Annotated in this window: 50 protein-coding genes and 1 pseudogene (2 of these 51 running past the window's edge); 32 read left to right on the top strand and 19 right to left on the bottom strand. The window is 72.1% G+C overall.

Going from position 1 to position 56,689, the window contains the following annotated elements; all coding sequences use genetic code 11:
* Together OG552_RS13555 and OG552_RS13550 are read left to right on the top strand one after the other, a co-directional pair.
* A protein-coding gene (locus OG552_RS13555; RefSeq protein WP_329132602.1) for a MurR/RpiR family transcriptional regulator crosses the window boundary here: on the top strand, positions 1 to 844 show its 3' portion. It extends 47 nt beyond the left edge of the window; only the last 844 of its 891 coding nucleotides appear in the window; its start codon lies off the left edge, out of view; its stop codon occupies positions 842 to 844.
* Positions 845 to 1,023: 179 nt separating this feature from the next.
* A complete protein-coding gene (locus tag OG552_RS13550; protein WP_329132600.1) occupies positions 1,024 to 1,614 on the top strand; it encodes a hypothetical protein in 591 nt (196 codons plus the stop codon).
* A 149-nt stretch (positions 1,615 to 1,763) separates the two neighbouring features.
* Here the strand turns inward: OG552_RS13550 and OG552_RS13545 are convergent, their stop codons facing one another.
* Positions 1,764 to 3,092 carry a diaminopimelate decarboxylase gene (locus tag OG552_RS13545; RefSeq protein WP_329132598.1) on the bottom strand — a complete coding sequence of 443 codons (1,329 nt, stop codon included), beginning with the start codon at positions 3,090 to 3,092 and terminating at the stop codon, positions 1,764 to 1,766.
* Positions 3,093 to 3,254: 162 nt separating this feature from the next.
* Between OG552_RS13545 and hutU the strand changes: the two genes are divergently transcribed.
* Genes hutU through hutI form a run of 4 tightly spaced genes read left to right on the top strand, consistent with a single transcriptional unit; the run spans position 3,255 to position 8,755 of the window.
* Complete coding sequence (hutU, locus tag OG552_RS13540; protein ID WP_329132596.1) at positions 3,255 to 4,922, top strand: urocanate hydratase; 1,668 nt, start codon at positions 3,255 to 3,257, stop codon at positions 4,920 to 4,922.
* Entirely contained in the window at positions 4,915 to 6,171 is a 1,257-nt protein-coding gene (locus OG552_RS13535) for an allantoate amidohydrolase (RefSeq protein WP_329132594.1), read from the top strand. Before hutU ends, OG552_RS13535 begins: the two co-directional genes overlap by 8 nt.
* A complete protein-coding gene (locus OG552_RS13530) occupies positions 6,162 to 7,505 on the top strand; it encodes a formimidoylglutamate deiminase (protein ID WP_329132592.1) in 1,344 nt (447 codons plus the stop codon). Before OG552_RS13535 ends, OG552_RS13530 begins: the two co-directional genes overlap by 10 nt.
* 47 nt (positions 7,506 to 7,552) lie before the next feature.
* Complete coding sequence (gene hutI / locus OG552_RS13525; RefSeq protein ID WP_329132591.1) at positions 7,553 to 8,755, top strand: imidazolonepropionase; 1,203 nt, start codon at positions 7,553 to 7,555, stop codon at positions 8,753 to 8,755.
* Between the two features lie 4 nt (positions 8,756 to 8,759).
* On the opposite strand, the gene OG552_RS13520 is transcribed toward hutI, so the two are convergent.
* Complete coding sequence (locus OG552_RS13520) at positions 8,760 to 9,611, bottom strand: RNA polymerase sigma factor SigF (RefSeq protein ID WP_329132590.1); 852 nt, start codon at positions 9,609 to 9,611, stop codon at positions 8,760 to 8,762.
* Between the two features lie 226 nt (positions 9,612 to 9,837).
* Here OG552_RS13520 and OG552_RS13515 point away from each other — a divergent pair, with 226 nt between their 5' ends.
* From OG552_RS13515 to OG552_RS13500, 4 genes are all read left to right on the top strand, one after another.
* Positions 9,838 to 10,206, top strand: coding sequence for an STAS domain-containing protein (locus OG552_RS13515; RefSeq protein ID WP_329132588.1), 369 nt, complete (start codon positions 9,838 to 9,840; stop codon positions 10,204 to 10,206).
* A gap of 141 nt (positions 10,207 to 10,347) precedes the next feature.
* Entirely contained in the window at positions 10,348 to 10,845 is a 498-nt protein-coding gene (locus tag OG552_RS13510) for an ATP-binding protein (protein ID WP_329132586.1), read from the top strand.
* A gap of 180 nt (positions 10,846 to 11,025) precedes the next feature.
* Entirely contained in the window at positions 11,026 to 11,700 is a 675-nt protein-coding gene (locus OG552_RS13505) for a response regulator transcription factor (RefSeq protein WP_329132583.1), read from the top strand.
* 12 nt (positions 11,701 to 11,712) lie between these two features.
* The gene (locus tag OG552_RS13500; protein ID WP_329132581.1) at positions 11,713 to 12,987 is read left to right on the top strand and encodes an ATP-binding protein; all 1,275 of its coding nucleotides are present in this window, start codon (positions 11,713 to 11,715) and stop codon (positions 12,985 to 12,987) included.
* Between the two features lie 4 nt (positions 12,988 to 12,991).
* Here the strand turns inward: OG552_RS13500 and OG552_RS13495 are convergent, their stop codons facing one another.
* Positions 12,992 to 13,606 (bottom strand): CGNR zinc finger domain-containing protein, encoded by a 615-nt coding sequence (locus tag OG552_RS13495; protein ID WP_329132580.1) that lies wholly within the window; start codon positions 13,604 to 13,606, stop codon positions 12,992 to 12,994.
* Between the two features lie 133 nt (positions 13,607 to 13,739).
* Here OG552_RS13495 and OG552_RS13490 point away from each other — a divergent pair, with 133 nt between their 5' ends.
* Complete coding sequence (locus OG552_RS13490; protein ID WP_329132579.1) at positions 13,740 to 14,108, top strand: VOC family protein; 369 nt, start codon at positions 13,740 to 13,742, stop codon at positions 14,106 to 14,108.
* A gap of 52 nt (positions 14,109 to 14,160) precedes the next feature.
* Positions 14,161 to 14,919, top strand: a complete 759-nt coding sequence (locus tag OG552_RS13485) for an alpha/beta fold hydrolase (RefSeq protein WP_329132578.1) — start codon at positions 14,161 to 14,163, stop codon at positions 14,917 to 14,919.
* 21 nt (positions 14,920 to 14,940) lie between these two features.
* Here the strand turns inward: OG552_RS13485 and OG552_RS13480 are convergent, their stop codons facing one another.
* The 3 genes from OG552_RS13480 to OG552_RS13470 form a co-directional block, all read right to left on the bottom strand.
* Positions 14,941 to 16,125 carry a dipeptidase gene (locus OG552_RS13480; protein ID WP_329132576.1) on the bottom strand — a complete coding sequence of 395 codons (1,185 nt, stop codon included), beginning with the start codon at positions 16,123 to 16,125 and terminating at the stop codon, positions 14,941 to 14,943.
* A 178-nt stretch (positions 16,126 to 16,303) separates the two neighbouring features.
* Positions 16,304 to 16,843, bottom strand: coding sequence for a 5-(carboxyamino)imidazole ribonucleotide mutase (gene purE / locus OG552_RS13475; RefSeq protein ID WP_329132574.1), 540 nt, complete (start codon positions 16,841 to 16,843; stop codon positions 16,304 to 16,306).
* On the bottom strand, positions 16,836 to 17,975 hold the full coding sequence (locus OG552_RS13470; protein ID WP_329132572.1) for a 5-(carboxyamino)imidazole ribonucleotide synthase: 1,140 nt from the start codon (positions 17,973 to 17,975) through the stop codon (positions 16,836 to 16,838). Before OG552_RS13470 ends, purE begins: the two co-directional genes overlap by 8 nt.
* 214 nt (positions 17,976 to 18,189) lie before the next feature.
* On the opposite strand from OG552_RS13470, the gene OG552_RS13465 reads away from it, so the two are divergent.
* Positions 18,190 to 18,732, top strand: a complete 543-nt coding sequence (locus OG552_RS13465; protein ID WP_329132570.1) for a GtrA family protein — start codon at positions 18,190 to 18,192, stop codon at positions 18,730 to 18,732.
* A 54-nt stretch (positions 18,733 to 18,786) separates the two neighbouring features.
* Here OG552_RS13465 and OG552_RS13460 read toward each other — a convergent pair whose 3' ends face one another.
* Positions 18,787 to 20,127, bottom strand: coding sequence for a UDP-glucose dehydrogenase family protein (locus OG552_RS13460; RefSeq protein ID WP_329132567.1), 1,341 nt, complete (start codon positions 20,125 to 20,127; stop codon positions 18,787 to 18,789).
* Positions 20,128 to 20,219: 92 nt separating this feature from the next.
* Here OG552_RS13460 and OG552_RS13455 point away from each other — a divergent pair, with 92 nt between their 5' ends.
* The 4 genes from OG552_RS13455 (at position 20,220) to OG552_RS13440 (ending at position 24,391) form a co-directional block, all read left to right on the top strand.
* Positions 20,220 to 21,470, top strand: coding sequence for an LCP family protein (locus OG552_RS13455; protein ID WP_329132565.1), 1,251 nt, complete (start codon positions 20,220 to 20,222; stop codon positions 21,468 to 21,470).
* An 84-nt stretch (positions 21,471 to 21,554) separates the two neighbouring features.
* Complete coding sequence (locus tag OG552_RS13450; RefSeq protein ID WP_329132563.1) at positions 21,555 to 22,715, top strand: acyl-CoA dehydrogenase family protein; 1,161 nt, start codon at positions 21,555 to 21,557, stop codon at positions 22,713 to 22,715.
* Positions 22,716 to 22,946: 231 nt separating this feature from the next.
* Positions 22,947 to 23,630 carry an LAETG motif-containing sortase-dependent surface protein gene (locus OG552_RS13445; RefSeq protein ID WP_329132561.1) on the top strand — a complete coding sequence of 228 codons (684 nt, stop codon included), beginning with the start codon at positions 22,947 to 22,949 and terminating at the stop codon, positions 23,628 to 23,630.
* Positions 23,631 to 23,968: 338 nt separating this feature from the next.
* Positions 23,969 to 24,391 (top strand): hypothetical protein, encoded by a 423-nt coding sequence (locus OG552_RS13440; RefSeq protein ID WP_329132559.1) that lies wholly within the window; start codon positions 23,969 to 23,971, stop codon positions 24,389 to 24,391.
* A gap of 162 nt (positions 24,392 to 24,553) precedes the next feature.
* Here the strand turns inward: OG552_RS13440 and OG552_RS13435 are convergent, their stop codons facing one another.
* The gene (locus tag OG552_RS13435) at positions 24,554 to 25,750 is read right to left on the bottom strand and encodes an LCP family protein (protein ID WP_329132557.1); all 1,197 of its coding nucleotides are present in this window, start codon (positions 25,748 to 25,750) and stop codon (positions 24,554 to 24,556) included.
* A gap of 270 nt (positions 25,751 to 26,020) precedes the next feature.
* On the opposite strand from OG552_RS13435, the gene OG552_RS13430 reads away from it, so the two are divergent.
* On the top strand, positions 26,021 to 26,488 hold the full coding sequence (locus tag OG552_RS13430) for an acyl-CoA thioesterase (RefSeq protein WP_329140794.1): 468 nt from the start codon (positions 26,021 to 26,023) through the stop codon (positions 26,486 to 26,488).
* A gap of 111 nt (positions 26,489 to 26,599) precedes the next feature.
* On the opposite strand, the gene OG552_RS13425 is transcribed toward OG552_RS13430, so the two are convergent.
* Positions 26,600 to 27,982, bottom strand: a complete 1,383-nt coding sequence (locus OG552_RS13425) for an LCP family protein (protein ID WP_329132554.1) — start codon at positions 27,980 to 27,982, stop codon at positions 26,600 to 26,602.
* Between the two features lie 237 nt (positions 27,983 to 28,219).
* Here OG552_RS13425 and OG552_RS13420 point away from each other — a divergent pair, with 237 nt between their 5' ends.
* Entirely contained in the window at positions 28,220 to 29,278 is a 1,059-nt protein-coding gene (locus OG552_RS13420; protein ID WP_329132552.1) for a glycosyltransferase family 2 protein, read from the top strand.
* Positions 29,279 to 29,349: 71 nt separating this feature from the next.
* On the opposite strand, the gene OG552_RS13415 is transcribed toward OG552_RS13420, so the two are convergent.
* The 6 genes and pseudogenes from OG552_RS13415 to OG552_RS13390 form a co-directional block, all read right to left on the bottom strand.
* Complete coding sequence (locus tag OG552_RS13415; protein WP_329141389.1) at positions 29,350 to 29,565, bottom strand: hypothetical protein; 216 nt, start codon at positions 29,563 to 29,565, stop codon at positions 29,350 to 29,352.
* Positions 29,539 to 29,885: pseudogene (locus OG552_RS36425) on the bottom strand (LCP family glycopolymer transferase); the annotation flags it as partial. The gene OG552_RS13415 and the pseudogene OG552_RS36425, both read right to left, overlap by 27 nt.
* Before the next feature lie 340 nt (positions 29,886 to 30,225).
* Positions 30,226 to 31,653 (bottom strand): LCP family protein, encoded by a 1,428-nt coding sequence (locus OG552_RS13405; RefSeq protein WP_329132550.1) that lies wholly within the window; start codon positions 31,651 to 31,653, stop codon positions 30,226 to 30,228.
* A 45-nt stretch (positions 31,654 to 31,698) separates the two neighbouring features.
* On the bottom strand, positions 31,699 to 33,456 hold the full coding sequence (locus tag OG552_RS13400) for an LCP family protein (RefSeq protein ID WP_329132548.1): 1,758 nt from the start codon (positions 33,454 to 33,456) through the stop codon (positions 31,699 to 31,701).
* A gap of 153 nt (positions 33,457 to 33,609) precedes the next feature.
* On the bottom strand, positions 33,610 to 35,325 hold the full coding sequence (locus OG552_RS13395; RefSeq protein ID WP_329132546.1) for an LCP family protein: 1,716 nt from the start codon (positions 35,323 to 35,325) through the stop codon (positions 33,610 to 33,612).
* Between the two features lie 204 nt (positions 35,326 to 35,529).
* Positions 35,530 to 36,288 carry a TIGR03089 family protein gene (locus OG552_RS13390; protein ID WP_329132544.1) on the bottom strand — a complete coding sequence of 253 codons (759 nt, stop codon included), beginning with the start codon at positions 36,286 to 36,288 and terminating at the stop codon, positions 35,530 to 35,532.
* A 172-nt stretch (positions 36,289 to 36,460) separates the two neighbouring features.
* Here OG552_RS13390 and OG552_RS13385 point away from each other — a divergent pair, with 172 nt between their 5' ends.
* Together OG552_RS13385 and OG552_RS13380 are read left to right on the top strand one after the other, a co-directional pair.
* Positions 36,461 to 37,600 (top strand): NDP-sugar synthase, encoded by a 1,140-nt coding sequence (locus OG552_RS13385; RefSeq protein WP_329132542.1) that lies wholly within the window; start codon positions 36,461 to 36,463, stop codon positions 37,598 to 37,600.
* Positions 37,601 to 37,620: 20 nt separating this feature from the next.
* Positions 37,621 to 38,589, top strand: coding sequence for a DNA-3-methyladenine glycosylase family protein (locus OG552_RS13380; protein ID WP_329132540.1), 969 nt, complete (start codon positions 37,621 to 37,623; stop codon positions 38,587 to 38,589).
* Between the two features lie 41 nt (positions 38,590 to 38,630).
* Here the strand turns inward: OG552_RS13380 and OG552_RS13375 are convergent, their stop codons facing one another.
* From OG552_RS13375 to OG552_RS13365, 3 genes are read right to left on the bottom strand one after another with little or no spacing between them, the layout of a single operon-like run.
* Complete coding sequence (locus OG552_RS13375; protein ID WP_329132538.1) at positions 38,631 to 39,944, bottom strand: coenzyme F420-0:L-glutamate ligase; 1,314 nt, start codon at positions 39,942 to 39,944, stop codon at positions 38,631 to 38,633.
* The gene (gene cofD, locus OG552_RS13370) at positions 39,941 to 40,897 is read right to left on the bottom strand and encodes a 2-phospho-L-lactate transferase (RefSeq protein WP_329132536.1); all 957 of its coding nucleotides are present in this window, start codon (positions 40,895 to 40,897) and stop codon (positions 39,941 to 39,943) included. Before cofD ends, OG552_RS13375 begins: the two co-directional genes overlap by 4 nt.
* 39 nt (positions 40,898 to 40,936) lie before the next feature.
* Complete coding sequence (locus tag OG552_RS13365) at positions 40,937 to 41,464, bottom strand: cysteine dioxygenase (RefSeq protein ID WP_329132534.1); 528 nt, start codon at positions 41,462 to 41,464, stop codon at positions 40,937 to 40,939.
* Positions 41,465 to 42,145: 681 nt separating this feature from the next.
* On the opposite strand from OG552_RS13365, the gene OG552_RS13360 reads away from it, so the two are divergent.
* The 3 genes from OG552_RS13360 (at position 42,146) to OG552_RS13350 (ending at position 47,933) form a co-directional block, all read left to right on the top strand.
* Positions 42,146 to 42,409 (top strand): WhiB family transcriptional regulator, encoded by a 264-nt coding sequence (locus tag OG552_RS13360; RefSeq protein ID WP_031519519.1) that lies wholly within the window; start codon positions 42,146 to 42,148, stop codon positions 42,407 to 42,409.
* Positions 42,410 to 42,618: 209 nt separating this feature from the next.
* A complete protein-coding gene (locus OG552_RS13355) occupies positions 42,619 to 46,479 on the top strand; it encodes a glycosyltransferase family 2 protein (protein ID WP_329132531.1) in 3,861 nt (1,286 codons plus the stop codon).
* A complete protein-coding gene (locus tag OG552_RS13350; RefSeq protein WP_329132529.1) occupies positions 46,476 to 47,933 on the top strand; it encodes a DUF5719 family protein in 1,458 nt (485 codons plus the stop codon). The genes OG552_RS13355 and OG552_RS13350 overlap by 4 nt, the downstream gene beginning before the upstream one ends.
* Positions 47,934 to 48,091: 158 nt before the next feature.
* Here the strand turns inward: OG552_RS13350 and OG552_RS13345 are convergent, their stop codons facing one another.
* Positions 48,092 to 48,544, bottom strand: coding sequence for a metallopeptidase family protein (locus OG552_RS13345; protein ID WP_329132527.1), 453 nt, complete (start codon positions 48,542 to 48,544; stop codon positions 48,092 to 48,094).
* A gap of 241 nt (positions 48,545 to 48,785) precedes the next feature.
* On the opposite strand from OG552_RS13345, the gene OG552_RS13340 reads away from it, so the two are divergent.
* The 8 genes from OG552_RS13340 to OG552_RS13305 form a co-directional block, all read left to right on the top strand.
* Positions 48,786 to 49,250: a DUF3499 domain-containing protein gene (locus OG552_RS13340; RefSeq protein ID WP_329140792.1), complete on the top strand. Its 465-nt coding sequence runs from the start codon at positions 48,786 to 48,788 to the stop codon at positions 49,248 to 49,250.
* 169 nt (positions 49,251 to 49,419) lie between these two features.
* Positions 49,420 to 50,778 (top strand): phosphomannomutase/phosphoglucomutase, encoded by a 1,359-nt coding sequence (locus OG552_RS13335; RefSeq protein ID WP_329132525.1) that lies wholly within the window; start codon positions 49,420 to 49,422, stop codon positions 50,776 to 50,778.
* 236 nt (positions 50,779 to 51,014) lie between these two features.
* On the top strand, positions 51,015 to 51,194 hold the full coding sequence (locus OG552_RS13330) for a Trm112 family protein (protein ID WP_329132523.1): 180 nt from the start codon (positions 51,015 to 51,017) through the stop codon (positions 51,192 to 51,194).
* A 55-nt stretch (positions 51,195 to 51,249) separates the two neighbouring features.
* The gene (locus OG552_RS13325) at positions 51,250 to 52,389 is read left to right on the top strand and encodes an SIS domain-containing protein (RefSeq protein ID WP_329132521.1); all 1,140 of its coding nucleotides are present in this window, start codon (positions 51,250 to 51,252) and stop codon (positions 52,387 to 52,389) included.
* A 5-nt stretch (positions 52,390 to 52,394) separates the two neighbouring features.
* On the top strand, positions 52,395 to 53,594 hold the full coding sequence (gene manA / locus OG552_RS13320) for a mannose-6-phosphate isomerase, class I (RefSeq protein WP_329132520.1): 1,200 nt from the start codon (positions 52,395 to 52,397) through the stop codon (positions 53,592 to 53,594).
* Between the two features lie 96 nt (positions 53,595 to 53,690).
* Entirely contained in the window at positions 53,691 to 54,650 is a 960-nt protein-coding gene (locus OG552_RS13315; RefSeq protein ID WP_329132518.1) for a cation diffusion facilitator family transporter, read from the top strand.
* A gap of 235 nt (positions 54,651 to 54,885) precedes the next feature.
* Positions 54,886 to 56,337, top strand: coding sequence for an adenosylhomocysteinase (gene ahcY / locus OG552_RS13310; protein WP_329132514.1), 1,452 nt, complete (start codon positions 54,886 to 54,888; stop codon positions 56,335 to 56,337).
* Between the two features lie 90 nt (positions 56,338 to 56,427).
* Positions 56,428 to 56,689 carry the beginning of a hypothetical protein gene (locus OG552_RS13305; protein WP_329132512.1) on the top strand. The gene runs 353 nt beyond the window's last position, so only the first 262 of its 615 coding nucleotides appear in the window; the start codon lies at positions 56,428 to 56,430; the stop codon falls past the right edge of the window.

Below are 56,689 nucleotides of genomic sequence, written 5' to 3'. Positions count from 1 at the left end.
CGCGGGCGGCGGAGCCGACGCCTCCGGCCGGTTGCTGAGGCTCTTCGAAGCACACCGGCTGACCCCCACTCAGCGCCGCATCGCCCACAGCCTGGTCGGAAAGGCGGAAGAGGCCCCGTTCCTCTCCAGCGTGGAGGTCGCCGAACTCGCCGGCGTCAGCCAGCCCTCGGTGACCCGGTTCGCGGTCGCCCTCGGGTTCGACGGCTATCCGGCGCTGCGCCGGCACCTGCGCGAGGTGACGCCCGCCCAGCTGCCGCCGGACGCCGCCGCCTCCAACGCGTACCAGCAAGCCGTGCACGCCGAGATCGAGAACCTGCGGCAGCTGGCCGCGCTGCTCGCCGACCCCGGACCCGTCGCGCGGGCCGGCGCGCTGCTGGCCGGCTCCTGCCCGCTGCCGGTGCTCGGCCTGCGCGCGTCGGGCGCCCAGGCCCGCGGCTTCGTCTACTTCGCCGCGAAGGTCCACCCCGATGTGCGGCTGCTGGACGAGGGCGGCACGATGCTGGAGGACCGGATCGACGCGGCCGTACGGGCCGGGGCCTCGGCCCTGCTCTGCTTCGCGCTGCCGCGTCACCCCCGCGAGGTGGTCGACGCCCTGGCCTACGCGCGAGCCGCGGGCCTGACCGTGGTGACCGTCGCGGACAGCGCCTTCGCGCCGGTCGCCGCGCACAGCGACCTGCTGCTCCCGGCCGCCGTCGGCACCGGCCTGGTCTTCGACACCGCGTGCGCGCCCATGCTGCTGGGCCGGGCGCTGCTGGAGGCGATCTGCGACGGGCTGCCGGACGCGCAGGCCCGGCTGGAGGAGTTCGACGCGCACGCCGCCGCCCGCGGCATGTTCGTCGACTGACGCCCGGGCCGGATTCGCCTTCTCTGCCCAGCTCCGGTTCTCTTCCCGGCTCCGGGTCTGGACGTCTTAACGAAAATCTGAGAAACCCGAAGTACTCTCCCGAGCAATCGCTGAGACGAGTCCTGTGACGAGTGCTGTGACGAGTGCTGAGTCCTGACACGAAGAGGAGGGAGCGCGACGTGGTGCGCGGGGCCTACACATTGGCGCGGGTGGCGGTGACGGTACGCGCGGCGGCGTGCTGGTTGTGGTGGCTGGGGGTGATCGCCGCGGTGCCGGGGACGGCGGTGACGTTCAGTCCGACCGGACGCCGTATCGGGGTGATGGCAGGAGCCGCCCTGTTCATCCTGGCGGCGCTGGCGGCGTACTTCATCCGCGGCGGGCGGTACGGGCAGCGGGCCGCCGCCGCCTCGCGGGCCGCCAAGTCGGTGTTCCTGCAGGACCGCCGGGTGACCGCGCGGGCCTGGCTGCGGCGGCGCCGCTGGTGGCTGCTGGCGGCGTTCGTGGTCGCCGCCGGGTCGTCGGTGCTGCTGCCGTGCGCGGGCGGGATGCTGATGGGCGGCGCGGGCGCGGGCCTGTGGGCCAAGAGCCGCCGGGTGGCCCGGATCGAACGGTCCAAGGACGCCCTGCTCTGGGTGCGTCCCGACGGCAAGCAGGACGCGTACCAGCTGACCGGCATCGCCGCGGGTGACGCGGCCCCCGGTGGCGGCCGCCGGCGCGGACCGGCCGGCCCCGGCAACTCCGCCCGGAACCGGATGGCCGTCAGCCGCTGACCGGCCGGCTGCCTCGTCGCGTACGGCGGGGGCGCGGGACGCGCGGGACACCGTGGGGGGGCGCGGGACACCTCGGAAGGCAGCGATGCTCCGGCCGTCCGTCCCGCGCCCCGGCGGCCGTCAGCAGTCGTCGTGCGGCCCTGCCGGCTTCACTGCCCCCGGTGCAGCGGCGGCAGCCCGGCGCCGCTCTCGGTGAGGAGTTCGGCCTCGGTCTGCGCGGTGCGGACCGGGCTGAAGGCGACCTTGCCGTCCGCGTGCACGGCGTAGCCCCACACGGCGGGGCGCGGCAGCGAGTTGTAGGCGAAGTGGTTGGAGAAGTAGTAGGCGCCGGTGTCCAGCAGCGCCACGTGGTCACCGGCCGCCAGCAGCGGGAGGGGACGTCCCTTGGCCACCAGGTCGCCCGCGAAGCAGCACGGGCCCGCGACGTCCTGGACCACCGGGTCGCCGTCCTTCGGGCGGCCCTTCTCGTCCAGCGCGAGGACGCGCAGCGGCCAGGCGTCGGGGACGAAGACGGTCCTGGTGGCGACCTGGGCGCCCGCGTGGGTGACCGCGATGGGCCGCCCGCCGGCCGACTTGGCGTACTCCACCCTGGCCAGCACCGAGCCGTTCTTGGCCAGCAGCGAGCGGCCGAACTCGGTGACCAGACCGTAGCGGCCGTCGAAGAGCCCGGGGATCTCGCGGCGCAGCAGGCCGGCGTAGTCGGCGAAGGCGGGGGTCGTCTCGTCGGAGCCGAAGTTGACCGGCAGCCCGCCACCGATGTCGAGGACGGTGATCTGCTGCCGTCCGGCGGCCTGGTTGATCCGCTCGGCGAGTTCGTACGCGGCCCGGACCCCGGCGGCCATCAGGTCGAGCGGCACACCCTGGGAACCGGTGTGGGTGTGCAGGCGGTTGAGCCAGGGACGTTCGGCGTAGGCGCGCAGCACCCACTCCTCGGCCCCCGGGTCGCGCAGCGCCACCCCGAACTTGGAGGTGGCGGTCGCGGTACTCATCGCCCCGATGGTGCCGCCGCCGACCTGCGGGTTGACCCGCAGCCCGACCGGTGCCGCGGTGCCGGGCACCGCCGTGCGCAGCGCGTCGATCCGGGCGAGTTCCTGCGGATTGTCGGCGTTCACCGCGACGCCGAGCACCAGCGCCTGGCGCAGTTCCGAGACCGTCTTGGCGGGGGAGTCGAGCACCGTCCGGCCGGCCGGGATGCCGGCCGCCCTGGCCAGCGCCAGCTCACCGGGGCTGGCCACCTCCGCGCCGAGTCCGCACGCGCCGAGCAGTGCCAGCACCGGGACGAGTGAGGCGGCCTTGACGGCGAAGGTGTGGGTGATCTCGACGCCGGGTGTGGCGAAGGCGGCCTGCAGTGCGGTCGTCGCGTGTTCGATGCCCGTGACGTCCAGCAGTCCGACGACCGGTTCGCCCTCGCTCACCAGTCCCTGCTCCACCGCCGCACGCAGCGCGCGCTCCCGCCGTATCCCCAGCTCATCCGTCATGACGTCCATACCATCATCCCGGCCCGGGGTCCCGCCAACCGCCCCCGGCCGGGCCGCGGCGCCACCGGCCGGAGGCACCCCGTTGACTAGGGGTATTCAGCTGGACAGGATGTGAATGAAAAACACCACGAGGCACCGCACCACGACGAGGAGGCCGGACCGATGACGGGACCGAGGCCGGTACGCGCACCGCGCGGCACGGAACTGAGCGCGCTGGGATGGCCGCAGGAAGCCGCGCTGCGGATGCTGCAGAACAACCTCGACCCCGAGGTGGCGGAACACCCCGACAAGCTGGTGGTCTACGGCGGGACCGGCAAGGCGGCCCGGGACTGGAACTCCTTCGACGCCATGGTCCGCACCCTGCGCGGCCTCAAGCAGGACGAGACCATGCTCGTCCAGTCCGGCCGCCCGGTCGGCGTCATGCAGACCCACGAGTGGGCGCCCCGGGTGCTCATCGCCAACTCCAACCTGGTCGGCGACTGGGCCACCTGGGAGGAGTTCCGCCGCCTCGAAGCGCTCGGCCTGACGATGTACGGGCAGATGACTGCCGGGTCGTGGATCTACATCGGCACCCAGGGCATCCTCCAGGGCACCTACGAGACCTTCGCCGCCGTCGCCGCCAAGAAGTTCAACGGCACCCTGGCCGGCACCATCACCCTCACCGCCGGACTCGGCGGCATGGGCGGCGCCCAGCCGCTCGCCGTCACCATGAACGACGGCGTCGTGATCTGTGTCGACTGCGACCCGCGCGCCATCGACCGCCGGATCGAGCACCGCTACCTCGACGTCAGGGCCGACTCCCTCGACGAGGCCCTGCGACTGGCCACCGAGGCCCGCGACGCCCGCAGGCCGCTGTCCATCGGCGTCCTCGGCAACGCGGCCGACCTCGTGCCGCGACTGCTCGCCATGCGGGCGCCGATCGACATCGTCACCGACCAGACCTCCGCGCACGACCCCCTGGCCTACCTCCCGCTCGGCGTCGACTTCGCCGACATGGCGCGGTACGCGGCCGAGAAGCCCGCCGAGTTCACCGAGCGGGCCCGCGAGTCGATGGCCCGGCACGTCGAGGCGATGGTCGGCTTCCAGGACGCGGGCGCCGAGGTGTTCGACTACGGCAACTCCATCCGCGGCGAGGCCCGGCTGGCCGGCTACGACCGCGCCTTCGCCTTCCCCGGCTTCGTCCCCGCCTACATCCGCCCGCTCTTCAGCGAGGGCAAGGGCCCCTTCCGCTGGGCCGCGCTCTCCGGCGACCCGGCCGACATCGCCGCCACCGACCGGGCGATCCTCGACCTCTTCCCGGAAAACGAGTCGCTGGCCCGCTGGATCCGGCTGGCCGGCGAACGCGTCCACTTCCAGGGCCTGCCGGCCCGCATCTGCTGGCTCGGCTACGGCGAACGCGACCGGGCCGGCGAACGCTTCAACGAGATGGTCGCCGACGGCACCCTCAAAGCCCCCATCGTCATCGGCCGCGACCACCTCGACGCCGGCTCGGTCGCCTCCCCCTACCGCGAGACCGAGGCGATGCTCGACGGCTCCGACGCCATCGCCGACTGGCCGCTCCTCAACGCGATGGTGAACGTCGCCTCCGGTGCCTCCTGGGTTTCCATCCACCACGGCGGCGGCGTCGGCATCGGCCGCAGCATCCACGCCGGCCAGGTCACGGTGGCCGACGGCACGGCGCTGGCCGGCGAGAAGATCCGGCGGGTGCTCACCAACGACCCCGGGATGGGCGTCATCCGGCACGTGGACGCGGGCTACGAACGCGCGGAGGAGGTCGCCGCCGACAGGGGCGTGCGCATCCCCATGCGGGAGGGCACCGTCGATGAGTGACGGTACGCCGGGCCGTCCGGCCGGCGGCCCGCCGGGGTTCCACACGATGTGGCGGGACCTCCTTCCGCTCGGGCGCAGCGCGGCGTCCGGCGGCTACCGCCGCTACGCCTGGACGCCGGCGGACACCGACTGCCGTGCCTGGTTCAGGGAACAGGCAAAGGCTCGCGGCCTCACCTACGAAGTGGACCGCAACGGCAACCAGTGGGCCTGGCTCGGCGACCCGCTGGCCGGCGGGGCGGTCCTGACCGGCTCCCACCTGGACTCGGTGCCGGACGGCGGCGCCTTTGACGGCCCGCTCGGTGTGGTCTCCGCGTTCGCCGCCCTGGACGAGCTGCGGGCCCGCGGCGCCACCCCGCGCAAGCCGCTGGCCGTCGTCAACTTCGGCGACGAGGAAGGCGCCCGCTTCGGCCTCGCCTGCGTCGGCTCCCGGCTGAGCGCGGGTCAGCTCACCCCGGCCGGGGCCAGGGAACTGCGCGACGCCGACGGTGTCACGCTGGCCGCGGCCATGGAGCGGGCCGGCTACGACCCGGAGGCGATCGGCCCCGACCCTGAACGCCTCGCCCGCGTCGACGCCTTCGTGGAACTGCACGTCGAGCAGGGCCGGGCGCTGGACCTCCAGGGCGCCCGGGTCGGCGTCGCCTCGGCGATCTGGCCGCACGGCCGCTGGCGCTTCGACTTCCGCGGCGAGGCCAATCACGCCGGCACCACCCGCCTCGAAGACCGCCACGACCCGATGCTCACCTACGCCAACACCGTGCTCGCCGCCCGCAAGAAGGCCCGGCTGGCGGGGGCGCTCGCCACCTTCGGCAAGGTCGCCGTCGAACCCAACGGCGTCAACGCCATCGCCTCCCTGGTCCGCGGCTGGCTCGACTCGCGCGCCGCCGACGAGGACACCCTCGCCGGCCTCGTCGCCGCCATCGAGCAGGCCGCCCGCGAGCGCGGAGCCCGCGACGGGGTGGACGTCGAGGTGGTCAGGGAATCCTTCACCCCGGTGGTCGAGTTCGCCCACGCGTTGCGCGACCGCCTCACCTCCCTCATCACGCGCTCCGGCCCGGACGCCGTACCCGTTCTGCCGACGGGTGCGGGACACGACGCCGGAATCCTCTCCGCGGCCGTGCCGACCGCCATGCTGTTCGTACGGAACCCCACCGGCGTCTCGCACTCCCCGGCGGAGTCGGCGGACGAGGACGACTGCGCCGCCGGGGTCACCGCACTGGCCGACGTACTGGAGGGTCTCGCGTGCAGGTGACGTACTGGCTGGAGCACGCCTGGCTCGACGAACATGTGGAACCGGACGTCGCCCTGGTCACGACCGACGGCAGGATCACCCAGATGCGCACGGGTGTGGAGGCGCCGCCGCCCGGCGCGACCGTGCTGCGCGGCCTGACCCTGCCGGGCCTGGCCAACGCGCACAGCCACGCCTTCCACCGGGCGCTGCGCGGCACCGTCCAGGTCGGCACCGGCACCTTCTGGACCTGGCGCGACATCATGTACTCCGTCGCCTTCCACCTCACCCCCGACTCCTACTTCGACCTGGCCCGCGCGGTGTACGCCGAAATGGCGTTGGCCGGCATCACCTGCGTCGGCGAATTCCACTACCTGCACCACCAGCACGGCGGCGCCCCGTACGACAACCCCAACGCCATGGGCGAGGCGCTGATCGCCGCCGCGCAGGAGGCCGGCATCCGGATCACCCTGCTCGACACCGCCTATCTGCACGGCGGCCTCGTCCGCGGCGGCTACCGGCCCCTGGAAGGCGTCCAGAGCCGGTTCGGCGACGGCACCGCGGACCGCTGGTACCAGCGCTGGCTGCGGCTCAAAGGCGGCGACCAGGTCAGGATCGGCGCGGCGCTGCACTCGGTGCGGGCCTTCTCCGACCGCGACGGCTACGCGGTCTTCGCCGAGCGGATGCGTCTGGTGCCGGTGCACATCCACCTGTCCGAACAGCCCGCGGAGAACGACGCCTGCGTCGCCGTGCACGGCCGCACCCCCGCCCGGCTGCTCGCCGACTCCGGCTTCTGGGGCCGCAACACCACCGCGGTGCACGCCACCCACCTCACCGGTGAGGACATCGGCCTGCTCGGCCGTTCGGACACCACCGTGTGCATGTGCCCCACCACCGAGCGGGACCTCGCCGACGGCATCGGACCGGCGCCCCAACTGCGGCGCGCCGGCTGCCTGTTGAGCCTGGGCAGCGACAGCCACGCGGTGATCGACATGTTCGAGGAGGCGCGGGCGCTGGAGCTCGACGAGCGGCTGCGCAGCAGGACCCGTGGCCACTGGACGGCGGCTCAGCTGCTCCGCGCCGCCGGTGAGGACGGCCACGCGAGCCTCGGCTGGCCCGACGCGGGGCGCCTGGAAGCCGGCGCGCTCGCCGACTTCACCACGATCACGCTGGAGTCGGTACGCACCGCGGGACCCGCGCCCCGGCTGGGCGCCGAGACAGCCGTATTCGCGGCGACCGGAGCGGATGTCCGGCACACCGTGGTGGCCGGCCGGCAGATCGTCCGCGACGGAGTCCACCAGCTCGTGGACGACGTGCCCGGCGCACTCTCCAAGGCGATCGCCGCGGCCCGCAGTTGACCCCCGCGGCCGGCCCGCGGCCCCTTCGGAACGAGAAAGAGAAGGCGATGACGACCAGCACCAGCACGGTCATCACCAGCATCGGCAGCCTGGTCACCAATGATCCCTCCCTCTCCACTCCCGCGAATCCGCTCGGTGTCGTCCACGGCGCGGCCGTCGTCATCGACGGTGACCGCGTCGTGTGGACCGGTGCTTCCAGCAAAGCACCCCCCACTGACAATCGGGTCGACGCGGACGGCCGGGCCCTGCTCCCCGGCTTCGTGGACTCCCACGCGCACCTGGTCTTCGCCGGTGACCGCAGCGCCGAGTTCGCCGCCCGGATGTCCGGCCTGCCGTACACCGCGGGCGGGATCAGCACCACCGTCGCCGCCACCCGCGCCGCCTCCGACGAAGAACTCTCCGCGAACGTCGCCCGTCATCTCGCCGGCGCCCTGCGCCAGGGCACCACCACCATGGAGACCAAGTCCGGTTACGGCCTCACCGTCCACGACGAGGTCCGTGCGCTGCGGATCGCCGCCGGGCACACCGACGAGGTGACCTACCTCGGCGCCCACGTCGTCGCGCCCGAGTTCGCGGACGACCCGGCCGGCTATGTGGACCTGGTGACCGGCGAGATGCTCGACGCGTGCGCTCCGTACGCCCGCTGGGTCGACGTCTTCTGCGAGCGGGGCGCCTTCGACGGCGACCAGGCCCGCGCCGTCCTCACCGCCGGCCTCGCCCGCGGGCTCACCCCCCGCGTGCACGCCAACCAGCTCGGTCCCGGCCCCGGCGTCCGGCTCGCGGTCGAACTCGGCGCCGCCTCCGCCGACCACTGCACCCACCTCACCGACGCGGACGTCGACGCGCTGGCGAGCGCGGCGGACACCACCGTCGCCACCCTGCTGCCGGGAGCCGAGTTCTCCACCCGCGCCGTCTACCCGGACGCGCGCCGCCTGCTGGACGCAGGCGCCACCGTCGCGCTGTCCACCGACTGCAACCCCGGTTCGTCCTACACCAGCTCGATGGCCTTCTGCGTCGCGGTGGCGGTCAGGGACATGCGGATGACCCCCGACGAGGCGGTGCGGGCCGCCACGTACGGCGGCGCGCGCGCCCTGCGCCGTACCGACGTCGGAACGGTCACACCGGGCGCGCGCGCCGATCTGCACCTGCTGGACGCCCCCAGCCACATCCACCTCGCCTACCGCCCGGGAGTGCCCCTGACGGCCGCGGTGTGGCGGGCCGGGAAGTCCGTGGGTCCGGCCGCCGGGTAGCGGGTCACTCCTCGACCATCAGCCCCCGGCGCAGCCGCGACAGCGTCCGGGTGAGCAGCCTGGAGACGTGCATCTGGGAGATCCCCAGCTCCTCGCCGATCTCGGACTGGGTCAGATTGCCCACGAAGCGCAGGGCCAGGATCTCCCGGTCCCGCGACGACAGGCTCGCGATCAGCGGCTTCAGCGACTCGAGGTACTCCACGCCCTCCAGGTCGTGGTCCTCGTAGCCGATCCGGTCCGCCAGGGCCCCCTCGGGGTCGTCCTCGGCGGGCTGGGCGTCCAGGGAACTGGCGGTGTACGCGTTGCTCGCCGCCATGCCCTCGATGATCTCGTGCTCGGGCAGGTCCAGCTTGTCGGCCAGCTCCCGCACGGTGGGCGTACGGTCCAGCTGCTGGGCCAGCTCGTCGCCGGCCTTCGCCAGGTCCAGCCGGAGCTCCTGGAGCCGCCGCGGCACCCGTACCGACCAGCTGGTGTCGCGGAAGAACCGCTTGATCTCGCCGACGATCGTCGGCATCGCGAAGGTCGGGAACTCCACCTCGCGGCTGAGCTCGAACCGGTCGATGGCCTTGATCAGGCCGATCGTGCCGACCTGGATGATGTCCTCCATCGGTTCGCTGCGGGTGCGGAACCGGGACGCGGCGAACTTCACCAGCGCCAGGTTCAGCTCCACCAGCGTGTTGCGGACGTAGGAGTAGTCGCTGGTGCCCTCTTCCAGCGTCTGGAGGCGGGCGAAGAGCGTCTTCGACAGGGCGCGGGCGTCGACCGCACCGATCTCGTCGTATGCGGGGATCTCCGGGAGTCCCTCAAGACCCGCGAGCTGTTCCTGCTGGTGATCCAGGCCGAGCCGGGGTGTCATGTGCTCTCCCTCTCCTTGCGTCGGCGGTTGGCAGCCAAGACTGGCTCGGCCGCTCGAATGCCGTACCTCAACCCCTACCCGCTTCGGTCGGCCGCTGCAAGTTCGCGGCGGGTTCCGGCGGGCAGAGGACGTGCGGGAAACGTGCGGAAAACGTAGTGACTACCGTGAGTCCCGTCGACCGCGTAGGGTCGTAAGCGCGTCACCAGGGATGCAATAAGGAGCACACATGGACCGCGAGGCGGTCGGCACAGCCGATCTGGGCAGGCTGCGCGTCGAGGTCAGGCAGGTCGGTCACACGGCGGTCTTCACACCGTCGGGTGAGCTGGACCACCACACCGCGGACGTGCTCGCCGACCCACTCAATGACGCGGTCGACGCCGGTGTCACCCGCTTGGTGATCGACTGCGCGAATCTGGCGTTCTGCGACTCCACCGGCTTGAACGTGCTGCTCGGCGCACGTCTGCGGGTCGAGGCGATCGGGGGCGCGGTGCATCTGGCAGCGATGCGGCCCACGGTCGCCCGAGTCTTCGAGATCACCGGGGCGGAAGCCGTCTTCACCCTGCATGAAACCCTTGACCAGGCACTTCAGGAGTAGCGGGGTGCGGACGGGGGGCGATGGCGTGTGTGACCTTCGCCGGAGCGTACGAGCATTGCCGTCGCTCCGGACGTGTTCCCGGAGATCGACCGGGCAGAAGACTGTCGGATCACAGTTGGACATCCGTGAGGTGAGGCCCTGATGAGCACCGCCCGGCCCTACGCCGCGGATGACAGCGGCCCGGACACGGGAGGCTCCGACGGCGAGCCCGACGTGCGTACGCGGGCGCCGGAGCCGGTGAGGCGACTGACGCTGTCCGGAGAGAGCGGCATCGTGCCCCGCGCCCGGGACTTCACCCGGCAGGCGCTGCACGACTGGGGCTGGCTCCCGGCGGCCACCGCCGACCGCAGGGCAGCGGCCGAGGACGTCCTGCTCGTCGTCTCGGAACTCGTGACCAACGCCTGTCTGCACGCGGGCGGCCCCGAGGAGCTGCGGCTGTGGAGGAGCCCCAAGGCGCTCCGGATGGAGGTCGAGGACGGCGGCCCCGGTGATCCCGCGCCCCGCACCCCGCACCGCGCCGGCCGCCCCGGCGGACACGGCATGTTCATCGTCCAGCGGCTCTGTCTCGACTGGGGCGTGATCCGCACCGACGGCCGGCCGGGCAAGACCGTCTGGGCGGAGCTGGCCGCGCCGTCCTAGAGTCCGGCAGGGCCGGGAAGCGGGACTCCCCGTCGTCGTCCTCGATCACCGGCCCGCCACCGCTCCCGGCCCTGGCCAGTCGGCCGAAAGACCGCTCGCCGAGGCCCTCGCCGAAGGTTGTCCACAGCCCTGTACGCACCACCGACTCGCGGGTGCCCCGTGCGGACTACCATCAAGCCCATGACCCGCGTACTTCTCGCCGAGGACGACGCATCCATCTCGGAGCCACTGGCACGCGCACTGCGCCGCGAGGGCTACGAGGTCGAGGTGCGCGAGGACGGACCCACCGCCCTGGAGACCGCGCTGCTTGGCGCGGTCGACCTGGTGGTGCTCGATTTGGGGCTGCCCGACATGGACGGCCTCGACGTATGCCGCCGGATCCGTGTCGAGGGGCACACGTTTCCCGTGCTGGTGCTCACCGCCCGCGCCGACGAGGTCGACACGGTCGTCGGCCTGGACGCCGGCGCGGACGACTATGTCACCAAGCCGTTCCGCCTCGCCGAGCTGCTCGCCCGGGTCCGGGCCCTGCTCCGCCGCGGCACCACCGAGGCTCCGCAGCCCGCCACCCACGGCGTACGGATCGACGTCGAGTCGCACCGCGCCTGGATGGGGGACGACGAACTCCAGCTCACCGCGAAGGAGTTCGACCTGCTGCGGGTGCTGGTCCGGGACGCCGGCCGGGTGGTGACCCGCGAGCAGCTGATGCGCGAGGTGTGGGACACCACCTGGTGGTCGTCCACCAAGACCCTCGACATGCACATCTCCTGGCTGCGCAAGAAGCTCGGGGACGACGCCGCCAATCCGCGCTACATCTCCACCGTCCGGGGAGTCGGCTTCCGGTTCGAGAAGAACTGACCCGCCGCCTCCATGCGCCGCCGCCTGATCTCCTCCACGCTGGCCGTGGTGCTCGTCGTCATCGCGGTGTTCGGTATCTCGCTGGTCATCGTGGAGGCCAGGACCATCCAGAGCAGCGCCCAGGACGGGGTGGAGTCCGAGGCGGTCCGGCTGGTGGGCATCGTGGAGAACCGGCTGCTGGCGCACGAGCCGGTCGACGCTAAGGGTCTGGACCGGCAGATCACCGACGACCGCTACGCGGTGGTGCGGGTGCCCGGCCTCCCCGAGGTCCATCTGGGCGACCCGCCGCACGGCAAGGTCATCTCCTCCACCCAGAGCGGTGACCGGGGTGAATCGGTCACCGTCGAGGAGTCGCGCTCGAAGATCAGCCAGCAGATCGGCCGGACCCTGCTGGTGATCCTCGCCGTCGCGCTGCTGGCGGTGCTGGCCGCGGTCGGCCTCGCGGTCCGCCAGGCCCGCAAGCTCGCGAGTCCGCTCACCGACCTCGCCGAGACCGCGGAGCGGCTCGGCTCGGGTGACCCCCGGCCCCGGCACCGCCGCTACGGTGTGCCCGAGCTCGACCGGATCGCCGACGTGCTGGATGCCAGTGCCGAACGGATCGGCCGGATGCTCACCGCCGAGCGGCGGCTGGCCGCCGACGCCTCCCACCAGTTGCGCACCCCGCTGACCGCTCTTTCCATGCGGCTGGAGGAGATCGTGGCCACCGCCGAGGACGAGGAGGCGGTCAAGGAGGAGGCCGGCATCGCGCTCGGCCAGGTGGAGCGGCTCACCGATGTCGTGCAGCGGCTGCTCACCAACTCCCGCGATCCCCGCTCGGGTTCCGCCGTCGACTTCGACCTCGACGAGGTCATCCGGCAGCAGGTCGAGGAGTGGCGCCCGGCGTACCAGGCCGAGGGCCGCACCCTGGTGCTCTCCGGCGGCCGTTCGCTGCGGGCCGTGGGCACCCCGGGCGCGGTCGCCCAGGTGCTGGCCACCCTGATCGAGAACTCGCTGATGCACGGGGCCGGCACGGTCGCCCTGCACACCCGCGTCACCGGCAACCAGGCCGTGGTCGAGGTCTCCGACGACGGCCCCGGCGTGCCGCCCGACCTCGGCGCCCGGGTCTTCGAACGGGCCGTCAGCGGACGCAACTCCACCGGCCTCGGCCTCGCCGTCGCCCGTGACCTCGCCGAGGCGGACGGCGGCCGGCTGGAACTCCTCCAGCAGCGTCCGCCGGTCTTCGCCCTCTTCCTGGCCCAGGAGATCACCCCCCGGCAGCCGCCGCCGGACGAGCCGGTCATCGGCTAGCGGCTCATCGGGAGGCTGCTGCCCCGCCGGTGGTCCGCCCGCTTCCGGGCCCGCCCCGTCCGGCCGCCTTTCCCCGCCGGTAGGTGCGCATCTTCGCCCGGCTGCCGCAGATCGCCATCGTGCACCAGCGGCTCCGGCCGGCCGGGCTGCGGTCGTAGTACGCCCAGCGGCAGGTGTCGGAGGCGCACGCCTTCAGCCGCGGCCAGGTGCCGTCCGCGGTCGCCGTGGCGACGGCCGCCGCGACCCGCGCGGTCAGCGCCGGCACGCCGGTCAGGCCGGGGGCGGGCTGTACCGAGGTCCCGCCGTCCGCGTCGGCCACCAGCCGCAGGGTCCCCCGCGCGAGGATCGCGTTCAGCCGCTCCAGTGCCTCGGGGGCCACGTCCGCCGCCCCCGCGTGGGCCGAGCAGACGTCCCGCAGCGCCTCCCGGAGCGCCAGCACCTCCGCCAGTCCCGCCGCGTCGAAGACGCCCGCCTCGATGTCCTGGGCGCCGGCCCAGACGGTCAGCTCCTCCGGAGTCCGCAGCTGGTCGGCGTCGCACTCCAGATCGACGGTGTTGACCAGGTCCTGCACCAGGCGCAGTGGCGCGGGCGCGGGATGACGTTCTCCGGGCTGTTCCACGCTTGCCACGTTACCTTCAAGCCGCCATCATGAAGTAACGGTTACCGCTGCGGACGGGGATACAGGTAACGCGTGACAGCGCGTGCAGCAGTACGGTGACCTGCCCCGGTCCGCCCCTCGGAAGGAACTCCTCATGATCGGCACGCTGGGCGCCGTCGTCCTGGACTGTCCCGACCCCAAGGCCCTCGCCGCCTTCTACGCCGAACTCGTCGGCGGCACCGTCGACGCCGAGGACGACGAGTGGGTCGACCTCAACCGCGAAGGGGCGCAGCGCCTCTCCTTCCAGCTCGCTCCCGGCCACCAGGCCCCCTCCTGGCCCGACCCCGGCCGGCCGCAGCAGTTCCACCTCGACATCGCCGTCCCCCGGGCGGAGATGGACGCCGCCGAGGGCCGGGTGCTCGACCTCGGCGCCACTTTGCTGGAGGGCGACCAGGAGGGCAGCCGCAACTGGCGCGTCTACGCCGACCCGGCCGGCCACCCGTTCTGCCTCTGCGCCTGCTGAAGCGGAGATTAATCCGACGACACGCGAGGGGCCGCTGCGTAGGGTCGGCCGGATGACGCTCTCTCATGACGTGGCCGGGGACGGGCCGGCAGTGGTGTTCCTGCACTCCGGAGTCTGTGACCGGCGCATGTGGGACCCGCAGTGGGCTGTAGTGGCCGCCGCCGGCCACCGCGTGGTCCTCTGTGACCTGCGCGGCTTCGGCCGGTCACCCGCGCCCGGCCGGCCGCACAACGACGCCGACGACGTACTCGAACTCCTCCGCACACTCGGCATCACCCGGGCGGCCTTCATCGGCTCCTCCTACGGCGGGCGCGTCGCGCTGGGCATCGCGGCGCGCCGGCCGGAACGCGTCAGCGCGCTGGCGCTGCTCTGCCCGGGGCTGCCCGGACAGCGGCCGTCCGACGAACTGCGCGGGACCGGTGCCCGGGAGGACGCCCTGATCGAGGCCGGCGACCTCGACGGGGCGGCCGGACTGATGGTCGACACCTGGGTGGGACCGGCCGCCGACGACGCCACCCGCGACGCGGTGCGCGCGATGCAACGGCAGGCGTACGAGCTGCAGTTGGCGGCCGAGTTCGACCAACTGGAGGACGCGGCCGACCTGACCGCGGTGCGGGCGCCGTGCCTGGCCGTCTCCGGCGCACATGACCTGGCCGAGTTCCGGCAGATCGCCGCCGCACTGCCCGGCCTGCTCGCCGGCGCCCGCCATCTGGAGCTGCCCTGGGCCGGTCATCTGCCCAGCATGGAAAGGCCCCTTGAGGTGAACGAGCTACTGCTCGGCTTCCTGCGCGAGTGCCTTCCGGCCGGCTGAACCCGCCGTCCTCCCCCCGGATCAGCCGTCGAGCTGACCGATCGTCGCCGTCGAGGGTCCGCGCTTGGCTTGCAGCACGGTTGCCGCCGACTCGGCGTCACGGAGCACACGGACCGCGTTCTGCCAGGTGAGCCGGGCGAGATCGGCGTCGGACCAGCCGCGGGCGAGGAGTTCGGCGACCAGGTTGGGGTATCCGGCGACATCGGTGAGGCCGGCCGGGGTGAAGGCGGTGCCGTCGAAGTCGCCGCCGATGCCGAGATGGTCGATGCTCGCCACCTCGCGCATGTGGTCCAGGTGGTCGGCGACGGTGGAGACGGTGGCCACCGGGCGCGGGTGGGCCTCCTCGAAGGCGTGCTGGACGACCATTCCCTCAGGGGTGGTGTCGAGCGGGTGGAAACCGTGGGTGCGCATGTTCTCGTCGGCTTCGCGGGTCCACGCGATGGCGTCCGGAAGGACGAACTTGGGGACGAAGGTGGCCATCGCGACACCTCCGTTGGCCGGGAGCAGCGCCAGCACGTCGTCGGGGATGTTGCGCGGGTGGTCGCAGACCGCGCGGGACGAGGAGTGCGAGAAGAGCACCGGCGCCTCGGCGATCCGCAGCGCGTGCCGCATGGTGTCGGGGGAGACGTGCGAGAGGTCGACCAGCATGCCCAGCCGGTTCATCTCCCGGACGACCTCCTCGCCGAAAGCGGTGAGGCCGTGCGCGGCGGGTTCGTCCGTCGCGGAGTCCGCCCAGGGCGTGTTGGAGTTGTGGGTGAGCGTCATGTACCGCACGCCGAGTGCGTGGAACTGCCGCAGCACCGCGAGCGAGCAGTCGATGGAGTGACCGCCCTCGGCGCCCATCAGCGAGGCGATCCGGCCGTCGGCGCGGGCCGCCTCCATGTCGTCGGCGGTGAGCGCGAGCCGCAGATCGGCGTCGTACCGCTCGGTCATCCGGCGGACCACGTCGATCTGCTCCAGCGTCGCGGTCACGGCGGCGCCGCCGAGCCGGTCGGCGGGCACGTACACCGACCAGAACTGTCCGCCGACCCCGCCGGCCCGCAGCCGCGGGAGGTCGGTGTGCGTCCGGCCGCGCTGGTCGGCGGCGATGTCGAGCCGGTCGAGGTCGTAGGACACCTGCTCGCGCAGTGCCCACGGCAAGTCGTTGTGCCCGTCCACGACGGGGTGGGCGGCGAGCAGGTCTCGGGCGCGGGTCAGAAGGTCCATGCCGGACACTGTAGGGAATCGGGCCGACCGCCCGTTCTCGCCCTGTGGAAAACTCCGGCGCCGGCCCCGCAGGCTGTGGAAAACTTTCCGGCCGCCGCCGCTGCGGCACCGCCTGCGAGCCGCACGCCGCCGTCAACGCCGCCGCGGCCCAGGCCGACCGCTCCGGGCCCGCCGCCGGCTACTTCCCGAAGCCGAAGCCCGCGGACCCGGTCACCTTCGCCCGCAGCCGTTTGCCCTTCTCCGTCGCCTGCTCGTTCAGCGACACCTGGAACTCCCGCATCCGCTCCAGCAGCTCCGGATCGTGCGCCGCCAGGATCCGTACCGCCAGCAGGCCCGCGTTCCGCGCCCCGCCGACCGAGACGGTCGCCACCGGCACCCCGGCCGGCATCTGCACGATCGACAGCAGCGAGTCCATCCCGTCCAGGTACTTCAGCGGCACCGGCACCCCGATCACCGGCAGCGGCGTGACCGACGCGAGCATCCCCGGCAGGTGGGCCGCGCCGCCCGCGCCCGCCACGATCGCCCGCAGACCGCGCCCGGCGGCCTGCTCGCCGTACGCGATCATCTCGTGCGGCATGCGGTGCGCGGAGACCACATCCACCTCGAAGGGCACCGCGAACTCCTCCAGCGCCTGCGCGGCGGCCTCCATCACCGGCCAGTCGGAGTCGGAGCCCATCACGATGCCGACCAGCGGCTGACCAAGGGGAGCGTTACTCATCGATCGTTCCTCGCAGGTAGTCGGCCGCGTGGCGGGCGCGCCCGCGCACCTCGGCCAGGTCGTCGCCGTAGGTGTTGACGTGTCCGACCTTGCGGCCCGGTTTCACGTCCTTGCCGTACATGTGGATCTTCAGACCCGGGTCGCGGGCCATGCAGTGCAGGTAGGCCGCGTACATGTCCGGGTAGTCGCCGCCGAGCACATTGGCCATCACCGTCCAGGGAGCGCGAGGGCGCGGGTCGCCCAGCGGCAGGTCGAGCACCGCGCGCAGATGGTTGGCGAACTGCGAGGTGACCGCGCCGTCCATGGTCCAGTGCCCGCTGTTGTGCGGGCGCATCGCCAGTTCGTTGACGAGGATGCGGCCGTCGGTGGTCTCGAAGAGCTCGACCGCCAGGTGCCCGATCACGCCCAGCTCGCGGGCGACGGTCAGCGCCAGCCCCTGCGCCTGCGCGGAAAGGGCCTCCGGCAGGCCGGGCGCGGGCGCGATCACGGTGTCGCACACGCCGTCCACCTGCACGGACTCCACCACCGGGTACGCCACCGCCTGCCCGTGCGGCGAGCGCACCACATTGGCGGCCAGTTCGCGGACGAAATCCACCTTCTCCTCGGCGAGGACCGGCACCCCGGCCCGGAACGGCTCCGCCGCGTCGGCTTCCGACCGCGCGATCCACACGCCCTTCCCGTCGTACCCGCCGCGCACGGTCTTCAGCACCACCGGGAAGCCGCCCACCTCGGCGGCGAACCTGGCGACGTCCGCCGGGTCCGCGACGATCCGGTTGCGCGGGCAGGCCACCCCCAGCTCGGCGAGCCGCGCCCGCATCACACCCTTGTCCTGGGCGTGCACCAGGGCGTCGGCGCCGGGCCTGACCACCACGCCGTCCGCCTCCAGCGCCCGCAGGTGCTCGCCCGGCACGTGTTCGTGGTCGAAGGTGAGGACGTCGCAGCCCGCCGCGAAGGCGCGCAGGGTGTCCAGGTCGCGGTAGTCACCGACGGTGACGTCGGCCACCACCTGGGCAGCGGAGTCCTGCGGGGTGTCGCTGAGGATGCGGAACCGGATGCCGAGCGGGATGCCCGCCTCGTGGGTCATGCGGGCGAGCTGGCCGCCGCCGACCATGCCGACTACGGGGAATGTCACGTTATTTCCTGCCGGGAAGAGGCGCTTGGTGCGCGGGGCCGAGTGCATCGATGGCCACCGAAACTGGCCTTACCAGGGTATCCGGCGTCCGACCAGACGAATAACGCCCTTCGATCGCCGTATATTCGCACCGGGCGGCTAGCATGAGGGAGCCACGGACTCCAGCCCGACCCCACCGGGCCCCCGACCCCCAACAGACAGGGCCGAGCCACATATGAGCGGACTGCGCACGCTGCGTTCCCGGCTGCGTCGGGCTTACCGCGAGATCATGAAGTTCGGGGCGGTCGGCCTCGTGGGTGTGCTGGTCAATATCGGCGTGTTCAACCTGCTGCGGCACAGCACTCAGCTGCAGACCGTACGGGCCAGCATCATCGCCACGATCGTCGCCATCGTCTTCAACTACATCGGATTCCGGTACTTCACCTACCGGGACCGGGACAAGGCCGGCCGGACCAGGGAACTCAGCCTGTTCCTGCTCTTCAGCGCTGTTGGTCTGGTCATTGAGAACGGTGTGCTCTACCTGGCGACGTACGGCTTCGGCTGGGACAGCCAGCTGCAGAGCAACATCTTCAAGTTCGCCGGCATCGGGGTCGCGACCCTCTTCCGCTTCTGGTCCTACCGCACCTGGGTCTTCCGCACGATTCCGGCCCGGGAGGCCGTGGAGCAGGCCGAGTCCTTCCTCACCGTGGCGGACCGCCGCCCGGCCCCGGGGCTGACGGCCGAGCCCGACCGGCAGCGCGCGAAAAAGGCGAGCTGAGCCTCCTCGGCCTCAGGAGCCTCAGGCTGAGTTGAGTCCGGCCGCCTTCCGTTCTCAGGCCGAAGGCCGCCCCATCGCCCGGTACGTCCACCCCGCCTTGCGCCACAGCACCGGGTCCAGCGCGTTCCGCCCGTCCAGGATGTGCCGCCGCCCGGCCACCTCGGCGAGCGCGGCCGGGTCCAGCTCGCGGAACTCGCGCCACTCGGTGAGGTGCAGGACCACCTCGGCGCCGCGTACCGCCTCCAGCGCCGTAGGGGCGTAGCCCAGGGTCGGGAAGAGCCGCTTGGCGTTCTCCATGCCCTTGGGGTCGTAGACGGTGACCTGGCCGCCCTGGAGGTGGATCTGGCCCGCCACATTCAGCGCGGGGGAGTCGCGTACGTCGTCCGAGTCCGGCTTGAAGGTCGCGCCCAGGACCGCGATCCGGCGGCCCAGGAAGCCGCCGCCGACCGCCTCACGGGCCAGCTCCACCATGTGGGTGCGGCGCCGCATGTTGATCGAGTCGACCTCGCGCAGGAAGGTCAGCGCCTGGTCGGCGCCCAGCTCGCCGGCCCGGGCCATGAAGGCCCTGATGTCCTTGGGCAGGCAGCCGCCGCCGAAGCCGATGCCGGCCCGCAGGAATTTGTGGCCGATCCGGTCGTCGTGCCCGATCGCCTCGGCGAGCTTGACGACATCGCCGCCCGCCGCCTCGCTGACCTCGGCCATCGCGTTGATGAAGGAGATCTTGGTGGCGAGGAAGGCGTTCGCGGCCGTCTTCACCAGCTCGGCGGTCGGGAAGTCGGCCACCACGAACGGCGTGCCCTCTCCGATCGGACCCGCGTACACCTCACGCAGCACCGTCTCGGCACGCTCGCTGGTCACGCCCACCACGATCCGGTCGGGATGCAGGGTGTCCTGGACGGCGAAGCCCTCGCGCAGGAACTCCGGGTTCCAGGCCAGCTCCGCGTCCGCGCCGGCCGGGGCGAGCGTGCGCAGCGTCTGCGCCAGCCGCTCGGCGCTGCCGACCGGCACCGTGGACTTGCCGACCACCAGCGCCGGGCGGCGCAGATGCGGGGCGAGCAGGGAGAAGGCGCTCTCCACGTAACTCATGTCGCAGGCGTACTCGTTGTGCTTCTGCGGGGTGTTCACGCAGACGAAGTGCACGTCGCCGAAGTCCGCCACCTCCTCCCAGGAGGTGGTGAAGCGCAGCCGCCCGCTGGAGCCGTCCATCCCGGCCACGTGCTGGGCGAGCAGTTCTTCCAGGCCCGGCTCGTACATCGGCACCTTGCCGCGCGCGAGCATCTCGATCTTGCGCGGATCGATGTCGAGCCCGAGCACCTCGAATCCCAGTTCCGCCATGGCGGCTGCGTGAGTGGCGCCGAGGTAGCCGGTGCCGATGACGGTGAGCTTCAGAGGCATGCGCGAAGCATAGTCGGCACCGGGTGAACCAAATCAGGTATGCCAGGTGGCCGCCCGGTCCACAATGCGTGCATAGATCTAGGGGGTGGGCTGTGGCCGAGAGTAGTGACGACGGCAGAGACGACGCCGGTACGGAAGCCGGTACGGACATCAGCACGGAAGCCGGAGCGGACGCCGGTACGAAGCGGGGCACGGCGGAGGACCCGGGGGACCGTACGGCGGAGGACGGCGAAGGTACCGGTGACGCCACCGAAGGTGCCCCAGACTCCCCTGCCGCCCCCGACGACGACCCCGCCCGCCGCCTCCGGCGCCGCCGCCGCACCCGCCGGGTCCTCTACGGCGCCCTCATCCTTCTGTGCACCGGCATCCTGCTCTCCGCCGGCACCGCCTACTGGGCCTACCAGCACTACACCGGCCGCGTCGTCCGCATCCCCAACGCCTTCCCCACCAATGTGCCCAAGGCGGCCCTGCCGCCGCCCTCCAAGGACGGCAGCGAGACCTTCCTGCTGGTCGGCGTGGACGCCAGGTCCGACCTGCCGACCACCGGCAAGGACGCCAAGGCGCCGGAGTGGAAGCCCGGCGCCCAGCGCAGCGACACGATGATGCTGGTCCACCTGCCCGCCGACCACAAGCACGCCTACATCGTCTCGCTGCCCCGCGACTCCTGGGTCGCCATCCCCGGCCACGGCAAGGCCAAGCTGAACGCCGCGTTCTCCTGGGGCGGCCCGCCGCTGCTCATCGACACCGTGCAGCGGCTCACCAAGGTGAAGATCGACCACCTGGCGGTCATCGACTGGAGCGGCTTCAAGCAGCTCACCGACGCGGTCGGGGGAGTGGACATCACCGTCGACAAGACGGTCTCCCGGCTCAACGGCGGGGGCCCCGGCGCGGTCTGGTCGGCCGGCACCCACCACATGGACGGCAGCGAGGCGCTGGACTACGTCCGCGAGCGCTACGGCCTGCCCAACGGCGACCTGGACCGTACCCACCGGCAGCAGAACTTCCTGCGGGCGGTGCTCTCCAAGATGCTGTCGGGCGGCACCTTCAGCAATCCGCTCAAGCTCAAGAAGACGCTGGACCAGGTGACGTCCGTGGTGAGCGTGGACGACCAGCTCTCCAACGGCGACCTGCGCGGCCTGGTGTGGAGCATGCGGGACGTCCGTTCGTCGGACATGGCCTTCATGAACGCGCCGGTGGCCGGCTTCGACACGATCCAGAAGCAGTCGGTGGTGCTGCTGGACCAGAACGGCTCCGCGGACCTGTGGGAGGCGATGCGCAACGACACGATGACCGACTTCGTGGCGACGCATTCGCTGGACACTCTCGGCGACAAGGTGTCGTGAACGTCACGGGGCTGTACGGGCCGCGCTGACCCTAGGATCGTAGGGTTACTTAACGGTAGTTAGCCCTTGGGGAGTGAGACAACAGTGGCCGGATCCTCCGACTTCGACCTTTTCCGCCTCTCGGAGGAGCACGACGCGCTCCGGGACGCCGTGCGTTCGCTGGCCGAGGCGAAGATCGCGCCCTATGCCGCGGAGGTGGACGAGCAGGCCCGTTTCCCCCAGGAGGCGCGTGACGCCCTGGAGACCAGTGACCTGCACGCGATCCACGTGCCCGAGGCGTACGACGGATCCGGTGCTGACGCGCTCTCCACGGTGATCGTGATCGAGGAGATCGCCCGGGTGTGCGCCTCCTCCTCGCTCATCCCCGCGGTCAACAAGCTCGGTTCGCTGCCGGTGCAGCTGGCGGGTTCCGAGGAGCTCAAGACCCGCTACCTGGGCGCGCTGGCCCGCGGCGAGGGCATGTTCTCCTACTGCCTGTCCGAGCCGGACGCCGGCTCCGACGCGGCCGGGATGAAGACCCGCGCGGTCCGCGACGGCGACTCCTATGTGCTCAACGGCGTCAAGCGGTGGATCACCAACGCCGGTGTCTCCGAGTTCTACACGGTGATGGCCGTCACCGATCCGGAGAAGCGCTCCAGGGGCATCTCCGCCTTCGTGGTGGAGAAGGGCGACGAGGGGGTCTCCTTCGGCGCCCCGGAGAAGAAGCTCGGCATCAAGGGCTCCCCGACCCGTGAGGTCTACTTCGACAACGTCCGTATCCCCGCGAGCCGGATCATCGGCGCCGAGGGCACCGGCTTCGCCACCGCGATGAAGACCCTCGACCACACCCGGATCACCATCGCCGCCCAGGCCCTCGGCATCGCCCAGGGCGCCCTGGACTACGCCAAGGGGTACGTCAAGGAGCGCAAGCAGTTCGGCAAGGCGATCGCGGAGTTCCAGGGCATCCAGTTCATGCTCGCCGACATGGCCATGAAGCTGGAGGCCGCCCGGCAGCTGACCTACGCCGCCGCCGCCAAGTCCGAGCGGACCGACGCCGACCTGACGTTCTTCGGTGCCGCCGCCAAGTGCTTCGCCTCCGACGCGGCCATGGAGATCACCACCGACGCCGTCCAGCTGCTCGGCGGATACGGCTACACCCGCGACTATCCGGTGGAACGGATGATGCGCGACGCCAAGATCACCCAGATCTATGAAGGCACCAACCAGGTGCAGCGGATCGTCATGGCACGCAACCTCCCGGCGTAACCTCTCCCGTCTCAACTCCCGTCTCAACTCTGTAATAACCGCAGTTCCCAGGGCGCCCTACGGGGTGCCCTTTGGGTAGTTGGGGTGGTTTAGCGGTCGGTTTGCGATCAATTGACAAGCGGTCGAGGCGGCTTGTAGAGCTGTGAGGGCCAACAGCGGGACGGGGGGCCTTACACGTCTGCTGGGTGGCCCTTTTCTCTGCTTGTGATCCGAGTCCCGTGAAGGGAAGACGTGTCCATTAACCGCCGCACCGCGATAGCGGTGCGTTCCATTGGTGTCGCCTCCGCCGCAGCCGCTCTCGCGCTGGGCGTCGCAGGCAACGCGTTCGCTTGCAACATCGGTGACTTCACTCCGACCCTCGCGTGCGACACCGCGACCGGCAAGAGCACCGTCACGGTCGTCGACACCGACGCCTCGCGTCCGGTGGTCGTCACGGTGAACAACGGTTCCACCCAGGTGGGTACCGGCACCTTCACCGACCGCAGTAACACCTTCGTGGTCCCCGTGCAGTGGGTGCCCAACGCGACCTACACCGTCCACGTGACGGTCGGTCAGGGCAGCCGTCCCATCCTGGACAAGGACCTCGACGTCAAGCTGCCGGTCGGCGCCGACGCGTGCGAGACGCCCGCTCCGCCCTCCAGCCCGCCGCCCACGTCCCCGACGGACACCCCGACCACCGACACGCCCACCACCGCGCCGTCCGAGTCCGCGACTCCGACGGCGACCGCGACCACCGTCGCTCCGGTCGTCGCCGACACCAACGCGCCGTCCCCGGCCGCCGGTGGCAGCCAGAACCTGGCCGAGACCGGTGGCAGCAGCAGCACCCCGATCATCGCGGGCATCGCCGCGGCGCTGGTCGTCGTCGGCGGTGGCTCGGTGTTCGCGCTGCGCCGCCGCAAGCCGGCCGCGCACTGACGTTCGCCGGCGCCCGGTCCCCGGGCACGGCGCACCGCACGACAGCACGGAACGACAGCACGGAACAACAGCGGTAATCAGCGGTGAGCAACGGCCGTACGGCGCATCCAGCGTCGTACGGCCGTTGTGCGCAAGGGGGGGGTGACGGACCGTCACCTGGCGTCCTCGGCGGGCCCGGTCGCGGCGGTGATTCGTCACTGATGCGTCACGGTCGTCACGAATTCGCACAGGACGCGTACCTGACAGCCGGGAGGCGATACGCTGCGACGCCGCCGTCACCGGATCCCCGGTCGCGGCGTGGCGTTTCAGCAGGCAGAACGTGAAATTGGGGGCACCTCATGGCTATTCGCAAATCGACGATGCAGGAACAGGTCGCACAGGCCATCGCGCAGATCAACCCGGCCGACAAGCCCATCGTCACCTTCCACACGGTCACCGGGCCGAGCCCGTGGCTGATGGACAACCTGGGGCTGCTCGCCCAGGCCTTCGTGAAGTACTACTTCGTGACGGTCACCGAGCAGGCCGTGGTCTTCCACAAGGCCGGCCGGATGACCGCGCGCCCCAAGGAGCTGGTGGCGGCGATACCGCGCCAGGAGGCCGCCGGTCTGGTCAGCGACATCCGCCGCAAGCCGCTGTGGAGCTCGATCCGCTTCCAGCTGCCCGGCGAGGCCAAGCCCACCCGGCTGAACGTGGGCCGCTACTGGCGCTCCGAACTCGACCAGTGGGTCCCGGCCGTCACCGGTCAGCAGATCGCTGCCTGACAGCCCGTCCGCCGGCCCGTGCGGGCCGGCCAGGGGCGGTCGCCCGCTCCGCACACCCGGGGAACGCGAGAACGGCCCCGGCCCCGCGACGATCTCGCGGGGCCGGGGCCGTTCCCATGAACGGGGAGGAGCGGGGAGGGCGGGGGGAGCCGGGGACGGGGGCTACTTGCTGGTGCCCACCGTCACCTTCTGGTCGTTCTTCAGCTCGTCGAAGAGCGTCTTGGCCTTGGTCATGTCCCACTTGACGGCGTCGCCGTCGTTCGGGGTCATGTAGTTGGAGTTGGCGATCGGCACCGTGATCGAGTTACCGCTGCCGCCGGTGACGCCCTTCATGGCCCAGAACATCGAGGCCAGGTCGGGCAGGCTCATCTTCTTGTCCACGATCAGCGTGTCCAGGCCGGAGCCGATCACCGGGTAGAGCTTGAACGGGTTGAGGATGGTGCTCGGCGACGCGGCCTGGTGGGCCAGGGTGGACAGGAACTTCTGCTGGTTCCGCATCCGGCCGAGGTCCTGGTCGGCCTCCTGGTGGCGCTGCCGCACGAAGGCGAGGGACTGCTTGCCGTCCAGCTTCTGGCAGCCGGCCTTGAAGTCGGCACCGGACGCCTTGTCGTGCACCGCCTTGTCCAGGCACATGTTCACACCGCCGAGCGCGTCGACCAGGTTCACGAAGCCAGAGAAGCCGATCTCCGCGTAGTGGTCGATGTGGATGCCGGTGTTGTACTCGATGGTCCGGGTGAGCAGCTCGGGGCCGCCGTCGGAGTACGCGCGGTTGAGCTTGTGCGTGGAGGCGGCGTACCGCTTGTGCGTCTGCTGCCCGGTGAAGGCCGGGATGGTGACGTACGAGTCACGCGGCAGGCTCATCATCGTGGTGCCGTTGTCACCGGTGTGCAGGATCATCATGGAGTCGGTGCGCTGGCCGCTGTCCGCACCGGTGTGCAGCTGCTTCTCCTGCTCCTTGGTGAGGCCCTCACGGCTGTCGGAACCGACGATCAGGTAGTTGGTGCCCTTGCCCGCCGGCGGCCGGTCCTCGACCTTGCTGAGGTCCACCTCGCGGCGCACCTTGGAGTCCGCCCAGAAGTAGGTGGACACGGACACCACGAGCAGCACCACGACCAGGCCGAGCACGGTGTACCCGACCTTCCTGCGGGTGCTCCAGCGCGGTGTGCGCGGACCCCCGCCGCCGGGGCCCCCGGCGGGCGGCGGGCCGTACGGACCGCCGGGGCCGCCGCCCGGCTGCGGGCGGCGGGTGGCCTGCGGCGGGACACCACCGGTGGCAGCGGCCCGGCGCGGCGACAGTTCTGGGGGCAGCGGGGGCTCGGAGAGCCGGCGCCGCTCGGTGTCATCGCTCCAACCGTTCATGCCCGCAAGTGTGCCCGCCCCGGTCCGGCGTCCCGCAATCCGAGGCGGTTCTGTAGCAGACCCGATGCATTCGGCCACCGGCCGCAGCGGTTCCGTAACGGACATAAAGTGGGCGTCATGATCGAGTCATCCGCCGGACGCGAACCGTCCGGGCCGGGAGCGGGAAACCGCAGGCCAGAGGCGTACACCCCGGAGCCGCTGCCTCCTCCCGCCGTCCCGGTGATCCCCGGGAAGCCGACCTCCGCGTCCCGCATCACGCTCTCCCACATCATGAGCGCGCACGACACCAACCTGCTGGGCACCGTGCACGGCGGGGTGGTGATGAAGCTGGTGGACGACGCGGCCGGCGCCGTGGCAGGACGGCACTCCGGGGGCCCGGCGGTGACCGGCGCGATGGACGAGATGGCCTTCCTCGAACCGGTCAGGGTCGGCGACCTCCTCCATGTGAAGGCCCAGATCAACTGGACCGGCAAGACCTCCATGGAGGTCGGCGTCCGGGTGGTCGCCGAGCGCTGGAACGAATCGGGCCCCGCCAAGCAGGTCGCCAGCGCGTATCTGGTCTTCGTGGCCGTGGACGCGGAGGGCAAACCGCGTCCGGTGCCACAGGTGATCCCGGAGACCGAACGCGACCGCAGGCGTCGCCAGGAGGCCCAGATCCGCCGCACCCACCGCCTGGCCCGCCGCCGCGCGATCGTGGAGCTGCGCCGGGAGCGCACGGCGGAGGGACTGGAGGAATAGCGGCGACAGGACGCCCGGCCTCTTAGGGCACCTGGCCTCCTAGGACGCTTGGCCTCTTAAGACGCTCGGGCCCTTAAGGCACCTGGTCTCCCAGGGCGCGTGGGCACATCCCTAGGCGCACACCACCTCGTCGCCGGTGACCGCGTTCTCGCCCACGCTGTTCTTCGCCACCGACACCGGCGTGACCTTGGTGAAGTCGGCGCCCAGTGTGACCCGCAGCACCGGGCCGAGACCGGTCACCGGCATCAGCCGCGCCCCCGGCAGCGCCGCCGCGAGCGACTTCGCCGAGTGGTCCCACCGGGGGTCGTAGCGGATCACGGTCCGGTCCGCCTTCTGCGCGGCCGTGGTCGGCAGGCCCGGGGTGACGAAGCCGGTGGCCTTGAGCGCCTTCTGCACGGTGGCGGCCAGCCCGTTGGTGTCCGTGCCGTTGGCGACCTTCACGCGGACCTGCGCCGGGTCGACATCGACCTTGACGCCTCCGTGCGGGGACTTCGGGTGCGGTGGGGCGAGCGGCTGGTCGGCCCGGATCGCCGCCCAGAGCTTGCCCGCCTTCGTGCTGTCCCACTTCACGGTCGAGCCGATCCCCGGGACCTTGTAGTCGAGGTTGCTCAGCGGCACCGACGTGAACTCGGAGGAGCTTGCCGACAGGCCCTTCATCCCCTTGGCGAGCGCGATCAGATCGGTCGTTCCGAGTCCCTGGTCGGCACGGACGGAGCCGAGCACGGTACGGGCGATCCGGGTCAGCGCCACCGGGTTGCTCAGCGTCTTCTCGCTGGTGATCTTGTGGATGATCTGGGCCAGGAACTTCTGCTGCCGCTGCATCCGCCCCAGGTCCGCCGAGCCGTCGGTGTGCCGGGAGCGTACGTACTGCAGCGCCTGGCCGCCGTCCAGCGTGGTCGTGCCGACCGGGAGGTCGAGACCGCTGTAGGAGTCCTTCAGCGGGACGGTGGTGCACACCGGGACACCGCCGATGACGTCCACCGTCTTCATGAAGCTGGTGAAGTCCACCTCCAGGTAGTGGTCGATGTGCACGCCGGTCATCTGCTCGACGGTGTGCACGGTGAGCTTCGCACCGCCGTCCGCGAACGCTTCGTTGATCTTGGCGGGATGGGTGGTGAGCGGCGGCCGGGCCGGCGTGGGCCGGGCCGCGGCGGGCACGGCGCCCGCGCCGCTGTGTCCCGGGGTGTTGGGCAGCCGTACATAGGTGTCGCGCGGGATGCTGACGATGCTGGCGCGCTGCCGGTCCGCCGAGAGGTGGACCAGCATGATGGTGTCCGTGCAGTGGCAGGGCGCCCCGCCGAGGTGGTAGAGCTGCTTCTCTGCCGGGTCCAGGCCGTCGCGGCCGTCGGTGCCCACGAGCAGGAAATTGGTGCCCTTGGTGCCGTCCGGGCGGCCCTGCATCCCGCCGAAGGCGTCCACCCGGCCGATCGCGCCGTTGACGCCGGTGACGACCGCGTGGCCGATCCCGCTGACGGTGATCACCATCAGGGCCATGCCGCCGGCGATCCGCGTGCTCCAGCGGACCGGCGGCCTCGGGCGGGTGCGGGTACGCGGTGGCGGGCGCCGGCCGGCCGGCAGGCGGTTGGCGGGGGGCGGCGGGCGGCGGCGGGTGGGCGGCAAGGGGGAGACCTCCAGCCAGCGGGGACAGACCCGTTCAGGCTAGGAACAAATAGGACTGTCGGTCTTGACCCCACGCGCTGGGGTCCCCCGTTAGCGGTAACGTTTGCCCCGATGAACGCCGCCACTGACCCCACCACGCACTCCGCGCTCCCGGCCGTCTCCGTGATCATGCCGGTGCTCGACGAGGAGCGCCATCTGCGCAACGCCGTCCGGCACATCCTCGGCCAGGACTATCCCGGTGAGCTGGAAGTCGTCATCGCGCTCGGGCCGTCCAAGGACCGCACCGACGCGATCGCCGCCGAACTGGTCGCGGAGGACCCCCGGGTCCACACCGTGCCCAACCCCACCGGCCGCACCCCCGCCGCGCTCAACGCCGCCATCAAGGCGTCCCGCCACCCCGTCGTGGTCCGGGTCGACGGGCACGGCATGCTCTCCGCCGACTACATCGCCACCGCGGTCCGCCTGCTGGCGGAGACCGGCGCGGCCAACGTCGGTGGCATCATGCACGCCGAGGGTGAGAACAACTGGGAGCACGCGGTCGCGGCCGCGATGACCGCCAGGATCGGCGTCGGCAACGCGGCCTTCCACACCGGCGGCGTGGCGGCCCCCGCCGACACCGTCTACCTCGGTGTCTTCCGCCGCGAGGTGCTGGAGCAGCAGGACGGCTACAACGTGGAGTTCATCCGCGCCCAGGACTGGGAGCTGAACTACCGCATCCGTGAGGCCGGTCATCTCATCTGGTTCTCGCCCGAGCTGAAGGTCTCCTACCGGCCGCGGCCGAACGTGCGCGCGCTCGCCAAGCAGTACAAGGACTACGGCCGCTGGCGCCGCGTCGTCACCCGCTACCACCGCGGCTCGGTCAACCTGCGCTATCTCGCCGCCCCCGCGGCCCTGCTGGCGAATGTGGCCGGCATCGTCGTCGGCGCCGCCCTGACCCCGTGGGCGCTGCTCGTCCCGGCCGCGTACGTCGTCGGGATCACGGCCGGCTCCCTCCCGGCCGGCCGCGGCCTGCCGTTCGGCGCCCGGCTCCGTATCCCGCTGGCGCTGGCCACCATGCACATGTGCTGGGGCTACGGCTTCCTGACCAGCCCCCGCTCGCTGGCCCGCAAGGTCATCGCCAGCCGCCGCCCGGCGGTCACCGCCCCGGCCGGCCAGCCGGCGGACGTATGACCGTAAGGACACCAGCCGCAGGGCCCGCCGGACACCGTCCGGCGGGCCCTGTTCCGTGACCCGGCCCGGGATCAGCCGCCGTGGTAGACGTACGGCCAGTAGATCGGCATGCAGGCGGCGGCGTCGGCGCCGTTGAGGGCCTGCGCGGTCTTGGGCACGGAGCCGGCCTTCGGCAGCGTCGCGCTGTAGTCGGTACCGCTCTTCCAGTCCGCGCCGACCGTCAGGCCGCCGCGGCGGGTGGCCCCTGCGGCGCGGTCGTCGTCGGTGCCGCCGACCACGTCGGCCATCGCCACCACACCCGCGAAGTCGATGGTCAGCCAGTGGTCGATGCAGAGGCCGGTGAGGTTCTGGACGGTGGCGAGCGTGCAGCCGGCTCCGCCGCGCCGCCGAGCTTGGCGTCCTCCGGGGCGGAGCGGGTGTCGGAGCCGAGGATCAGGATGTTCATCGCGGTCCGGCCTGCCGCGTTCGCCTTCGTCCTGGCCACGTTGGTCGCACCGCTGGCGCGCTCGCCTTTGCGGATCTTGCCGGACAGGTACTCGTAGTAGCCGTAGGCGGCGCCCGCTGAACCGAGAACGCCCACCGCGGCGACGACCGACACCCACGTCAGGACCTTGCGCCTGCGGCTCTTCCGGCGCCGCCGGGGGCCGCCGCGCCGGCCTGCGGTGCGGACGAACCGGAGCCGTCAGGACGGGAGTCCTGATCCCGGTCCAGGTCGTTTCCCCCGACCGTGCCGTCGTGCGTACGTGCCCCCCCCGGGCGCTGTTGCGCTGTCCCCCTGTCAGACGGTCCTGAAGCGCACGGAGTTGCACCCGGCGGCCCGGACTTCGCAGGCCACGGGGAACCCTTACGTCTCCGGTGGCAGGCCGGACCACGATCGGCCTACGACCGGACGACGCCCGGCCCACGAGCGGGCCCATGACGGAACGCGGACCACGGCACCGCGCCGCTCACCCCGCGCAGACCGTGCTGTCCGCCGTCACCACCCGCAGCCCCTTCGGCGGGGTGGTCGGCGGCCCGATCGGCGTCCCCGGTGCCGTGTAGTCCGCGCCCAGGGTGAGCGTCATGTACGTGAGCGGCGCGACGTCCTTGGTGCCCTGGTGCAGCGCGGAGGCGGGCAGGCTCATCATGGCGGCCAGCGAGCGGGCCTGGTCGGCCTGGTTGGGGGCGTACTCCAGGGTGGTCTTCGCGAGTTTGGCGGGCGCGTCCCCGCCGTTCGCCGACCGGTTGACGCCCTTCTCGTTCTGCAGCCAGGCGAGGACGTCCTGGGAAGCGCCGAAGACACCGCTGCCGTTGAGGACGGTGACCCGGGTGTTGTGCGGAGTGGCCTTGGACCCGACGAGTCTGGGATCGGGCTTGGGCGGTCCCGCGGTGACCGGGACGTCGTTCTTGATCATGGCGTCGAGCTGCGCCGCCCCGGTCTGGTCGACCACGACGGTGCCGTGCGTGGGGTCGGCCGGATTCTCCTTCACCGGCAGGGTGGTGAAGGTGAGGTGCTTGGCGTCGACCCGGGCGAGGTCCTTGGCCAGCGCGTCGAGCGCGGCCGGCGTGCCGAGCGGGGTGTCGACGGTGAGCGCCTTGCCGGTGACCAGCGAGCGCAGCTGCCCGTCGTCGCCCGGCAGCTTCGCGAAGCAGACGTCGTCACCGCCGGCCGCCGCCGACAGCGCCTGCACCTTCGCCGAGCCGAGCATCATGAAGTGGTCGACGGGGATGCCGGTGAGCTGCCTGACCAGGCGCATCGTGCAGCCCGGGTCACGGCCGTCGGAGCCGAGGCTCTCGGCGACCTTCGGGGAGGCGGCCTTCTGGGGCGAGCCCGGCACGGACTCGCCGTCGCCGCCCCGCACCGCGGGGCAGTCAGGGATGCTCGTCACGAGGTCGGCCGGGATGCCCACAGCGGTCGCGTTGCTGCGGTCGGCTGCCACATGCAGCAGGACCGTGGTGGTGGCGGCGCCCTTGTCGGTGCCGATGAGCAGCAGGTTCATCGGGCCGGTGGCCGACAGGGTGGCGGCTCCGGCATCCCCGACGGCCACTGTGCTGATGCCGTTGCCGGAGGCCGAGTGCCCGGAGGCGAGGATCCCGGCGCCGCCCGCGACCACGGCGACGCCGGCCACACCGGCCGCCCAGAGCACCGCCTTGCGGTTGCCGGACTTCTTCGGCTTGCGCCTGCTGCTGCGCCCGCCGGCCGGCGCGGCGGCCCGCCTGCCGCCCTGTGGCGGCTGCGCCGGCCGGGACGGGGGAGGGGGCGGCGCGGGCGCCGGTGCCTCGGGTGCGGGCGGCGGCGCGGCAGGCGGTTCCAGCCGCAACTCGTACATGCCCGTCGCCGGATTCAGCACCCACTGGTCCGCCGGGTCCACATAGTCAGGCCCTTGTGCGTCCACCGTCGCTCCGGTCCTCCGTACGGTCGCCGGCGCCCCGGCCCGGGGTCATCCGACACACTTGGTACTGTCCGCCTGGGTCTGCTGCACCCCGCCGGGCACCGCCGTCGGCGGCCCGATCGGGACGCCCGGCTTGGTGAAGTCGGCGCCCAGGGTGAGCTTCATGTACGCCAGCGGCTCCGCGTCCACCGTGCCCTGGTGGAGAGCGGAGGCGGGCAGGCCCATTATCGCGGCCAGCGAGCGGGCCTGGTCGGCCTGGTTCGGCGCGTACTCCAGAGTCGTCCTGGCCACCGGCGCGGGTGCGTTGCCCCCGTTGTCCGAGCGGTTGACCTGCTGCTCGTTCTGCAGCCAGTTCACGGTGTCCTGGGCGGCGCCGATGATGCCGCTGCCGTTGAGCACGTTGACCCGGGTGTCGTGCGGGGTCGCCTTCGGGCCGACCAGTCTCGGGTCGGGGGTGGCCGGCTTCTTCTTCGCCTGGGTCAGCGAGGTGTCGTTCTTGACCAGGGTCAGCAGCGGAGTCGCCTTGGCCTGGTCGACGACGACGGTCGCGCGGATCTTCTCGTCCGGGTTGTCCATCACCGGCATCGTGGTGAAGGTGATGTGCTTGGTGTCGACCTTGCTGAGGTCCTTGGCCAGGCCGCTGAGCTTGCTGACACTGCCGATCGCGCTGTCCACGGTGAGCGCCTTGGTGGCGGCGTTCGCCAGTGTGAAGAGCTTCCCCGGGTTGGTCAGGGTGCCGCTGGACTTGATCTGACGGATCATCGCGCTCAGGAAGTTCTGCTGGAGCTTGATCCGGTCCAGGTCGCTCTGATTCTGCAGCGCGTGCCGGGTGCGGACGAACTCCAGTGCCTGCTCGCCCTCGATCTTGTGCGGGCCCGCGCTCAGGTTGAGGTGCGACTTGGGGTCCACCAGCGGGCGGGCCAGGCAGATGTTCACGCCGCCGACGGCCGTCGAAAGCGTCTTGACCGCCTCGAAGTTGACCATCATGAAGTGGTCGATCCGCAGTCCCGTCATCTCCGAGACCAGCCGCATCGTGCAGCCGGGGTCACGGCCGTCCTGGCCCAGGCTCTCGTTGAACCGCGGCGTGCTCACCTGCCTCGGCGTGCCCGGGATGACCTTGGTGGAGCCGTCCTTCTGCTTGGTCGGGCAGTCCGGGATGCTGGTCACGATGTCGCGCGGGATGCTCAGCGCGGTGGCGTTGCTCCGGTCGGCCGACACATGGAAGAGGATCGTGGTGTCGGCGTGCCCGACACTGCCGGTGTCGCCGTACTGCGAACCCAGGCCCTGCCGGCTGTCGGTGCCGATCACCAGGACGTTCATCGGGCCTTCGTGGGTGACGGACTTGCTGCCCGCGTCACCGACGTCAACCGTGGTGATGTTGTTGTTGATGTGCTGATAGACCAGGTAGCCGCCGACCGAGGCGGCGATCACCACGAAGCCGAGCGCGCCGCCGGTCCAGGCGAGCACCTTCTTCTTACGGGACTGCCGGGTCCGGTCCGGCTTGCCCTTGCGGCGGCTGCGCGGCCCGGTCAGGGCGGTCGCCGGGGCGGCGCCGGTCCTGGCGGCCCGGCGGCCTCCGGTCACGGGGGTGGAGGCACCGGCGGCGCCCGCGGCGGTACCGGTGGAGGAGGACGCGGTGCGGGACGGTGCGGCCGGACGCTCGGCGGAATCGCGGTGGCTGCCCTGCGCGGGCACGCTCGGTGACGGCGCCTCGTCGGGGTCCAACCGCAGTTGGTACGTGCCCGTTTCCGGGTCCAGCACCCACTGGTCCGCCGGGTCGATGTTTCTACGGCCTTGCGTGTCCACGGTCCCTCGGGTCCTCCATCCGGGATCGGCCGGAGCGCTCACACTAGCCGCCAAGTTCAGCGCCGATATGCGGTCGTGACAAATTCCGCATCCCTACAACCGGACAAACCTGACGATCCCGGCGACGCCTTGAAGTGGGCTTTCAGCGGCCTTTCACTGGTCTTTGCTGCACAGGTCACGGTCGGCGGTGGTGCCCCGGTACGTCGGGACGGCGCTCGGGGTGCCGGAGGCGGTGTCGGTCGGGGTGGCCGTCGGGGTGCCGGTCGATGTGCCTGTCGGCGTCCGGGTCGGCGTTCCCGTCGGGGTGCCGGTCGATGTGCCTGTCGGCGTCCCGGTCGCGTTGGCTGTCGGCGAGGCGGTGGAGGAGCCGTCCGGCGTCTCCCCGGTCACGTTGACCGCCACGTCGTCGCGGATCGCGGTGAAGAGCTGGTCGGCGGCGGGCTGCATCAGCTGGTCGCGGTTGTGGTCGGCGACGTACGGCTCGCGGGGCAGGGTGAGGAAACGTATCGCCCCGGTCGGCGTCTGCTGGATGCTGTGCGCGAGGTCGTACAGCTCGCTGAGCGAGTCGAGCCCCGGGTCGGCGGTCAGCGAGGAGGTGGCCGCGGAGAGCAGCGGGTAGAGCTTGACCGGGTTGAGCAGCACGCCGTTGCTGCGCACCTTGCTCACCAGCGAGGCGAGGAAGTCCTGCTGCCGCTCCATCCGCTGGGTGTCGCTGCCGTCGCCGATGCTCTCGCGGGCCCGTACGTATCCCAGCGCCTGCGATCCGTTGAGCTTCTGCCGGCCGGCGGGCAGGTCGAGTTGCGCGTTCACGTCGTGCACCGGCTCGGGCACGCACACCTCGACGCCGTTCACCGCGTCGACCATCTTCTTGAAGCCGGTGAAGTCCACGATGAGGTGGTGGTCGATCCGGATCCCGGTCATGTCCTCGACGGTCCGGATGGTGCAGGCGGCGCCGCCGAACTGGAACGCCCAGTTGAACTGCTCGAAGCGGGCCGGCGCGGTGCCGCCGTCGGGCTTGGTGCAGTCGGGCACGTGCGCCATCAGGTCGCGGGGGATGCTCACCGCGGTGGCGCTGCTGCGGTCGGCGGCCAGGTGCAGCAGGATCGTGGTGTCCGAGCGCTGGGTGCCGGTGTCGTGGCCGTACTGCTCGTTGCCGTTGCCGCGGTTGTCCGAGCCGATGAGCAGGATGTTCTCGGCCTTGGTCGGGCCCTCGGCGGGGCGCTCCTTGTCGTGGGCCTTCAGCTCGGTCTCGGTCGTGGTGTCCGTGGTGATGTTGCCGTTGAGCTGGCGGTAGACGTACCAGCCGCCGGCGCCGAGGGCGAGCACGAGGAAGGCGGTGCAGGCGGCCAGAATCCGAAGCCAGTGCCGCCGGCGGTGCCGCGGGTGCGGGATGAGCGGCGTCGCCGCACCAGCACCGGGACCCGCCTCCGCGGGGACACCCTCCGGCCCGGCTTTCCGGGCTGACGCCCCGTCAGAAGCGGCCGGCGCCTCAGCGCCGGGCCCGACCGGGGCATTCGCGTCGCCGTCGGTCGCGGGCTCGGGTCCGGCCTCCGGCTTGGGAGCCGCAGTGCCGGCGCCGCCGTCCGGCGTGGCCGCAGTGTCGGGTCCGGCCGGGGTATTCGGTCCGGCGTTGCCCTCCGGCCTATCCGCCGTCGTGCCGGCGGCGGCCGGCTTCTCCGCGTTGCCGGCCGGCGTGGCACCTCCGGCGGGTTCCGGCGCCGCGGGCGGCGCCTTCCGCGTTATGTGTGCGTCGTCCGCCTCGGGCGGGCTGTCGGTGGTGGACCCGCCTTCGGTTTCGTTCGCGGGGGAGCCCTCGGAAGCCGGGGTCGCGTCCGGCTTCTCCTGCGGGGGCTCGTCTGGCGTGGTCACGTCTTGTGCCCGTCCCTCGGTAGTTCGCCCGGCGGTGGCCGGTTGCCGGTTGTCTCCGGGGGTTCGGACCCGAATGCCCCACCGGCACTCGTTCAGACAGCCGAATAGCGCTGTTGGTTGCCCGAGGTGTCGAATTCCCCGCGGATTCGCAAGGAATCCCGGGCGTCCGCCGGGCATCCGGCCGGGGTCCTGCCCCGCCCGGCGTCACACCGCGGTGTGCGTGACCCGCTCCGCGTCCTTGCGCCGCTCCAGCTGCTCGGCCGACAGCGCCCCGGAATTGCGGCAGAGCACGACCGACGCGTCCGCGGCCAGCGGCGCCAGCAGCCCGGCGGCCAGCCCGTCCCACGTGTCGTAGGGCAGCGCGGACAGCAGCCGGGAGCCGCGCTCCAGCCCCAGCGCCGCGGCCGAGCCGAGCGCCCGGTCCACCACCTCGCCGGCCGTCAGTACGGCGCCGCCGCCCGGCAGTTCCAGCGCGGGCGCGTCCGGACCGACCGGGGCGTACGGCGCGAAACGGTCGCCCTGGGTCGGCACCTCCACCGCGTAGTCGGCGAATCCGGCCGGCGGCTGCGGGAAACGCCCGCCCAGCGGACGCAACGCGAGAGCGACGCGCTCGCCCTTGCAGGCACGGGCCGCGTCCAGCGTGTCCGGCCCGCTCACCACCAGGTCGGCGCCGCCCGGGTCGCCGCCGGGCGCCACCACCACACCGGTGGAGAAGGCGGCGAGCATCCACACGGCGGTCTGCCAGTGCGCGGGCAGCAGCAGCGCGAGCCGGTCGCCCGGCTGGGCGCCGAGTTCGTCCTGGAGCAGATTCGCCGTCTTGGCGACCCAGTTGGCGAAGGTGGCGACCGACAACTCGACGCGTTCGCCGGTGGCGTCGTCGTAGAAGGTGACCAAGGGGCGGCCGGCGTCGGAACGCAGGGCGTCGGAGAGCAGAGCGGCGGGAGTACGCAGGCTGGGTGTCACGCCGGTCAGGCTACCCGGCCTGTTCCGGCCACCTCGCTGAGCCGTACGGGTAGCATTGCTCCTCGCAGCCGACCGGCCGTCAGCTTCCTGGTTTATCGGGTTTGCGGCTTGTGTCACTATCTTCCTCATGCCTGCACCCACGCCTGCACGGAGCCCTCTGGCGTCCGTAGCCATGGCCACGGACATCGCGGACGCCACGGACGCCCGGACAGCCGCGGACAACTCCCGCGCGACCGAGGCGATCCTCCTGGTCGGCGGCAAGGGGACCCGGTTGCGACCGCTCACGGTCAACACCCCCAAGCCGATGATCCCTGCGGCCGGAGTGCCTTTCCTGACCCACCAGTTGGCCAGGGCCCGAGCCGCCGGCGTCGAGCACGTGGTGCTCGCCACCTCCTACCTCGCCGAGGTCTTCGAACCGTACTTCGGCGACGGTTCCGCCCTCGGCCTGAGCCTGGAGTACGTCACCGAGTCCGACCCCCTCGGCACCGGCGGCGCGCTGCGCAACGTCGTCCACCGCCTGCACGCAGGGCCCGGCGACCCGGTGCTCATCTTCAACGGCGACATCCTCACCGGCCTCGACATCCCGGCCCTGGTCGCCACCCACCGCCGGACCGGCGCGGATGTCTCGCTGCACCTGACCAAGGTGCCGGACCCGCGCGCCTTCGGCCTGGTCCCCACCGACCCCGACGGCCGCGTCACCGCCTTCCTGGAGAAGCCGCAGACGCCCGAGGAGATCGTCACCGACCAGATCAACGCCGGCGCGTACGTCTTCAACCGGTCGGTCATCGACGCCATCCCGGCCGGCCGCCCGGTCTCCGTCGAACGCGAGACCTTCCCAGGACTCCTCGCCGCCGGCGCCCACCTCCAGGGCATGGTCGACTCCACCTACTGGCTCGACCTCGGCACCCCGCACGCCTTCGTCCGCGGCTCGGCCGACCTCGTCCTCGGCCGCGCCCCCTCACCCGCGGTCCCCGGCCGCCACGGCGAGCGCCTGGTACTGACCGGCGCACAGGTCGCCGACGACGCCAAGCTCTCCGGCGGCACCTGCGTGGCGGCGGGCGCGGTCATCGGCTCCGGGGCGCGCGTCGACGGCAGTACGGTGCTGGCCGGCGCCCGGGTCGAGGCCGGCGCCGTGGTGAAGAACTCACTGATCGGGGTGGGTGCCGAGGTCGGTGCCAGGACCGTGCTCGACGGTGTCGTGCTCGGCGACGGCGCGGTCCTCGGCCCCGACAACGAGCTGGCCCCCGGCGCCCGGGTGTGGTGCGGGGCCCGTATCGGCGCGGGGGCGATCCGCTTCTCCTCCGACCAGTAGCGGCCGGGTACGCTCGGCGGATGCTTCCGCCCCGTACCCGCCTGCCCGCCCCCAGGGGCGGCGGTGCCGTCCCGGCACCCAGGACACGGACGTGGACACCCGCGGGGCCGCTCGACGTGCGGCTCACCGTCATGCCGCTGCGCCGGGGCGGCGGCGACCCCACCTTCCGGATCACTCCGGACGGCGCGGTGTGGCGGGCCAGCCGTACGCCTGCCGGCCCGGGCACCCTGCGCATCACCGGCAGCCCGGCCGCGCTGGAGGGCCAGGCGTGGGGGCCCGGCGCGGAGTGGCTGCTCGACGCCCTGCCCGGGCTGCTCGGCGCCCATGACGACCCTGCGGCCTTCGAACCGCGGCACCGTGTCGTCCATCACGCCCACAGGCGCCACCCGGGGCTGCGCCTGACCCGTACCGGGCTGGTGCTGGAAGCGCTGATCCCGACCGTCCTCGAACAGAAGGTCACCACGTCGGAGGCGTATCGCGCCTGGAAGCTGCTGCTCTTCCAGCACGGTGAACCCGCGCCCGGGCCGGCGCCGGCCGACCGGATGCGCGTCATGCCCGACGCCCGCGGCTGGGCCCTCATCCCCTCCTGGGACTGGCACTGCGCCGGCGTCGACAACAAGCGGGCCTCCACCGTCCTGCGTGCGGTCCGCGTCGGCTCCCGGCTGGACGCGCTCGCCGCCCTCTCCCCGCAGGACGCCTCCACCCGGCTCCAGAGCCTGCCCGGCATCGGCCCCTGGACCGCCGCCGAGACCCTCCAGCGCAGCCACGGCGACCCCGATGCCCTCACCGTCGGCGACCTGCACCTTCCGCATCACATCGGGCACGCCCTGGAGGGCACCCGCCGCTCCTCGGACGAGGCGATGCTCCGCCTCCTCGCCCCTTACGCGGGCCAGCGCCACCGCGCCGCCCGGCTGATCCTCCTGACCACCCCTGCCCCGCCCCGCCACGGCCCCCGGCTGGCCCCCAACCCGCCGACGCGCCACTCCTGAACCAGCGCAGCGCCCGCCGGCGTGCCTATAGGGCGGGGCCGTCACCGTACGACCAGGAAGTCCTCGCCCGACCGGGGTGCCCGGGCCGGCGCGGGGGCCGCGGGCCTGCCCACCGCCACCGCGCCCATCGGATCCCAGTGCGCCGGCAACGCCAGGACCTCCCGGACCACATCCCGGCAGAACATCGTGGACGACACCCACGCCGACCCCAACTGCTCACCGGCCAGCGCGACCAGGAAGTTCTGCACTCCGGCGCCCGCCGCCACCACGAACATCTCCCGCTCTGCCGCGGCCCTGCGCTCGTCCGGGTAGGCGTGCGACCCCTCGGTGACCAGGCACGGCACCACCAGATACGGCGCTGCGCGCAGCACGTCCCCGCGGCGCAGCCGCTTCTCGACGCTCGCCTCGGAGAAACCGTCGCGCCGCAGGTCCGCCGCCCAGGCGTCCCGCATCGCGTCCAGCAGCCGTGTCCGCACCTGCGCCGACTCCAGCAGCACGAACCGCCACGGCGTGGTGTGGTGCGGCGCGGGCGCCGTCACGGCGAGTGCCACCGCCCGCCGTACCGCTGCCGGATCCACCGGTTCGTCGGTGAACTCGCGCACAGTGCGCCGCAGTGAGACCGCCTCGCGCACCGCCTCGGACGTCCCGAGCCGGAACATGTCGTTCACCGCGACCCGTACCAGCGGCCGGGCTCCGGTGTCCTCGTCGCCGGGCTCGGGGTCCACCACCGAGCCAAGGCCGCGCACCACCGCGACCGGTACCCCCGACGCCTTGCCCTTCACCAGGTCGCCGGCGGCGGCCAGTTCGTCCGCGGTCGCGGTCACCGTCATGCTCAGCTCGTTGCCATGCGAGTCCCGCCGGCCCCGCAGATCGCCGAGCACCCGCACCCCGGAGGCGCCGATGGCCACGTCGGTGAGCCCTTCCCGCCAGGGACGGCCGAAGGTGTCGGTGACGACGACCCCGGTCCGTACCCCCAGGGTGTCCAGCAGCCCCTCGCGGATCCGCCGGGCCGAGCCGTCCGGGTCCTCGGGCAGCAACAGCACCGTGCCCGCCGGGGTGTTGGACGCGTCCACGCCCGCCGCCGCCATCACGAACCCGTGCCGGGTCTCCACGATCCGGGTCGGCCCGCGCCGCGCGACCAGCCGTACCGCCTCCGCGTCGATCGCCGCCTCCCGGTCGTCGGCCCGTACCACCCGGCCCTCGGCCTTGCTGACGATCTTCGAGGTGACCAGCAGCACATCGCCGTCGGCGAGTTCCACACCGGTCGCGGCGATCAGCTTGGCGATGTCCGCGCCGGGCTGGACCTCCCCGATCCCGGGCACCCCGAACACCTCGTACCGCGCGGGCGCGCTCATGCCCGTACCTCCTCGGCCAGCGCCAGCGCCTCCCGGGCCATCTGCGCGGTGGTGTCCACGCTCTCCATCAGCAGCGGCACCGCCCGGCAGCGGATGCCGGCCGATTCGACCTCCGCGACGGCGCCTGCGTCCACCGTGTCGACCAGCCAGCCGTCGAGCAGCCCGCTGCCGTAGTGGGCGGCGACCGCGGCGGCCGTCGACTCCACGCCCACCGCGGCCAGCACCTTGTCGGCCATCCCGCGCACGGGTGCGTCCCCGACGATCGGCGACAACCCCACGACGGGGACCCCGGCTTCGGCGATGGCCTCCCTGATGCCGGGCACCGCGAGGATCGTGCCGATGCTGACCACCGGGTTGGACGGCGGGAAGACGATCACATCGGCCGCGGCGATCGCCTCCAGCACCCCGGGCGCCGGCTTGGCGGCGTCGGCGCCGACCGGTACCACGGCGTGCGCCTGCACCGATGCCCGCAGCCGGACCCAGTACTCCTGGAAGTGGACGGCCTTGCGCTCCCCGTCCACGTCGACCAGGACGTGTGTCTCCACCCGGTCGTCCGACATCGGGATCAGCCGCACCCCCGGCTGCCAGCGGGCGCACAGCGCCTCGGTGACGGCGCTCAACGGGTAGCCCGCGGCGATCATCTGGGTCCGGACGATGTGGGTGGCGAAGTCCCGGTCGCCCAGGCCGAACCACTCGGGCCCGACTCCGTACGCGGCCAGTTCCTCCTTGACCGCGAAGGTCTCGTCGGCCCGGCCCCAGCCCTGTTCCTCGTGAATGCCGCCGCCCAGGGTGTACATGACGGTGTCGAGGTCGGGACAGACCTTCAGCCCGAACAGATGGATGTCGTCTCCGGTGTTGCCGACGACGGTGATGTCCGCCTCCGGCGCCGCTGCCTTGAGGCCGCGCAGGAAGCGCGCCCCTCCGATACCTCCGGCCAGAACCACGATTCGCATGGTCCCCAGTCTGTCAGCCCGCCCACCCGGGCCGATAAGTCACATACCGGCAGCGGCCGAAGGGGCCGGCCGCGCGGCGGCGGACTGCCTGCCGTCCGCGCGCCCGTGGGGCGTCATCGCGGTCAGCCCGGGGAAGTACACGTGCACGCTGACCGCCGGCTCCAGGGAGTCGTTGACCACCTCGTGCACATATCCGGGGGCGAACACCCGCTGGTGCCCCGCGGTGAGCACCCGGCGGGCATCGCCCTCGGTGCCCCGGGCGCGCTCGCGCAAGGTGCCCTCCAGGACGGTGAGCACGCCGGAGGAGGGGCCGTGGTCGTGCAGCCCGCTGCTCTGGCCGGGGAGCCAGCTCAGCAGCCACACCTCGTAGCCGGGGCCGGTCTGCAGGCGCGCGTACCAGCGGGTGGTGGCGTCGTAGCGCACCAGAGGCGTCCAGCGACCGCGGTCGGCGGCCACGGAGCGGGCGAGTCCGGCGAACTCCGCGACGGTGCTGGGGTGTTGCGGCACCGGGGGGAGCAGGTGGGGCAGAGCGAGTGGGTCACCGGCGATGGAGACGTCGGAGTACATGGGGGTTGTGTTCCTCTGCGATGCGCGTGAAAGGGGGCGGTGCCGGGTCCTCGTACGGTCCCGGGCAGGAGATTCAGCGGCAGCGACAGGAACAACAACAGCTCTGCGCGAGCGCGACGCAGCGGGACTCGCCGCAGCGAGTCCGGAAGGGCGCGTAGTGCTCGTCGGACATGGCGTTAAGGAGACCGCTCCGCGCGGGCGGCTGTCAACTCCATTGTCCGATTTGTCCATCATGTTCACCCGATCCGGTAACGCACGGTGCTGAAAGGTTTGTGCACCGGAAGGTGCGGATAGATGGTGCGGCATCCGTGCAGATCCGATGCAGATCCGATGCGGTCCGATTCGACGGGGAAGACACACCGCCCGATGTGACGTTGTGCTTCTGTGATCGAAATGTGATCCACAACGCTTCATCCGATCGGGCGGAACGCGGCGCGTCGCCGCAGCGTCTGACGGTAGGTGAGCGGTAAGTCGGCGGGACGATGGTTGACGATGGGTATTTTCTGGCGGATATCAACACTTTCCGTTACGCCTTGGTTCAGCGGAGTGAATAACGGGCCCAATAGCAGATCTCGGCTTGACTGGCCCGGATCGGCACACTTGTAATTTCACTCGTGTCGTTTCAGCCGGACATGGTGACGGCAGGCAGTCACGGGGAAGCACGACAGACGAGGGGCGCGCATGACCGAGCAGTTCCAGTTGCTGCTGGCCGAAGAGGCCGACGAGGAACTCGGCTGGCAGGAGCGCGCGCTGTGTGCGCAGACCGACCCCGAGTCGTTCTTCCCCGAGAAGGGCGGATCCACGCGTGAGGCGAAGAAGGTCTGCCTCGCCTGTGAGGTCCGCTCCGACTGCCTGGAGTACGCCCTCGCCAACGACGAGCGGTTCGGCATCTGGGGCGGCCTGTCCGAGCGCGAACGGCGCCGGCTGAAGAAGGGCGTCGTCTGACCGCGGCCGGCCCCCCGGAAACCCGCGTACAGCCCGTCTGCCGCGCCCACCGGCGCGGCGGACGGGCTGCCGTTGTTCTCACACCGGCCCGCTTCCGGACAGCGCCCGCGGCGTGAGCCGTTAGTGTGGGGGGCCGTCCATGACGAGGGCCCGCCACAGCGCGGGCGTTACCGTCCACCGCAGTCCAGCGAACCGGGGCCAGAACCTCGATGTCCGTGAACAGCCCAGCACCGGCCGCTCATCCGGCCGGCACCCCTGAGTTCCCGCGCCATGTCGTCACCGCCGTGCTGGTAGCGCACGACGGCGCGCGCTGGCTGCCCAAAGCCCTCTCCGGGCTGCTCGTCCAGGACCGCCCGGTGCAGGACGTCATCGCTGCCGACACCGGCAGCGCCGACGACTCCGCCCGGCTGCTCGCCGAATCCCTCGGCGACCAGCGGGTCCTGCACCTGGCCCGCCGTACCGGCTTCGGTGCCGCGGTCGACGAGGCCGTGCGCAGCGCCGCCCCGCTCACCGCGGCGGAACTGCCGTACCTGGAGCGCCGCAGCGGCTGGGACCCGGCCACCCGCACCTGGAACGACGACGTCTACGACGAGCCGCAGCAGCCGTTCGGCGAACCCGTCCAGTGGCTGTGGCTGCTGCACGACGACTGCGAGCCCGACCCCGGGGCGCTCGCCGCGCTGCTGCGCGCCGCCGACTCGTCGCCATCCGCCGCGATCATCGGTCCCAAACTCCGCAGCTGGTACGACCGCAGGCAACTGCTCGAAGTCGGCGTCAGCATCGCCCGCAGCGGTCGCCGCTGGACCGGCCTGGAGCGCCGCGAGCAGGACCAGGGCCAGCACGACCAGGTGCGCCCGGTGCTGTCGGTGTCCTCCGCGGGCATGCTGGTGCGCCGCGACGTCTGGGAGGAACTGGGCGGCTTCGACCGCAGGCTGCCCCTGATGCGCGACGACGTGGACTTCTGCTGGCGGGCCCAGGCGGCCGGCCACACCGTCCTGGTCGCCCCCGACGCCGTGCTCTGGCACGCCGAGGCAGCTTCCCGCGAGCGCCGGCCCGTCGACTGCGCCGGCCGCTCGGCGGTCAACCCGCACCGCGTCGACAAGGCCGGCGCGGTCTACACGCTGCTCGCCAACACCCGCGGCCCGCTGCTGCCCTATGTGGCGGTGCGGATAGCTGTCGGCACCGTGCTGCGTACCCTCGCCTACCTCGTGGGCAAGGTCCCCGGCCAGGCCGTCGACGAGATCGTCGGCCTGATGGGCGTACTGCTGCGCCCCGGCCGGGTGCTCGCCGCCCGCCGCCGCCGCGGCCGGGGCGAGGTACCCCCCTCCGAACTGCGCCCGCTCTTCCCGCCGCCCGGTGCCACCGTCCGCGCCACCGTCGACCAGGTGGTCAGCAACCTCTCCGGCCGCGCCGACGCCGCCTCCGCGGCCGCCGGACGCCACGGCGGAGCGGTCGAGTCAGGACCCGGCGACGAGGACGGCGACTTCCTGGAGGTCGAGCAGTTCGCCCGGCTCAAGCGGATCGCCCGCAAGCCCGGCCCGGTCCTCTTCGCGGTCCTGCTGGTCTTCTCGCTCGCCGCCTGCCGCGCCCTGCTCGGCGGCGGCGCACTGGCCGGCGGAGCACTGCTGCCCGCCGACCCCGGCGCCTCCGACCTGTGGGCCGCCTTCACCGGCTCCTGGCACCCGCTCGGCACCGGCGGCACCCAGTCCGCCCCGCCGTACATCGCGGTCCTCGCGCTCTTCTCCACCGTGCTGTTCGGCTCCACCGGCCTGACCCTGACGCTCTTTCTGGTCGCCTCGGTGCCGCTGGCCGGCATCGCCGCCTACTTCGCCTCCCGGCCGCTGGTGGAATCCCGCCTGCTGCGCGCCTGGGCGTCGGTTGCCTACGCCTTCCTGCCCGCCGTCACCGGCGCGCTCGCGGCCGGCCGCCTCGGCACAGCCGTGCTGGCCATCCTGTTGCCGCTGATGGCCCGTGCCGCGGTCTCCACCGCCGGACTCCAGCTCAGCGACGGCGCCATCGAGCGCGGCGCCCGGCCGAGCTGGCGCGCCGCCTGGGCGCTGGCCCTGATGCTGACCTTCACCACCGCCTTCACCCCGGTCACCTGGCCGATCGCCCTCCTCCTCGCCGCGATCGCACTCGGCTGGCGGCTGGCGACCGGGCACGGCCAGTTGCTCCTCCCGCACCTGCTGCGCTCCGCGACGGTGCTCATCACCCCGATCGTGCTCCTCGCCCCGTGGTCACTGACCCTGCTCAGCCACCCGGGCCGGCTGATGAACGAGGCCGGCCTGCCGTACGGCACCGGCTCCGCCTCCGGCGTCGACCTGCTGCTGCTCAGCCCCGGCGGCCCCAAGGCGTCCGGCGGATTCCTGCTCATAGGCGTGGTGCTGGCGGCGCTCGCCGCCCTGATGCGCGACACCCGCAGGACCGCCATCGTCGCCGCCTGGGCCGCCGCCGCGACCGGCCTGCTCTTCGCCGTCGTGGAGAACGGCAAGGACTGGGCAGGACCGGCCACCCTCGTCTACGGCATCGCCCTGCTGGCCGCCGCCGCCATCGGCGCGGAAGGCGCCAACGAGCGGATCGCGGCCAGCGGCTTCGGCTGGCGGCAGCCCGTCGCAGGACTGGTCGCCATCGCCGCCGTCGCCGCGCCGCTGCTCGCCGCCTTCACCTGGGTGGCCGACGGCGCGAACGGTCCCATCAAGCGCACCGACCCCGAGCAGGTGCCCGCCTTCGTCGCGGAGGAGAGCACTTCGGGCGACCAGCCCCGCACCCTGGTGATCAGCGGGACGCCCGGTCGCGTCTCGTACAGCCTGGTCCGCGGCTCCGGTGTGCGGATCGGCGACGCGGAACTCGCCGCCGAGGCGACCCGCGACCGCGCCCTGGACAGCGTCGTGGCCAACCTGGTGGCAGGCTCGGGCGCCGACCAGGGCAGCCGGCTGGCCGGATACGCGATCCGGTACGTCCTCGCGCAGAAGGGCGCCCCGCGCACCTTCGGGCGCGTGCTGGACAGCACCCCGGGCCTGTCCCGGGTCAGCCAGACCGGCGGCACCGAACTGTGGCGGGTCAACAGCGAGGTCTCCCGGATCTCCATCACCAGCAAGGACGCCCAGCCGGTCGCCGTCGCCGCCGGGCGCGTCGAGGCCCACACCAAGGTGCCCGCCGGCCCCTCGGGACGCGTCCTGCGGCTGGCCGACTCCGCCGCCCCCGGCTGGCACGCCACCCTGGACGGCAAGGCGCTCACCCCGACCACCGTCGACGGCTGGGCACAGGGCTTCGACCTTCCCTCCGACGCGGGCCGGCTGGACGTCACCTTCGAGGAGCCGGTCACTCACATCGGCTGGCTCGGCGTCCAGGGCTTCCTGCTGCTGGTGGTGATCGTCCTGGCGCTGCCCGGCCGGCGCCGCGAGATCGACGACGACCTGCCCGAGCCCGACGGCGCCACCACGTCCGGCTCCGGCCCGCTCACCGCGGAGATCCCGGCCCAGGCGGCCGGCGAGGGCCGCAGGGCCCGCCGCCTCCAGGCCGCCGCCGAGGCAGAGGGCGCATCCGACGCCGCGGACACCGCGGACGCTGCCGGCGCCCCTGACGCCCCGTCACACGACGCCGAGCAGGAGCCGTACGAGGAGACCGCCTACGAGACCGCCGAGGGCGGCTACGACCCCTACGCGGTCCCGGTCGGCACCGACGGCGCCTACGGCTACCAGGAGCAGGGCTACCAGGACGCCGGCTACACCCAGGGCGCCGACACCGGTCAGCAGCAGTGGGACAGCGGCCAGTACCCGGCGGCGCCCGGTACGTACGAGCAGCAGCCCGGCTACGACCAGCAGCAGGAGTACGGCTACGTCCCGCCCCAGCCCGGCTACGACCCCTACGGCGCGCCCGTCCCCGACGACCAGGGCGGCTACGGCGGTCAGCAGCAGGGCTACGGCCAGGGCTACGCCGACCAGCAGCAGGGCTATGCCGACGGCGCGCCCTACGGCGACGACCAGGGGTACGCCGATCCCGCCGCGTACCCCGAACCCGGCGTCTACTACCCAGAAGGCGACCCCCGCCGCGACGGGAGCAACCAGCAGTGAACCGCAACGCACTCTCCCTGGCCGGCGCCGTCGTGGTGCTCGCCGTCCTGACCGGCGCGGCCACCATGAACAGCGGCGACTCCTCGGACGCCGCGCCCGCGGCCTCCGCCGCCCGGCTGCCGGTGCAGCGCAGCAGCCTGCTGTGCCCGGAACCGTCCTCCTCGGAGTTCGCGACCACCCAGTACACCTCGTTCACGCCCAAGGGCACGGGGCAGGCCGACGGCAGCGCCAAGCTCATGCCGATCACCCCCAAGGCGAAGCCGCTGCTGCCGCAGACGCAGGCGGGCAAGCCCGCCACCACCTCCACCGAGAAGTCGGACGCGCCCGCGCTGATCGGCACCGCCGACGGCGCGCTGGCACCCGGCTGGACCGTCCAGCAGACCACGGTCGTGGACAGCGGTGACGGCCGCGGCCTGCTCGGTGCCTCCTGCGCGGTGCCCGACACCGAGTTCTGGTTCCCCGGCGCGAGCACCGAGGCCAACCGTCAGGACTACGTGGAACTGGTCAACCCCGACCCGACGCCTGCCGTCGTGGACATCGACCTCTACGGCAAGGACGGCCTGCTCAAGGCGTCATCCGGCGACGGCATCACGGTCGCGGGCGGAACCTCCAAGCCGGTGCTGCTCTCCACCGTGGTGCCCCAGAAGACGGCCGACCTCACCGCGCACGTGGTCGCGCGCAGCGGCCGGGTCGGCGCGCTGCTGCAGGTCACCGACACCAAGGCGGGCGCGGACTGGATGGCGCCGGCCGCAGAACCCGCCACCAGCCTCGTCCTGCCCGGGATCCCCGCGGACGCGACCGATGTGCGGCTGGAGGTCTACGCGAGCGGCTCCGACGACGCCGACCTCACCTTGAAGCTGGCCACCTCGACCGGCACGATCACCCCGGCCGGACACGAGACCCTCCACGTGAAGAGCGGCATGACGGCCTCGGCTGACCTCGGGGACGTCACCAAGGGCGACCCCGCCTCACTGATCATCGGGTCGAGTGCCGCGCACACACCGGTGCCGGTCGTCGCCGGACTGCGCGTCACCCGCGGCAAGGGCGACAAGCAGGAGATCGCCTTCCTTCCCGCGGTCTCGCGGATCGACACCCGGGCCAGTGCCGCGGACAACCGCGCCAAGGGGTCGACGCTCTCGCTCACCGCGATCGGCCAGGACACCACCGTGCGGGTCACCTCTTCGGCCGGCTCGGGCGGCGGTACTCCGGCGAGCAAGGTGGTCACTGTCAAGGCGGGCACCACCTCGGCCGTCACACCGCCGCAGCCGGCCGGCCTCAAGGGCACCTACGCGGTCACCGTCGAGCGGGTCTCCGGCGGTCAGCTCTACGCCTCGCGCACTCTTGCGCTGCCGCTGGACGGGGTGCAGATGTTCACCATCCAGCCGATGCCGGACGACCACAGCACGGTGTCGGTGCCGCAGGCGGTCCCTGACCTGGGGGTTCTCGACCACTGAGGGCCTCAGGACGCCAAGCGTCCTGAGGGCAGGGCGCTCAGGACGCTCAGCCAGGACGCGAAAACCTCCTCCTCGGGGCACCCGGTGCCCGGAGGAGGCGGTCCGTTCAGCGGGCCGGACCGGGCCGGGCCTCTGCTGGGCCCCACCCGCGCCGGTTCTCAGTCCTCGCCGTACTTGGGGTCCACGTTCTCCGGTGAGAGCCCCAGCAGCTCCGCCACCTGCTCCACCACGATCTCGTGCACCAGCAGCGCCCGCTCGTCGCGGCTCTTGGCGCGGATCTCCACCGGCCGGCGGTAGACCACGATCCGGCTCGGCCGGTCCTTGGCGGCGCTGATCAGGCGTCCCAGGGGCACCGGATCGCCCTCGGTGGCCAGCCCGTCCTGCGGCCACGGCACTTCCTGGACGGCGAATTCCACATCGGCCAGCTGCGGCCAGCGCCGCTCAAGACGGTCGGCGGCGTCCCGTACCAGGTCGTCGAAGGCGTCGGCCCGGCTGAGCGCCAAGGGCACCTGCGGGGGCGCGATGGGTCCGCGCATCCCGCGCCCGTGGCGGTCGCGGTGACGCGGTCGTGGCGCTGGAGGGATCGGAGGGGTGGAAGCCGAGCTGTCCATCATCGTGAGCCTAGTCCTCGCAGCGGATCCGTACAGCAATAGATCCTGCTCTTGTCGCCGGAAGAGCGAACGACACCCGACCGGGGGCGTACCGCGCACCGCAATCGGACCGCATCAAGCCACGGAAGTGACGGATATGCGCCACCTGTCGACCGAACCGGACGGCCGGTCAAGCGGTGCCCAGAGCATTACCGTAGGTACACCAGTGCTGGGACCCGGCGTCCCTGCAGGTCAGCGCGGGCTGGCCGGAAATCGCGGTTCCACGGGGTACCCGGCGACACGACAGAGTGAGTCCGCGGAGAGTCGTCGCGGCCCGTTCAAGAGTGCGGTACCGTCCAACCTCGTGAGCCCTGTACGTCGCTGTTCGCGCACCGCCTGCGGCCGTCCCGCCGTCGCGACGCTGACGTACGTCTACGCGGACTCCACGGCCGTTCTCGGCCCCCTCGCCACCTATGCCGAGCCCCACTGCTACGACCTTTGCTCCGAGCACTCCGAGCGGCTCACCGCCCCTCGCGGCTGGGAGGTCGTACGGCTGGCCACGGACAACGGCCCGGTGGGGCCCAGCGGCGACGACCTCGAAGCCCTCGCCAACGCCGTGCGGGAGGCCGCCAGGCCGCCGGGGCGGGGCGCCGGAGCGCGCGAGATCGACCCGCTGGAGGTGGCTCGGCGCGGGCACCTGCGGGTCCTGCGGTCCCCGGAGTCGTAACCCCGTCACCTCGGTTCGGTAGGTTGTGCCGGGGTTTCCGGCCGGCCGGCTCCTTCCGGCGTCGCCAGGACAGTCCCGGCCGCGCGGATTCCCGTTGTCCCGTTGTTCTGCTGTCCCCGTGTCCCCGTGTCCCGTTTTCTCGATGTCCGACGTTCGACAGAGGTGTGCTGTGACCGATTTGTCGCCGATCGTCAAGGCGTACGACGTGCGAGGCGTCGTCCCCGACCAGTGGGACGAGCCGCTCGCCGAGATCTTCGGCGCCGCCTTCGCCACGGTCACCGAGGCCGGTGCCATCGTCGTCGGCCACGACATGCGGCCCTCCTCTCCCGCGCTCTCGCGGGCCTTCGCCCGCGGTGCCGCCTCCCGTGGCGCGGACGTCACCGAGATCGGCCTCTGCTCGACCGACGAGCTCTACTTCGCCAGCGGCCGGCTCGGCCTGCCCGGTGCGATGTTCACCGCCAGCCACAACCCGGCCCGCTACAACGGCATCAAGATGTGCCGGGCGGGCGCCGCCCCCATCGGCCAGGACACCGGACTGGCCGACATCCGGTCGCTCGCCGAGAAGTGGTCCGAGACCGGCGTACCTGCCGCGACCGCCGCCCCCGGCACCATCGGCGCGCGGGACGTCCTCGGCGACTACGCCGACTACCTGCGCTCCCTCGTCGACCTGTCCGCCATCCGCCCGCTGAAGGTCGTGGTGGACGCGGGCAACGGCATGGGCGGCCACACCGTCCCCACCGTCCTGGCCGGCCTGCCCGTCGATCTCGTCCCGATGTACTTCGAACTGGACGGCACCTTCCCCAACCACGAGGCCAACCCGCTCGACCCCAAGAACCTCGTGGACCTCCAGGCGAAGGTCCGCGAGACCGGCGCCGACCTCGGACTCGCCTTCGACGGCGACGCCGACCGGTGTTTCGCGGTGGACGAGCGCGGCGAACCCGTCTCCCCGTCGGCCGTCACCGCCCTGGTCGCCGCCCGGGAACTGGCCAAGCACCCCGGCGCCGCCATCATCCACAACCTGATCACGTCCTGGTCGGTGCCCGAGGTGATCGCCGAGCACGGCGGTGTCGCGGTACGCACCCGGGTCGGGCACTCCTTCATCAAGCAGGAGATGGCCGCCTCCGGCGCCGTCTTCGGCGGCGAGCACTCCGCGCACTACTACTTCCGCGACTTCTGGAACGCCGACACCGGCATGCTCGCCGCCCTCCACCTGCTGGCCGCCCTCGGTGCCCAGGACGGCCCGGTGTCCGCACTGGTCGCCGAGTACGACCGGTACGCCGCCTCCGGTGAGATCAACAGCACCGTCGCCGACCAGGCCGGCCGCACGGCCGCGGTCCGTGCCGCCTTCGACGGCCGGCCCGGCGTCACCTTCGACGAGCTCGACGGCCTCACCGTCACCGCCACCGACTGGTGGTTCAACCTGCGCGCCTCCAACACCGAGCCGCTGCTCCGGCTGAACGTCGAGGCCCGCGACGCGGCGACGGTCGTCCGCCTGCGTGACCAGGTGCTGGCGATCGTCCGGGCCTAGCCGGCCCGGCCCGCCGTTCCGTCGCCTGCCCGCCCGGTGCCCGGCCCTCAGCGCCGGGGATCGTAACCGGCGCGGGCACGGCGATAGGCTTCACGTACGGCGAGCAGGCCGCTGGTCCCGCGGGCACAGCGGGCGACTCGCCGGCCGCGCCCCGACCGGTCACCGCCGACCGGCCCCGGGCCGCCGATGCCCGACGCCGGCCCGCCCGGCCGCCCACCGTCCGGAGGACACCGCCCATGCCGCTCGTCGAACCCAGCCTGCTGGAGATTCTCGCCTGCCCGGCCTGCCACGCACCGCTGCGCGAGGACGCCGCCGCCAACGAACTCGTGTGCACCTCCGCCACCTGCGGCCTGGCCTACCCGGTACGCGACGAGATCCCGGTCCTGCTGGTGGACGAGGCCCGCCGCCCGTCCTGACCCCGCAGTCCAACCCGCCCACCGCATCACAGCCGGATCCGACCGGGAGGTCGCGTTGTTCGACGAGTCGCTGCTAGAGGACCCCGACGCACTCGAACGCGCCGACGTCCACGGGCTGCTGCGCGGAACGGCCGCCGCCGGCGCCCGGGTACGCACCGCCCTGCGGCTCGCCGAGGAGGCCGGCGTCACCGAGCTGCGCCCCGACGGCCAGCCGCGCGCGGTCCTCGTGGCCGGCACCGGCCCGGAAACCGCCGCGGTCGCCGACCTGCTCTCCGCGCTCAGCACCGGCAGCTGCCCGGTCCAACTGCTCCACCCCACCGGGCCCACCCCGCAGCAGTCCCGCTGGACGCTGCCCGGCTGGGCCGGCTCCCTCGACCTGCTGCTCCTGCTCAGCACCGAGGGCACCGAACAGGGTCTGACGGACCTGGTCGAGCAGGCCTACCGGCGCGGCTGCACCGCCGCCGCGGTCACCCCGCCCAAGGCCCCGCTGGCCGAAGCCGTCGCGCAGGTCCGCGGCTTGGCGCTGCCCTTCGCAAGCCTCGACGGCAACGGCGGCAACTCCGGCACCCCGGACGGCGCGAGCCCCGACCCCGGCGCCTTCTGGGCACTGGTCACCCCGCTGCTCGCACTCACCGACCGCATCGGTGTGCTCAACGCACCCCCGTCCGCGCTGCACACCGTCGCCGACACCCTCGACGCCGTCGCCACCCGCTGCGGATCCGCCGTCGCCACCTACACCAACCCCGCCAAGACCCTCGCCGCGGAACTCGACGGCTCGCTGCCCCTGCTGTGGGGACAGGGCCGCATCGCCGCAGCCGGCGCCCGCCGCTTCGCCGCCGTACTGGCCGGCCGCGCCCGCAGGCCCGCGCTCAGCGCCGAACTGCCCGCCGCACTCACCGTCCACGGCCCCCTGCTGTCCGGGGCCCGGGTGACCGCCGGCGACAGCGACGACTTCTTCCGCGACCGCGTGGACGAACCCGACACTCTCCGGCTGCGCATCGTGCTCCTCCAGGAAGCCCCCGACCAGCCGGGCTCCGCCGCCCCCGCCGTGCGCGAACAGGCATACGCCAACGACACCCCGCTCAGCGAGATCTCCGCCACCGCCGAGACCCCGCTCGACACGGCCGCCGAACTCCTCGCCCTGACGGATTTCGCCGCCGTTTACCTGGCCGTCGCATCGACCGAGAGACCATGACCGGCATGAACCGCCTTCTCAACACCATCCGCCCGTACGCCTGGGGCTCCACCACCGCCATCCCGGAACTGCTCGGCACCGAGCCCACCGGCGAGCCCCAGGCCGAACTGTGGATGGGCGCCCACCCCGGCGCACCCTCCCGCGTCGACCGCGGCGACGGGCCCGTCCCGCTCGACGCGGTCATCGACGCCGACCCCGCCGCCGAACTCGGCGAGGCCACCGTGAAGCGGTTCGGCCCCCGGCTGCCCTTCCTCCTCAAGGTGCTCGCAGCCGGCGCCCCCCTGTCCCTCCAGGTCCACCCCGACCTCGCCCAGGCCAAGGCCGGCTTCGCCGACGAGGAAGCCCGCGGCATCCCGATCGACGCCCCGTACCGCAACTACAAGGACGCCAACCACAAGCCCGAAATGCTGGTGGCGCTCTCCCCGTTCGACGGCCTGTGCGGCTTCCGGCGCCCCACCGAAGCCGCCGACCTGATCGAGGCCCTCGGCGTCGGCACCCTCGCCCCCTACGTCGACATCCTGCGCGCCCGACCCGAGGACCAGGCCCTGCGCGAAGTCCTCGCCGCGGTGCTCGGCGCCGACCGCGACGAGATGGCCGCCACCGTGCACACCGCCACCGAAGCGGCCACCCGCCTCGCCGCGATCCCGGGCACCCCGCACGCCGCCGACTACGCCGCCTACGCCAAGATCGCCCACAGTTACCCCGGCGACGCGGGCGTCATCGCGGCGATGCTCCTCAACTACGTCCGCCTCCAGCCCGGCGAAGCCCTCTTCCTCGGCGCAGGCGTCCCGCACGCCTACCTCGAAGGTCTCGGCGTCGAGATCATGGCCAACTCCGACAACGTCCTGCGCTGCGGCCTCACCCCCAAGCACGTCGACGTACCCGAACTCCTGCGCATCGTCCGCTTCGAGGCCGGCGACCCCGGGGTCCTGCGCCCCGAAGCCGCCCCCGACGGCGAAGAGCTCTACGCCGCCCCCATCGACGAATTCCGCCTCTCCCGCTATGTCCTCGCACCCGGCGCCGACGCCCACCCGCTCGACCAGGGCACCCCGCAGATCCTCCTCTGCACCAGCGGCGAGGCACTGCTGCGCACCGCCACCGCCACCCTCACCCTCACCCGCGGCGAATCCGCCTTCATCCCGGCCGGCGAACGCACCGAACTGAGCGGCGAAGCCACCGTCTTCCGTGCCACCGTGGCGGCCTGACACCCCGGAACCCGCGAGGGCTGCAAGAATGTCCGACCGCGACGCCCGACCAGGCGTGGCGACATGCCCGGCCGACGGAAGGGACATCCAGCAGCTATGAGCGCGTCAGGCGGAACCAGGGCGATCATCGCGGCGTTGAGCGCGAACCTCGCCATCGCCGCGGCCAAATTCGTGGCATTCGCGTTCAGCGGCTCCTCGTCGATGCTCGCCGAGGGCGTCCACTCCCTCGCGGACTCCGGCAACCAGGCCCTGCTGCTGATCGGCGGCAAGAAGGCCAAGCGCGCCGCCAACGAGGAACACCCCTTCGGCTACGGCAGGGAACGGTACGTCTACGCCTTCCTCGTCTCGATCGTCCTCTTCTCCGTCGGCGGCATGTTCGCGCTCTACGAGGGCTACGAGAAGGTCCGCCACCCGCACGCGGTCGAGCACTGGTACTGGCCGGTTGGTGTGCTCATCTTCGCGATCATCGCCGAGGGCTCCTCCTTCCGCACGGCCGTCAAGGAGTCCAACCACACCCGCGGCACCCTGTCCTGGATCAGCTTCATCCGCCGGGCCAAGGCCCCCGAACTCCCGATCGTGCTGCTGGAGGACTTCGGCGCCCTCATCGGCCTGGTGCTCGCACTGGCCGGCGTCGGTATCGCGCTGGCCACCGACGACGGCATCTGGGACGGCATCGGCACCCTCTGCATCGGCGCTCTCCTCATCGTCATCGCCCTCGTACTGGCCGCCGAGACCAAGTCGCTGCTGATCGGCGAGGGCGCCAACCCCGAATCCGCCGCCCGGATCCGCTCGGCCATCGTCGACGGGGACACCGTCACCGCCGTCATCCACATGCGGACCCTCCACCTCGGCCCCGAGGAACTGCTGGTCGCCGCCAAGATCGCCGTCCAGCACGATGACACCGCCGGCCAGGTCGCCCAGGCCATCGACGCGGCCGAGGAACGCATCCGGGCGGCGGAACCCTTCGCCCGCGTCATCTACCTCGAACCCGACATCTACAACGAGGCCGCGGCCTCGGCGGGCCCCGATCCCGCGCAGACACCCGGCGGCCGCTGAGCCGGGCCCACTGGGGCCAACCCACGGACCGGTGTAGATTCGTCCTTAGCCAGACGTCGCTGCTGATGGCGGTCGGGCGGTCACTCATTGCTGACCGGCCGAGGGAGAGAGGGCCTCCGACGGATTGCGCTGCCGCAAGGGGACGGGTGTGCTCGCAGGACGTCGCACCCCAAGCCGTCCGTCGGCCGCGCCGTATCCCTTTCCACCTCGACCTCAACCGCGAGGAGCAGACCGCATGTCCACCACTACCGCCGACTTCAAAGTCGCGGACCTCTCCCTGGCCGCTTTCGGCCGCAAGGAGATCACCCTCGCCGAGCACGAGATGCCCGGCCTGATGTCCCTCCGTGAGGAGTACGGCGCCAGCCAGCCGCTGGCCGGCGCCCGGATCACCGGCTCGCTGCACATGACCGTGCAGACCGCCGTGCTGATCGAGACCCTCGCTGCTCTCGGAGCCGACGTCCGCTGGGCCTCCTGCAACATCTTCTCCACCCAGGACCACGCCGCGGCGGCCATCGCCGTCGGCCCGAACGGCACCCCCGAGGACCCTCAGGGCATCCCGGTCTTCGCCTGGAAGGGCGAAACCCTCGAAGAGTACTGGTGGTGTACGGAACAGGCTCTGACCTGGCCGAACACCCCCACCGGCGGCCCGAACATGATCCTGGACGACGGCGGCGACGCCACCCTCCTGCTGCACAAGGGCGTCGAGTTCGAGAAGGCCGGATCCGTGCCTGCCTCGTCCCCCGACGACGCCGAGGAGTACGGCTACGTCCTCGCCCTGCTGCGCCGCACCCTCGGCGAGAACCCGCAGAAGTGGACACAGCTCGCCTCCGAGATCCGCGGTGTCACCGAGGAGACCACCACCGGTGTCCACCGCCTCTACGAGATGCAGCAGGACGGCAGCCTGCTCTTCCCGGCGATCAACGTGAACGACGCGGTCACCAAGTCGAAGTTCGACAACAAGTACGGCTGCCGGCACTCCCTCGTCGACGGCATCAACCGTGCCACCGACGTCCTCATCGGCGGCAAGGTCGCGGTCATCTGCGGCTACGGCGACGTCGGCAAGGGCTGCGCCGAGTCCCTCCGCGGCCAGGGCGCCCGGGTCATCATCACCGAGATCGACCCGATCTGCGCGCTGCAGGCCGCCATGGACGGCTTCCAGGTCGCCACCCTGGACGACGTGGTGGAGACGGCTGACATCTTTGTCACCACCACCGGCAACCGCGACATCATCATGGCCTCCGACATGGCCCGGATGAAGCACCAGGCGATCGTCGGCAACATCGGCCACTTCGACAACGAGATCGACATGGCCGGCCTCGCCAAGATCCCGGGCATCGTCAAGGACGAGGTCAAGCCGCAGGTCCACACCTGGACCTTCCCCGACGGCAAGACCCTCATCGTGCTCTCCGAGGGCCGCCTGCTGAACCTCGGCAACGCGACCGGTCACCCCTCCTTCGTGATGTCCAACTCCTTCACGGACCAGACGCTGGCCCAGATCGAGCTGTTCACCAAGCCCGAGGAGTACCCGATCGGCGTCTACGTGCTCCCCAAGCACCTGGACGAGAAGGTCGCCCGCCTCCACCTGGACGCGCTGGGCGTCAAGCTCACCACGCTGCGCCCGGAGCAGGCCGCGTACATCGGTGTGAAGGTGGAAGGCCCGTACAAGTCGGACCACTACCGCTACTGATCCACGCAGCCACCCGCGTAACGACCCACCGCGCACCGGCCCCCGTCTCGCCCGCGAGGCGGGGGCCTCGCCGAATCCTGAGACCACACGATGCCCCGCGGCCGCTACTCGTTCCACGACACCCACGACCACACCCCCCTCGGTGCAGAACACTTCCACTGCGCCACCGGTCCCTCCGGCTGGCGCTACACCGCGCAGACCACGACTCCATCCGGTGGTCACGCGGGCTCGGTCGACCTCACCATCGACGACCTCGGCAGACCCATCCGCCTTGAATTGCACGCCCACGCCTGGCAGGTCCGCGCGGCCGCACTCGACGGCGTCACCTGGGTCCGCACCGATCCGACGGGCG

Origin of the sequence: Streptomyces sp. NBC_01476 (genome assembly GCF_036227265.1) — a bacterium.
GTDB lineage: Bacteria > Actinomycetota > Actinomycetes > Streptomycetales > Streptomycetaceae > Actinacidiphila.
The sequence above is the reverse complement of the archived record's forward strand: the minus strand, read 5'-3'. Positions and strand labels throughout refer to the sequence as shown.

Bases quoted from the DNA above. Each gene is read 5' to 3' on its own strand.
- OG552_RS13465 (WP_329132570.1), top strand. From the start codon at position 18,190: ATGAGCGGACTGCGCACGCTGCGTTCCCGGCTGCGTCGGGCTTACCGC.
- OG552_RS13505 (WP_329132583.1), top strand. From the start codon at position 11,026: ATGACCCGCGTACTTCTCGCCGAGGACGACGCATCCATCTCGGAGCCA.
- hutU (WP_329132596.1), top strand. From the start codon at position 3,255: ATGACGGGACCGAGGCCGGTACGCGCACCGCGCGGCACGGAACTGAGC.
- OG552_RS13485 (WP_329132578.1), top strand. From the start codon at position 14,161: ATGACGCTCTCTCATGACGTGGCCGGGGACGGGCCGGCAGTGGTGTTC.
- purE (WP_329132574.1), bottom strand. From the start codon at position 16,843: ATGAGTAACGCTCCCCTTGGTCAGCCGCTGGTCGGCATCGTGATGGGC.
- OG552_RS13460 (WP_329132567.1), bottom strand. From the start codon at position 20,127: ATGCCTCTGAAGCTCACCGTCATCGGCACCGGCTACCTCGGCGCCACT.
- OG552_RS13435 (WP_329132557.1), bottom strand. From the start codon at position 25,750: ATGAACGGTTGGAGCGATGACACCGAGCGGCGCCGGCTCTCCGAGCCC.
- OG552_RS13425 (WP_329132554.1), bottom strand. From the start codon at position 27,982: ATGGCCCTGATGGTGATCACCGTCAGCGGGATCGGCCACGCGGTCGTC.
- OG552_RS13345 (WP_329132527.1), bottom strand. From the start codon at position 48,544: ATGGACAGCTCGGCTTCCACCCCTCCGATCCCTCCAGCGCCACGACCG.
- hutI (WP_329132591.1), top strand. From the start codon at position 7,553: ATGACGACCAGCACCAGCACGGTCATCACCAGCATCGGCAGCCTGGTC.
- OG552_RS13440 (WP_329132559.1), top strand. From the start codon at position 23,969: ATGGCTATTCGCAAATCGACGATGCAGGAACAGGTCGCACAGGCCATC.
- OG552_RS13355 (WP_329132531.1), top strand. From the start codon at position 42,619: ATGTCCGTGAACAGCCCAGCACCGGCCGCTCATCCGGCCGGCACCCCT.
- OG552_RS13480 (WP_329132576.1), bottom strand. From the start codon at position 16,125: ATGGACCTTCTGACCCGCGCCCGAGACCTGCTCGCCGCCCACCCCGTC.
- OG552_RS13545 (WP_329132598.1), bottom strand. From the start codon at position 3,092: ATGACGGATGAGCTGGGGATACGGCGGGAGCGCGCGCTGCGTGCGGCG.
- OG552_RS13375 (WP_329132538.1), bottom strand. From the start codon at position 39,944: ATGAGCGCGCCCGCGCGGTACGAGGTGTTCGGGGTGCCCGGGATCGGG.
- OG552_RS13535 (WP_329132594.1), top strand. From the start codon at position 4,915: ATGAGTGACGGTACGCCGGGCCGTCCGGCCGGCGGCCCGCCGGGGTTC.
- OG552_RS13500 (WP_329132581.1), top strand. From the start codon at position 11,713: ATGCGCCGCCGCCTGATCTCCTCCACGCTGGCCGTGGTGCTCGTCGTC.
- ahcY (WP_329132514.1), top strand. From the start codon at position 54,886: ATGTCCACCACTACCGCCGACTTCAAAGTCGCGGACCTCTCCCTGGCC.
- OG552_RS13330 (WP_329132523.1), top strand. From the start codon at position 51,015: ATGCCGCTCGTCGAACCCAGCCTGCTGGAGATTCTCGCCTGCCCGGCC.
- OG552_RS13360 (WP_031519519.1), top strand. From the start codon at position 42,146: ATGACCGAGCAGTTCCAGTTGCTGCTGGCCGAAGAGGCCGACGAGGAA.
- OG552_RS13430 (WP_329140794.1), top strand. From the start codon at position 26,021: ATGAGCGCGCACGACACCAACCTGCTGGGCACCGTGCACGGCGGGGTG.
- OG552_RS13365 (WP_329132534.1), bottom strand. From the start codon at position 41,464: ATGTACTCCGACGTCTCCATCGCCGGTGACCCACTCGCTCTGCCCCAC.
- OG552_RS13385 (WP_329132542.1), top strand. From the start codon at position 36,461: ATGGCCACGGACATCGCGGACGCCACGGACGCCCGGACAGCCGCGGAC.
- OG552_RS13510 (WP_329132586.1), top strand. From the start codon at position 10,348: ATGAGCACCGCCCGGCCCTACGCCGCGGATGACAGCGGCCCGGACACG.
- OG552_RS13520 (WP_329132590.1), bottom strand. From the start codon at position 9,611: ATGACACCCCGGCTCGGCCTGGATCACCAGCAGGAACAGCTCGCGGGT.
- OG552_RS13490 (WP_329132579.1), top strand. From the start codon at position 13,740: ATGATCGGCACGCTGGGCGCCGTCGTCCTGGACTGTCCCGACCCCAAG.
- manA (WP_329132520.1), top strand. From the start codon at position 52,395: ATGAACCGCCTTCTCAACACCATCCGCCCGTACGCCTGGGGCTCCACC.
- OG552_RS13315 (WP_329132518.1), top strand. From the start codon at position 53,691: ATGAGCGCGTCAGGCGGAACCAGGGCGATCATCGCGGCGTTGAGCGCG.
- OG552_RS13415 (WP_329141389.1), bottom strand. From the start codon at position 29,565: ATGGCCGACGTGGTCGGCGGCACCGACGACGACCGCGCCGCAGGGGCC.
- OG552_RS13380 (WP_329132540.1), top strand. From the start codon at position 37,621: ATGCTTCCGCCCCGTACCCGCCTGCCCGCCCCCAGGGGCGGCGGTGCC.
- cofD (WP_329132536.1), bottom strand. From the start codon at position 40,897: ATGCGAATCGTGGTTCTGGCCGGAGGTATCGGAGGGGCGCGCTTCCTG.
- OG552_RS13420 (WP_329132552.1), top strand. From the start codon at position 28,220: ATGAACGCCGCCACTGACCCCACCACGCACTCCGCGCTCCCGGCCGTC.
- OG552_RS13515 (WP_329132588.1), top strand. From the start codon at position 9,838: ATGGACCGCGAGGCGGTCGGCACAGCCGATCTGGGCAGGCTGCGCGTC.